The following is a 57,671-nucleotide window of genomic DNA, read 5'->3' as shown; positions in this document are numbered from 1 at the left end:
CAGAGGAAAAAACCTCCAATACCCACAAAGTGCTCTGAGACGAATAGTATAATAAATATAATTGGTGCAGGAATATTCAGAGATTGTCCGACAATTCGTGGATTGAGAATATAGGATTCTATCACATGGATGATGAGGAGCATCGATAAAATCGTTATAATGATACCCCATCCAGGGTAGGCAACTACGCCCGCAAAGAGAATCGGTATACCACTAATAAAAACCCCAAGTATTGGCACAAAACTCGTCAAGAACGTAATAAAGCCCAGCGCAAGTAAGTATGGAAATGTTGTACCACCGTCGAGCGAAAGTAGCCCATAAAAAAATCCTATAATCACGAGCCCAAGGACTGTCAAAATAGTATTTACGACGGCTATTTTGAATTGTGCATAAAACACGAGTCAGAAGCTATGGGTTATTTTTCGGAAGATAATCCGAAGATCATTATAAAAGAATGCAAATGGACCTTGTTTGAGCTGGGAAAGATAGGTTTTTGCTGTATTATTTTCCAGGAGCCATACAAAACTGACGATATAACCAAAAATAATCTGGAAAAATATACTTCCAATATGAATAACTTTTGCGACAATCTCTTTTGTATCGGTGGTAGGGGAGATGACATTGATAAAATCACTAATTTGCGTGGATATATTTTGCCATTGTCAGAGCGTGCTCTGTAATCCAAAAGATCCGAGATCAATTCCAAATTTCTGTGAAAAATCCTGTAATAACTGAGCTATATCAGTAATCAGCGTTGGACCTATATCTGAGAAAATATAGATACAGAGCAATGCAAAAAAGATGTAGAGTATTGAGAGGAGTGTTTTTTCTCATGTTATTTTAACGATGAGAAATCGAATACTTTCTGGGATATTATTCTTTCTTTTTGCCACAAAAAGATGGACATATCGTGAGGAATTTCCAAAGAGTGAAGCACACAAAAAAGCAGTCAAAAAGAATACCAAGAACTCTTTTCAGAGATAGACAATCAGAAGTATCCCCAAAAAAGATACTGTATGTTCGGCAAAAGAACGGGTAAATATAAACTGAGAGAGGAATTTTCGCATAACTCTATGCTATGCGTTTTCACCGAAAAGCAAATTTTTCATTATCCAAATATCTCTTCGGCAATATCAGTAGGAGACTCGCTTTTTGTATTTGTTAGTGTTTCATTTATGAGAAGAACTATTTCTACTTTTTTTGCCCCTAGAGCATACCCGACGGTTTCGATCATATTCCAGTGATTCCCTTCACGGCATCGAGTTTCTGCAAAAGATGTTGTCTTTATAGTGATAATTCCATCAGTCAAATCTATATCTGCTGTTCTGAGAAGAGGAAGAAGATTTTGTTTTATACCTCTTTCGATAAGTTTTTGGAGAAAGAATTCTTTTGAAAAAGAAGCATTTTCTTGTGGATCTATTGTGGATATACCCTCGAGGATTGCGGGAATCTCAATAACTTCCTCTGTCAGTATAATTTCTCATTCATCAGAAGATTCTGTGAGATCGTCTTCGTTTTTTGGAATCCTTTTTGGCATATCTGGCGTTGGTGCGGTGTCAGGGGAACTTAGCTCTTTATATTCCTGGGTTTTATAATAATGTATAGCTTCACTATTTTTTGTGATACACTCGCAGAGAGACATCGTGAGGACATCCATAGGGACCGAAACTTGTTTGCTCTCCACATAGATTCTCGTAAATCGGTCGAAGACACTCTTATAGAGAGGAAATTGTTTTTTTGCGAGCGCTTCTTCTATGTGATTTGCTATCCATTCGGTCATTTGTCCTGCAAAAGTCCTCACATTAACGCCCGTTTTTTGTATTACTTCGAACACTTCTTGTATTTTATAACCATCTCAACTTATACAAGCATCAAGTGTTTTTGCGAGAAAGTCCGGGCCCACGAGCTGGAGAGCGCTCTCCACATATGCTTGTGTCAATGTCTTGTCGAGAATACATTTTTCGAGTATTGTGAGAGAATCTCTGAGACTTCATCTGGATCGATGGATGATGAGGTCGAGTGCTCCAGGTTCTATTTTTATCCCTTCTTTTTTACATATTTTTTCGAGGAGTCAGCGCATATCTGTATCATTGATTCTCTCGAGATCAAAACGAATGACTCGTGATAATATCGTATCAGGTACCTTGTTTATTTCCGTTGTTGCAAGGAGAAATATCACATGTGGTGGTGGCTCCTCGAGTGTTTTGAGAAGGGCATTAAATGCTCATTTTGAGAGCATATGGACCTCGTCGATGATGTAGATCTTGTATTTTCCTTGACTCGGAGTGAATTTAGCATGCTCGATAACTTCTCGTATGTTCTCTACACCCGTATAGCTCGCAGCATCTATCTCTATCACATCCATCATCCGTTTATTGGCAAAAGCGAGACAGTTCTCACATTTTTCACAAGGATTTCCATCAGGGAGAATATTGGTACAGTTTACGGTTTGAGCGAAGATACGAGCCAATGTCGTCTTTCCAGTCCCATGAAATCCAAAAAATATATATCCGTGGTGTAGTGTGTGATTTCGACAAGAATTCATCAGGACCTTTTTGATAAAATCCTGCCCTACTACATCCTCAAATGAGTGTGGTCGATACTTCTGATAGAGTGACTGGTGAGTTGTTTCTGACATGCGAGTAGTATAGGAAAATGAGACAAAAAAACAAGAACTTTACTTTCTATACTCCCAATAGGCACGTATGCCTATCATAGCAGCGTTATCACCACAATATTTGAGTGATTTTGGGAGAAAAACAGGGATGTTGGAATCTTTTCAGAACTGTTCTACTTTCGCTCTAAGTGCCGAATTAGCACTGACACCACCGACGAGACAAATAGTGTGTGTTTGGTGTATTTTGGAGGCCTGTATAACTCTTTGAGTGAGTATCTCTGTGACGATACTTTGATATCCATAGGCAATTTCTATTCGATCGTTTTCTGTAAGAATTCATGATTCTTCGGAGGAATTTCCTCCCCCCTGATAAGGGGGGGTAGGGGGGGTTGAGTATGATATTTTTTCTTTTATCCACTGTGTAATTGTTTCGAAAACACCTTCTTTGTTATGGAGAATATCCCAATTTGTAAATCGCAAAATAGTGAGTCAGTGAGATACGAGATCGGCCGTTCTTTTTTTATCATATTTTTCTTGCTCTCCATGACTATCGCCATCTATTTCTATAATAAGTCATAGTTCTGAACAGTAAAAATCTACTATATAATCGAGTAGAGGTTTCTGACGGAGAAATTTATAGTCCCCCAGATTTCATACTTTTAATATCTTGTAATACGTATCATATTCAAACGGAGCTGGATTACTTCGATTTTCCTGTGCTTTTTTAGTGAGGTCATGACGATAGGGGATGTAGAACCCCCCAACTTCATTCTTTTTGTCCTGCCCCCCTTGTCAGGGGGGAGTAATTCATATATTTTTATTTTGAGATATATCTGGCATATCCTGTCCTACTTGTGTTCGAATCTTCAATATTTTTCTGAGCTCGATTTCTCGAATTGCGGCTGATTTGAGTCCTGAAAATGAGAAATCAAGTGAATCAGCCGGCAGAACAAGGGGGAATTTGGGAATATTGGTGTGAATTTTAGGAGTGTACTTTTGCGCCAGTTCATCGACTTCTCGACCTGCAGGAAAGGGAAGCCCCATAGACCGCCCCACTTTATCCATACTCTCTCCCGCACTATCATCGAGGGTTCATCCAAGTTTTTCAATCTCATAGAGTGATTTCCAGAGGAAGAGATCATTGTGTCCACCAGAAGCTGAAAGAACGATAGCGGGAAATTTCAAATCCTGGAGTTTTCGTTCCAGAAGCACAGAGAAAATGTGCCCCTCGATATGATTGACCCAAATAAGAGGTTTTTTGTGGGATGTCGCGAGTGTTTTAGCAACAGTTTTCCCGATAAGAAGTGAGGGGATTAATCCTGGTTCACTCGTGGCTGCAAAAATATCAATATCTTTCAAGGTTATAGTTCATATTTTTAATACTTCTTCCAGAAGTTCGAAGACATGATTTGCGTGCAGTCTAGCGGCTGTTTCAGGGACGACACCTTCTGTTGCAATATGTTCAAGCTGTGTATGCGTCTTCATACAAATCAATTCATCGTCTCGCAGAAGAGCGACTGATGTGTCATCACAAGAGGATTCAAAGGCAAGAAGATACATGTGAAAAAGTTTATTAGGTTTACTGAGTTTACTGAGTTTACTGAGTTTGGAAAATAATAAAAAAATCATCCAATGACGGATGAAATTTATTATTCAATGGGCTGCACCATTCGTATCTCGTAAAGCGAGGAATGGTGGGTGACACAGGATTCGAACCTGTGACCCTCTGCTTGTAAGGCAGATGCTCTAACCAACTGAGCTAGTCACCCATAATTTTATGTCTTTCGGAGCATCGAATCGGCAGATGCTCTCACCACGAGAAGTGAGCAAACCCCACTTCGAACCTATCTAATCACCCAAAGTGGAAGTACTATATGAAATATTTTTATTTTGCAAAATTATTTATCTTCTTGCAATTAAATACTGAACGTCATTAAATCCTCAGCTAAAATAGTATTCAGAAATAGCTGTTGAGTTTCTAGAAGACGTGTTTCTTCTGGGATAGGATACAGATGCGATAAAATGAGTTTCCCTACACTTGCCTGTTTTGCTATTTCTCCACATTCTTTTGAGATGAGATGCCCAGCAACCTTTCAATTATTAGCAAAGGAGCATTCCAAGACACATATGTCTGAGTTTTTAGCAAATTGTGCTAATCATAGGTCAAAATCCGTGTCTCATGAGAGGGTGACTATTTTTCAGTTTTCTAAAAATTTGTATGCCAAACTATTGTCTGTGTGACGAGTTTTGTATGTCTCGATACGAAACTCGGCATACTCTATAAAATCCGTTATTTCACGAATAATAATTTTATATGTGTTTGGAAGTGGTGATCAGGAGAGGGGTTGTATATATGTTTCGTAAAAATTTTGAAATCATACTGGTCAGATAATGGTCAAATCTTTCTCTCGATTGTAATTCGGTGTCCACTTAAATGCACTGATGAGAGGATTAAGATCGGAGATGTGATCAATATGGTAGTGAGATATGCATATCATATCAATATCCTTATAACTCAATTTTGCTTTTTCAAGTTGTATCAGTGTTCATGGCCCGCAATCTATGAGTATTTGTCGAACTCCTATTTGTAGATGATACGATGGGGCACTGCGCTGGAGTGAGGGAACGATGGTCCCGCTTCCGAGAATAGTAAGTTTCATATAAGATTATTGTAAGGAATTCTATATAATTTTTATTGATTTACAATGCTATAACTGTATTTTCTGTCTCTCCTTGCAAAATCTGTTACTTTCGTATCATGCCCTCATGCATTCTATCTACGATACAGCTGCACTTACCAAATTTCTCATTGAACAGGGAGAGAAACTTTTTCGTCTGACACAAATTCAGCATTCTCTCTATAAGGACCTCGTAGAGGATATTTCATCGTGCACGACGATTTCTCAGAAGCTTCGTGAGGCGATGCAGGCAGAATTTACCCAACATATTCTCACTCTCAGTCATGTGGCAACTTCCTCAAATGGTCAGACAACCAAACTTCTTCTCGACACGTATGATGGTCATCATATAGAATCTGTGATTATGCGGCATCTCTCTGGCCGTACTACCGTCTGTATCTCCTGCCAGGTAGGTTGTCCGATGGCGTGTAGTTTTTGTGCGACAGGAAAGCTTGGCTTACTCCGCAATCTCACAGTAGGGGAAATCGTCGAACAGGTGATGATTGCTATTCATCTTCTCAAAAAAGAAGGTATTCAAGTCCGCAATATTGTCTTTATGGGAATGGGCGAACCATTTCTCAATTATCCAGAAGTCAAAAAAGCATTGGAGATATTTTGTGGTCCGAAGTGTCTCAATTTCTCAGAACGACGTATCACTATTTCAACTTGCTGAATTGTTCCATGAATTAAAAAGCTGATGGTCGATCATCCGCAGATTAGTCTCGCAATCTCTCTGCACGCTCCAAATGATGAAGCGCGTCGAGCCATAATGCCTGTGGATACTACCTATCCACTCGATGAACTCATGAAAACGCTCGATGAATATGTGGCTGTGACGAATAAACGTATCTTCTATGAATATATCATGATCAAATGAGTGACCGATAAACCTCAGTACGCTCATGAACTCGCGGAACTGATGAAGGGGCGGCTCGGACATGTGAACTTTATCCCCTACAACGCTGGCGAGGGGATTATGGGCGATGATATGCAGCCGACATCCACACTGATTATCAAGAAATTTCAACGTGTTCTCGAAGAATACTGAATTCCTTCCACGGTACGTCATACTATGGGCGATGATATCGATGCTGCCTGTGGACAACTCGCTCTCAAAGTCGACGGAAAAAAGACTTCTGATGTTCAGGGGAAGAGGATAGGAGGGTAATTATTTTTTCTTCCCAACTTTTTTCTTTGGTTTTTCTACCACAGGTGCACTTTCTCATATTTTTTTCATAATTATTTCATTACAAGTTGCCTCATCGAGCGCATTCGGGTCATCTTTGTATTTTTTTGGAAGTGGAAAATTATCTTTCCCTTGTTTCATATAAGGACCAAATTTTCCTCGTAAGACCTGGATATCACCAAATTCCATAATGACATTGCTGGTACCTGATTGTTTTGCTGCGATGAGTCCAAGAGCTTCTTCCAGTGTTATGGTATATGCTGTGTAGGGGGCATCTTTTGGAATAGAAACAAATGTTTTTTCACGGACGACATATGGGCCAAATTTTCCAATACTTGCTTTCACTTCTTGTCCTTCGTGGATTCCGAGAACTCTTGGAAGTGATGATATTTCGAGTGCTTGTTCCATAGTAATTGTTTCCATATCCATACCAGCAGGGATGCTCGCAAAAGTAGGTTTTTTATCTTCCGTTTTTTCGCCTATTTGTACAAAGGGACCAAATCGTCCCATACGAACTGACATCGGTTCACCAGTTTTTGGATGGTTTCCGAGGATTCTCTCACCAGTAACTCTCTCTGAATCACCTGCGCTTTCAACTTGAGGATGAAAATCTTTGTAAAAACTTTTGAGCATTTTCTGCCATTGGATCTCTCCACGGGAGACTTTATCGAATTCTTCTTCTACATTCGCCGTGAATTTATAGTCCATCATATCTGCGAAATTCTTTTCCAGATATTCACTAACAAGACGTGCAAGGGAAGTGGGGAAGAGATATTTTTGTTTTTTCTCGACATATCCTCGGTCCATAACTGTTGTAATCGTTGGCGCGTAGGTGGATGGTCGACCGATACCTTCAGACTCGAGTTTTTTGACGAGTGTGGCTTCGGTATAGCGTCCAGGAGGTCGAGAGAAGACTTGATTTCCTGTGAAAACTTCAGATTCGAGAGTGGTTCATTTTTTGATAGCTGGGAGTGTGACTTCTCCTTCCTCCTCATCCTCATCGTCTTTTCCTTCGGTATAGACCTTCATAAAACCGTCAAAAAGAATTACTTGTCATTTTGTTTGCCATTTTGAATCAATGCCTAACCCCCCGCCTTCGACACCCCCCTTGTCAGGGGAGCTAGGGCAAAAATTATAGGTGGTTGTTTCTATTTTTGCTGCTTGCATTTGGCTTGCGACGGTTCGCTCCCAGATGAGCTTGTAGAGGCGGAGATCATTTCAATCGAGTTTTATTGTGTTGGGATCATTTTCCATATGGGTTGGACGGATTGCTTCGTGTGCTTCTTGTGCATTAGCCATTTTGGTCGTATATTTTCGCCCCTCCACCATACTATATTCTTTGCCGTAATTTTTATTGATATATTCTTTGCAATCAGCCATTGCTTCAGCAGAGAGATTCACAGAGTCAGTACGCATATAGGATATATGTCCATTTTGATAAAGCATCTGAGCTGTTGTCATCGTCTGCTTCACAGAGAATCCCATTTTTCGACTCGCTTCTTGCTGGAGTGTGGAAGTCGTAAATGGTGCTCCTGGTAATCGAAATGTCTCATTGGTATCGACTTCTTCGAGGACAAATGGATATTTCTGTTTCAGTGTAGCAATAAGTGTTTTTTCCTTTTCTCAGAGCTTTACCTCTATTCCTTCTCCGAAATTTTTGAGGAAATCTTCAATCTGTTTTTGTGTTTTAAATCCTGGTGTCTTGCCTTTTACTTTTACGAGTTCCGCAATCAGTTTTTTTTCAAGTTGTACTTTTACTTTCCAAGATTCTGTCGGTATAAATGCTTCGATTTCTTTTTCACGATCGACCACGAGACGCATGGCGACTGATTGTACGCGTCCTGCTGAGAGTGTCGTTCCGCTTGGTACTTTTCTCCAGAGAATAGGGGAGACTTCAAATCCTACGATACGATCGAGAATACGCCGTGCCTGTTGTGCGTCGACGAGATTCTGATCAATCGTGCGCGGATTTTGTATCGCATGTTCTATCGCTTTTTTGGTGATTTCATGAAACACGATTCGTTTCGTCGTTTTCGTGTCGAGGCCAATCGCCTCACAGAGGTGCCAACCAATAGCTTCTCATTCACGGTCTTCATCGGTAGCTATCCAGATATTCTCTGCAGATTTTGCGAGTTTTTTGAGATCCGAAACGATTTTTTTCTTATCCTCGTCGACGATATAGGTGGGGATAAATCCATTTTCTATATCGATTCCCATCTTCTTTTTCTCGAGATCTCGGATGTGTCCGACAGATGCTTTGACGGTAAAATCCGCTCCGAGATACTTTTCTATGGTCTTTGCTTTGGCAGGAGACTCGACTATTACGAGGTTTTTTGTCATGCTTTCAGTGTAGAAAAAAAATGAACGGAGCAAAAAAAATCAGTTGACAAGTCTCTCTATTATTTTTTATAGATGAAACTTATTTGCTGATTTTTGGTCTTTTATGTCTAAATTTACAGCGTCTTCACGACATTTTTGAGGAGAATCTCACGATCAGCAGGGAACTTCATATTTTCGAGTAGTGCCACAGTACTTGCAAAGATTTGATATTGACCACCTTCGTAGATATAACTATTCCCCGTAAATTCCATCGGGTTAAACTGAGAAAACATATTTTTAAATGGTGTATTTTTTGGGACTATTGGGACGATACCAGCGAGAATACATGCTGTAATTCGAGCGGGGTTTGTTTGTGTATCAGAGACAAGAAAGTCACATCCAGAAAGAAGCGTATCAGAAAAATCTTTTACAACACGGATATAATCACTCTCCACAGATGTTTTTCCTATAACAAAAACACTTACTCCGATATCGACGAGTCATTGGATGATAAATTCTCGTGTTTTCACATCGGTTAAATCGATACATCCTATGTACTTCGTACTTTTTGGGAGTTTATAGGTTGTGATAAGCGTTTTCTTCGCACTGTTTTTTTGAGCGATAATGGTTTCTTCGCGTTGGGATTGGTAGGAGTTTTTCATATATCAGTATCCTATCAGAGTTTTTTTGTGAGTGCAAATCTTTGAGAGAGGCATTGCTCTTGACACTCATCTTATTTCTCATTAAAACCTTTTCGCCGTATTTCTGTAGCGAGTTTTTGTCCTCCAGAGCGCTCTATCTTTCCATCACGCATCACAATCACTTGGTCTACAGGAATACTTTCAAGAATCTCAAAATAATGTGTGATAATAATAATACTTCGCTCTGGACTCGCACATTCGGAGAGCATTTTTGCGACCAGTTGGAAGGCATCGAGATCCAAACCACTATCTATTTCATCGAGGATAATATAGGTTGGTGCTATCAGTTTGAGCTGCAATACTTCCAGTTTCCTCTTTTCTCCTCCGCTAAATCATACATTCAGATCACGTTCGAGAAATGATTCAGGAATATCACAGGTTATGAGAATAGGTTTTATAAAACGACTAAAGAGCATGGGGGAGAGCGGAGCTGTGCCAGGTGCAATCCTTGGGAGATGGAGATTATAAATAGTTCTGAGGTACTCACTGACTTTAATGCCTTTTATTTCTGTGATATTTTGAAAAGAGAGAAAAATGCCTCGAAGTGAACGTTCTTCCGGTGACATCGCCAGGAGATCATCTCCATCAAGCATGATAGTGCCATCGGTAACTTCGTAGAGAGGATTCCCCATAATAACACTCGCAAGAGAAGATTTTCCAGAGCCATTTTTCCCGAGAATACAGGTATTTTTACCTTTTTCTATAGTGAGCGTAATTCATTTGAGAATTTCTGTTTCAGCGACCTGGGCATGTAAATCCGATATTATAAGCATAGTGAGTAGTAATTAGTCGTTAGTAGGTAGTAGTTAGACGGGGGACGGATAACACGTAGTTAGTAGTTAGATTGATGCGAGTTAATTGAGTGTTTTTTGAAGTCAGGTAATCATTTTACCAATTTCGTCACATTTTTTTATTAAATTTATAACAGTTTCATTATCAATATATCAAATATCTTCAGCCAAGAGAATCATTGTGAGAACTTCATTGCAGGAACCTTGCGCGATTGAAAGAAAATGATAAAAATCTTTTGGTGTTTTTCTGCCAGCTCATTCGGAAATATTTGCTGGTATTGAGATGGCTGCTCTCCTTATCTGACTTGTGAGTCCAAATATTTCTTCTTTCGGAAAGTTCTTGGTTATCAAATATATATCTTTGTTAAGCTCAAAAGCAAGCTTCCAAACGGTAAGTTTTTGAAAATCGTGGGCCATAAGCGAGTAATTACTAACTACTAGTTACTATCTACTAACTACTTTGAATCGCTCGTAAAGCGATTCTTGTCCACTCTTCCCATGTTGTCTCTGGATTTGCCATCATTTCTCTGAGTTCGTCAGAAGTATAAAAACCTTCATTCACGACTTCCTCGCTTCCTTCTGCAGTTTTTGAGTCAGTTGTGATCACATAGAGGACACCGATATGGACTTTGCTGACTTCATCCTTTTCACTGTTGATATATCCGATTGGTTCGATAGAGAGAATATTTCCGTGGAGTGTGATCTCTTCCTCAAGTTCACGACGGAGAGAATCTGCGAGGATATCCCCAGTTTCTTCATCTTCTGCCTCGATATGTCCACCAATACCACATGCCCACTTCCCAGCAAGACGCGTCTCGTGAAATCCTTCTCGTTTGCTGCCGCGCTGATAGGCAAATACTTTTCATTCAGTATTTCTGATAACAGCGTAGGAAATAGGTTGTTTCATCGTAAAATCTACTTCAGCATCTCCTCTACGAGTGTAGCTAAAATTATCGAGGATAACCCGACGTAAGTCATGCTCAGCGTGAGGAATAAAACCCTCGTGGTGAGCACCAGTAGGGAAGAGTGCCGTATTTGGCACGGTCACGATCATGATATCTTCTTTGGCCATATATAAAAGTTAATTAAATAGAGTATTATATAATTCAATATCTTTTTTAGATGAATTTGTAAATGCCTCTTGAGCAGATTTTATTAATCATTTTTTATCAATTTCCTTAATGTTAATCTCTCATTTTTCAATCATATTTTGTATTGAAATTTCTTCTGATTGTTTTTGTTTCTGAACTTTCTCAAAATTATTTTTTATGAGTTTTTTCATTTTTTCTTCCAAATCTGTTAATTCTTGAGAATTAATTATTTTATATGGAATACCCTCCTGTATGTTTGCTAAAGAAATCATAGCATCTCTTTTTAATAAAGTTGCATATTCCCATGAAATTTTCATTCATGCTATTTCTTCTTGCCACTTTTCGGCTCCTAATCTTTCTTTTATTAGTTCCCCTTCTTGCTTTATATTTTTTATTTCTTGCGAGAAATCTTTCATTGAATTTTCTGAATTTCAGTATTTTTCTTTAAGTTGTCCTAATTGGAGCCCATATGTAGTCATTTCTTCTGAGAGGTCTACTTGATTGGATTTTTTCCCCACTATATCTCCTGCCATACCAGCAATTCCATATAATACTAATGCTAGAATGACTCCTCCTATTATTAAGATTCATTCTATAATTCTCCGTATAATTGTTTTATTTTTTTTTGGGGTTTCTTCTTGTTTTTTAAGACTTTTCTGTGCATGATGTTTAGTAGGAGTGCTCTCATATTTGAGTCATCTTTTTTTAACTATATCTTTTAATATCTTTATCGCTTCAGGTCTCATCCCTTCTTCCTCTAGTAGTCCTAGAATTTGGTCGTCTCTCATTGAATTATAATTTTTTTCAAGCTCTTCGATGGTTGGTTTCATAGAATGAATTTTATAAAAATAAGTTATTTAGTATAGTGTTTATGCTTTAATCCTTTTCTTTTATCTAATTCTCTCCACGCTTCAAGTGTTTCTTCTTTTTCAACTATTTCATAGAGAGTATACAATATATAATCAACAATCTCAATTGCAATTTTTAGAGTTTCTGATGAGCTTGGTATGAATTCATGTAAAGCATCATTTCCGAGAAATCTCTGTTGATGTAAAATATTTGCTTGTTTATTTGTTAAAAGACCCACCTTTGCTAATTCATTAATTCTGCCTTCTAGATTTTTTCGTTTTTTGAGCTCTCCAGTTTTCTGGTCTTTGGCAGGGCCACTTAGAATATTCTTTTCAGTACAAATGGCCTCTATAATTGCCCTTAATCAAGCTGCACAAAGAAAAAACAAATCCTTGTTATATGCACATATTGTCTCTTTGCAGAGCGCTCTAATAGTAGCAGGAGTTCGGTAATAATTTTTAATATCTATTTTCAAAAACTCTCTGTCGGGATAAATTTCTATATCCTCTTTAATATCTCATGTTTCAGGATCGCGATCTTCCTCACACCACCCACTATATCTGAAACTGTTACTTCCGCAGCCTAAACATTTATTTATTTGCCACACTTCCTTGTGTTGACCAACATTATCATTCCATCAACTTTCTTCTATTTCTCGTAGAATTTTATGATTGTTTTCATTTTTACATTTGTTGCAATATATTTTAAAATCAGTGGGCATAATTACAAACAATTATACTCCCCCTTCCCTAATTACAACTTTCATCTCCAGCTTGTCTTCTTTGACAGGAAACCCCTGATTTTCGAGCATTTTTCTGAGATATTTGCCTTGTATGATTCCTGCAAGAAAGTGAATATGATAATGCTCAACGCTTCGAGTATTTGAAAAAGTTTCACGAGTGAATGAGAAATAATTTTCTTCTCAGAAAAATCCTTTGACACGAGTGTGCACGTCGTGGAGTTCGGTAAATTCTTCGGGTGAGAGTTCACTACTCAATGTCTTGTGCTCTCGAGGAATGGCGACAATATGGCGATCATTACCAGTATAGGGATATTTATTGTAAAGGAGAATCCAGTTCTTACCTTCCCAAATAATATCTTCTTTCATATTTTCTGTATCACAAAATGGGCAATCTTCTTTGCCGAGACATGATCTACCATTGAGAATTTTGTGGTAGTCAGCGCGTGTTCCTATTTTTACCATAGAAATAAATTACTTATTTAATAAGCCGCTTGAGGTCAATCTCTCGGACATCTTCAATTGCCTGTACAAATCCTTCATCATGACTGACCATAATCAGGGCTCACTCGTAGGTATTCAGAGATGCTGCAATCACTGGAATATGTCGAAAATTAATATGATTCGTTGGTTCATCGAGGATAAGGAGATCGGGTTTTTGGATGATAAATCGTGCATAACAGAGGAGACCCTTTTGTCATTCGGAAAGAGAATAGACTTTATTTTTGAGGAGATCACTTGTGAGGAGAAACTGTGATGCGACTCGAAATGTCTCCTGGTCAGTGATAACATCAGTAACAGATTGGAGTGATTCCCAGACCGTTTGTTCCATATCAAGTGCTTCGAAATCTTGACTGTAATAACCGATGTTTACGCCTTCAGTAATCACAGCATAGGGGTCAGTTTTATTGACGAGTTTCTTGAGGAGCGTCGATTTACCGATACCATTTGGCCCCGTGAGAATATAGCGTTCTCATTTTGTGATAACGAGTTCCATATCGTGAGCGACTATTTCGTGTTCACGATTCATCAGGGTGATTTTTGAGATGGTGATAATCGGTCCGATAAAATTCCCATAATCAATATGAAATTTTTGAATGGTTTTATCATCTTTTCGGACGATGACAGTATTATCTTCTGCTTCCTCGACATCGTCTCGCATCTTGCTCGCGAGTTTGCGCATCTTACCTCCTTTATTTGCGAAGAAGTTAATTTTGTCTTTTTTCTCTTGAATCTCCTTTTCCATTCGAGCATTTTGCATCCGTTCTCGCTCGATCTGAGTTTGTATATCCTCCATAACGGTATAGTAGTCGCCCCAGTATTGCTCGACCTGATGTTTCTGGACATTGAGATAGAGGACTCCGTCGGTGAAGACATTCAAAAAGTCTGCATCGTGACTAATCACAATCACTGTTTTTTCATAGCTTAATAGGAAACTGAGAAGATGTCCGATACCATCGGCATCGAGATTATTGGTTGGCTCGTCGAGGAGGAGGATATCTGGTTTTTGGATGAGGGCATAGGCGAGGAGGACACGAGCTTGTTGTCCACCAGAGAGATCTTTGAGCTGTTTCTTTGTGCTCACAGTGAGATTGACAGCGTCCATCACTTCTTCGATTTTTTTATCAAGATGTTTTTCTTTCGTTGGGAAAGCAGTTGCAAAATATTCTTCAAGAGTCAGATGAAGTTGGTCTCGAGGAAGCACTTGCCTGGCAATCGCGATTTTATTTCATGCGACGATATTCACTTGCCCTGATTCTGGCTTCAGCTCTCGCATCAGGAGCTTAAAAATCGTGGACTTACCAGCGCCATTTTGTCCCATAATCGTGATCTTGGTATTTTCACGCACAGTAAAATCAGCACATTCGAGGATGATTTTTTTCTTATCATTAAATGAGAAACAGACGTTGTCGAAACTGACGATGACATTACCTTTTTCAGCGGCCATAATAAAACACAGGAAATAATATATCGGCAGTATAGAGAAAAACCTATAAAATCAACCTTGCAACTTTGAGTCATTGAATATACTGGCTTCTAGCGAAACGCCCCGATAGTTTAATGGAAGAACAGCTCACTCCTAACGAGCAAATACAGGTCCGATTCCTGTTCGGGGCACCAAAAAATACAAAATACAGAATACAAAGTACAAAATAGCTTATTGTCTTGCTTTTAAAACAAAAATAAGGTACTATCAGAGTATGATGAATTTTCATTCTCTTCCGATAGAAGAAACACTTGCTGCATTTTCAGTTTCACCGCAATGACTTACGGGGCAGCAAGCGAGTGATATATTAAAACATGTTGGATATAATAGACTCCCACAACCCAAACGAAGAAGCATCTTTGCGATGATAGGTGAGCAGCTAAAATCAACGCTCGTGTGGGTATTGATTGCCGCCGCTGTGTTTTCAGCTCTTCTCGAAAAATCCTATATCGATGCCACTGTTATCCTTATTATCGTCGTCATTAATACCCTTATTGGTGTAGCTCAAGAATTTAAAACAGAAAAAACACTCGAACATCTTCGTTCACTCTTGACGCCGCAGGCACGAGTTATGCGTGATTGATTTCTCCAGGTTATCTCAGCATCTGATGTTGTGCCAGGAGATATCCTCCTCCTCGATGAAGGAGAGAGAATAGTGGCGGATGCTCGTATCATAGAATCTGCATGACTTCGTATCAATCAAGCGATTCTTACGGGTGAAAGTGTCGCCCAGGAAAAAACGAAAAATATTATCACTGAAAATACACCTCTTTCTGATAGGGTCAATATGGTGTATCAGGGGACAGCTGTTGCGGCTGGATCTGGTCGGGCTGTTGTGGTCGCAACTGGTGCCAATACAGAACTCGGACATATTTCTGGGATGGTCGGGCAAATCGTCGATGAGGCCAACCCATTTTCTCGTAAACTCGAAGAATTCTCCCGTAAGATTGCTATTTTTATTGTCATTCTCTGTCTTATTATTGTCGCTATTCTCGTGTTTTCAGGTGGGAATATAAGTCATTCTCTATTAGTAGCGGTCAGTCTCGCTGTCTCAGCTATTCCCGAATGACTCCCAGCAGTAGTTGCCTTATGACTTGCACTTGCGACGAAACGTCTTGTCAAAAAAAATGTCCTCGTGCGCAAACTGCCTTCCTCAGAAACACTGTGACGTGTGACGGTTATTTGTACTGATAAAACAGGTACGCTGACAAAATCTGAAATGCAGGTTGTTGATATTTACACAAATTGAAAGTGACGTGTGACGAGTGATGAGTGACACGATGAAGAGGGTGAGAAAATATTACTTGAGATATCTGTGGGGTGCAATAAGGCAGGATATGGAAAAGATTCATCAGGAAAAGAACAGCTCTTCGGTGATCCGACAGAGATTGGACTTCTTCAATTTGCTGAATCTCTGCAGTGTAGGAAATCTGAGATAGAATCACGATACCCCTCTCTTTTAGAATTCCCATTTGATAGTGAACGAAAGCGTATGTCTATTATTCGAGATCATGGTACATTTTTGCGTTCATATGTAAAATGAGCACCAGAACGAATTATGGAATTGGTCACTTCGGAACTTTTGAATTGAGAAATTGTTTCTCTTACAGAAGAAAGAAAAAAAGAACTGTATGACATTTTTGCGCAGTATGCTAGAGGTGGTAAGCGGGTACTGGCGATGGCATATCGAGACCTCTCATGAATACAAAAGACAAAAGACAAAGTACAAAATGAAGAATGAAGAATGAACAAAGAAGAATGAACAAAGAAGATCACTCTGGAGGAATCGGAATCGGGCTTAGTCTTTGTCGGATTTACTGCCATGATGGATCCTCCACGTCCTGAGGTGGCTCCAGCTATTGCGATATGCCAGACAGCATGAATACGTGTGATTATGATCACAGGTGATTCTGAGCTTACAGCTGGTGCAGTAGGGAATATGATTGGGCTTGCAGGAGAAACTCTCGATGCTACAAAACTTGCCGATATGACTGATGAAGAGCTCTCTGAAAAACTGAAATCTATCAGTATATTTTCACGTATTGCTCCTCAAGATAAGCTCCGTATCATTCGTCTCCTCAAGGCACAATGACATATCGTGGCAATGACGGGAGATGGTGTCAATGATGCCCTTGCACTCAAACAATCTGATATCGGAATTGCTATGGGTATTCGCTGAACTGATGTCGCACGTGATGCATCTGACATGGTCTTACTCGATGATAATTTTGCTTCCATTGTTGCATGAGTTGAAGAGGGGAGACGGGTATATGATAATACGAAAAAATTTATAAAATACTTGCTGGCCTGTAATTTTTATGAGGTTTTTCTCGTCGCTCTTGCAGTCATATTCTTTCACGATGCCCTGATTGTTCCATTTCTTGCGATACAGATTCTATGGATCAATCTCGTGACTGATAGTTTCCCCGCTCTTGCACTCTCAACACAGGATACAGAACAAGATGTGATGCAGAGAAAACCAGTTGATGAAAGTCTGCTGGCTGGTATAAAATGATTTATCGTCATCTCAGGTATTATTGGTACTTTCGTAGTAGGAAGTATTTTTCTCTTATTTTACAAAGAAAATCTCATGCTCGCTCAGACGCTTGCTGTCACCACTTCTGTACTATATCAGATGTTACGTTCTCTCGGATGTGGTCGTCTTGGTGCTTTTGATCTCAGGGTAAATCGATGGCTCGTATGAGCGGTTGCTCTCTCAGTGATTCTTCACTTTGGACTTCTTATGTCGCCTCTCGGTGCACGCTTTTGATTTGTATCATTTTCTTCACTCACGATAGCTCATTTTGGGTATATGGTTATCCTCCCTATTCTCGGATATATTCTCTGAGAATTTGCTAAAATAACTCTCAAAAAAACTACAGTAAGCTAATTAAGGTGTACTTTCGAATAGGCCGAGTATCGAGATAGATAGTTTCAACTTTTTCACTAAAAAAACTTATCTGTAGATGACCCTGAAGAGTGTGAATGCTGATAGTATCTCCTTGTCGCAGGTACGTATTGATATCTGTCGATTTCTTCGCTTCATAACCATTGTCCGTGAGCCAACCGATGAGTTCCTTTTCGGAAAGAAGCGTATCTTGTTCTAAGACGAGAATTCACGTCTTCTTTGCATCGGTGTTAGTAGGAGGATCGAGCGCTGTTTGGGACGAATAGATACCTATTGTTTCCTCAAAATGAATCGTTCGAAGAACATCATTGTATCCTGATATCACTTGGTATTCTTTTGGTTTTTTAGTATGTTCTGTATTCGATAATGCATCCAGATAGGTTTTGAATTTTATGGCATCAGCATCTGTTTCTACGATAATGTTTTTTACATCTTTCAATGCTCATTTTTGGAGTAAAAAAGCATGTATAAGCGGATGAGAAGGAGATATGATATTCAAAATAAAAAAGAAGAGAGAAGAGAGAAGAAAGGTGGAAGTTTATTTTCCGTGAATTTCTATTGCTACTGCTCGTTGCATATCTCGTTTTTTTATGACCTCGCGTTTATCATATTGTTTTTTTCCTTTTCCGAGAGCGACAGAGACTTTTATCAGGTTTCATTTGGTATAAATTCTGGCTGGTATCAGCGTCATACCTTGTTCCCCAGTTTTTTGCTCGAGACGGAGGATAGTACTTTTTTTGAGAAAAAGTTTTCTTTCTCGTTTGACTCATACATCGCTATCAACACTAAATTTGTAAGGGCTCACATGCATGCCAACGATTTTGACTTCTCCAGAACGGATGAGAATATGGGCACCTTTGAGCTGGCAAGATCCCTGACGAATACTCTTTACTTCCCAGCCAAAGAGCTCTATACCTGCCTCATGCTCCTCGATAAGTTCATAGTCATGAAGAGCTTTGCGGTTTACGATAGATATGTGAGTTGACTTAGAGTCCATATGTGTGTTCTTTTTTCTTCACTCATTCTATGAGTTTTTTGAGTGAATCCAAAGAAAAATCTGGCCACAATGTTTCCGTGAAATGAATTTCAGTTTCTCGCCCCATAAATGCTCCGCTCGTTCGGTTTCATTTTTTTGCTCCAGTGCGGACGAGGACCGTCGGATTTCGCATATTTTTAGCATATCCACATTCTCCGAGATGACTCTCTATCTCTTTTGGGTCAGTGATATCGGGATATTTTTTGATGACTGCATGTGTGGCACGGATCAGATCATAGTCACGATCATAAGCCAATCATAATCCGAGACGACGATGAGACATAAATTGTCGTGTTGCATCTTCCAGTTCTGCGATTTGTTTTTGGATATCTTTTGGGAGTAAATAAATCTCACCAATAGCTAAAAAGGCGGTTTTATTGTCTATAAGTTCCTTTTTAAATCTTTTTAAATAATGTTTTAAGAGAAAAAAGAGTCCTTTGAGTTCTTCGATCTCTCGACCAAGATTTGCTCGAGAAAGGCACCAAAAAACGCACTCATCGACCTCTTGGCTATGATTGAGCCATTGCATAACTTCTTGTACCTTTTTTACTCATGCAGTATGTCAGAAAAGTGTATTTTTTCATTTTTCTTTGGCCCAACGACGATTTCCATCGAGAACAAATGACAGTGATATCTTCATCTAAAAGTGGTTATCTATAAACCGCTGGAGTATAATGCTCGCAGCGATATCGTCAAGGTGATCTTCTGATCCCAGTTTCCCGAGCGATTCCTGAGCTTCAAATGTGGTAAGGTCTTCATCCTGCACCACAATCTCAATTCCTGGTACTGTTTTTCTTATTCGTTCAATGGCTTTTTCAAATCTCTTTTTTTGTTTCCCATAAGCATCATAGCCGATTGCCTCTCCGATAACGATTGTTTTCACTTTCTTTTTCTCCACCAGTTCAGGAAGCATCTCAAAAAATTCTTCGTGTTCAAAAACACCATGAGGAATAGCAATACCCACTACTGCGATGGCTACTCAGATATTATGGGTTCAATAGTCGATGCCGAGATACATAGTTTAATTGGTTTAATTAGTTTTGTTTGTTTGGTTTAATTCTTTCCTGTTCCTTCGTCTTAGCCTATGCCTTGAATTTCTTAATGCAACTCCAACACCATTTGTGCGTACGCATCGGGTGCGAGGTCGAGATGAATGGTATATTTTCCCGCTTTCTTAATCGTCTTTTCATCGAGACGAATCGTCTCAGGGAGGAGAGCGATATGAAATTTCTCACGAATTTTTGCTACCACCCAATCTTGATTAATGGCTTCTGAGAGTTTTCCCTGTTCATGTGTCATGTGGACGATAAGTGTCTTTTCATGCAGTCGTTTTGTGATCTCAAATCGATTTACATAGATCTTGGCTCTTTTTTCATCCTTGGATGGTTGCGGTTTGTATTCTTTTGCAATTCCCTCAGGAAAGAGCTTATTTTGGGCATAGGTTAGAGATACTTCCTTTATCTCTCCCTGCTTGCCTATATTGGCAGTGGTGTGGATTATTTCGACGGTGATTTTTCCAGATGTAGTCATAGTATTATTTTAAGAGTTGTTCAATAAGTTTTGTTGCAATCCTATCTCAGACAGTTAATCATTTTGGCTCTCGCTTTCTTTCTTCTTCCTGTTCCTCTGTCATTTGCTGTCCGATTTTCCACATTGTTTCTGTTATGGTAGTTTTACCAGCATCAATATGAACAAATATTCAGAGATTATGATGGCGAGGAGTATTCATAGTTTTACTGCAAAACTGCTTTTATTCGTCTCACTCCCGCAGAAGATGCTTCTTCTTTTTGGATTTTAAATGTTCCCATCGTTGAGGATTCCCCGATATGAGGCCCGCCACAGAGTTCTTCGCTGTAGACTATTCCATCATCGCCGACCATCGTGTAGACTTTCACGGTGTCAGGATATTTCTCCCAAAAAGCTCCGAGGACTCAGCGAGCTTTCGCACTTTCTTTTGGTTCTTCATTCATGGTTACTGTGATGTGAGATTTCAGAGCGTTGTTGACGAATTCCTCAACCGCTGCGATTTGCTCTGGTGTCATCTTTTCTGGATGCGTGAAGTCAAAACGCAATCGCTCTGGTGTGATATTTGAACCAGCTTGCATGATATGAGGACCGAGGACTTTTCGGAGACCAGCGAGCATCAGATGACAAGCTGTATGGAGCTGAACGGTTATCTCGCTATGATCCGCGAGTCCTCATTTAAACATACCAGCTGAGGCAGTTCGTGAGAGGTCTTGATGAGCGGTCATAGCTGCATCGAAGTCAGTTTCAAAATTTGTTGCAAGACTTCCACCATTTTCAATAATTTCATCACGAATCATTTCAAATGGGAGACCGTAGGTTTCAAAAAGTCAGAATGCTTCTTTCCCATCGATAGATTGGAGTTTTGAAAGTTCCCGAAAACCGTTTTTGATTGTCTTTTGAAATTTCGCCTCCTCCATACTGATTTCATCGATAATCACAGCTTCATTATTTTTTACAGATGCATACACATTTTCATAGAGACGGATAAAGTCGCGAGCCACTTGTGCGAGACAGGCATCCTCGTGTCCCATCTTGTGTGCTTCGCGGATAGCTCGACGGAGCAGTCGGCGGAGGACATAGCCACGATCTGTATTGCTTGGTTTCACTCCGTCTGCAATCATATGGACTGCTGTTCGGAGGTGATCAGCAATGATTCTTGCTCCTCGCTCGACATAATTTACTTCTCCGACGATTCTTTTGATATGCTCGAGAGTATTCTCAAAAAGGTCAGTTTCATAAACACTTTTTTTGTTATTAATGACAGCGAGAGTACGCTCAAGACCCATACCGGTGTCGACATTTTGAGCGGGGAGGGGTTCGAGAGAATAGAGGAAAGATTCTACCTTTTTGATATCACTTGGTTTTGTGTAGTGAATAGTAGGTATACCTAAGCCCTCTGCAACTTTTACATGAACTTCTCTGTTTTCTACATAGACACATTCAGAAGCTTTTAGATTTTTATCTACAAGGAGTTTACGATAATATTCTGGATCAGTTTTCTCTGGATTGTGCTCGTACGTCACATATTCAAATCCTGTCTGTTCGACAATTGGCATCAATTTTTCAAGAGGAGCATTTGTGACAATGATTGTTCTTAATCAAAGCATCTTTGCGAGAGTATAGACTTCTTCGTTGAGAGAAAAGTCTTCATTGATAAGACAAAATACGCCATCGAGTAAGAGAGTTTTTTCTACTTTCTTTCGATTGAACTGCATAAACACATTATTCCAGATTTCCATCCAGTCATCCGGATTGGTCCCTTTGTTTCCTTGTGGCTCGCCAGTGCCTACCCAATAAAATATCTCGGTATCTGGTCCGCAAGGTCCAGTCGGTCCTACTGCCCACCAGTTATCTTCCGCTGGGAGATAGGCAATTCGTTCTCGAGGCATACCAAGCCCTGCCCAAATATCCGCACTTTCTTCATCACGTGGAGCGTTTTCATCCCCCTCAAATACTGTCACAGAAATCATCTTTGGATCCAGTCCGAGCCAATCGAGGTCGGTGAGAAATTCCCATGAAAAGGCAATAGATTCTTTCTTGAAATAGTCACCGAGAGACCAGTTCCCGAGCATCTCAAAAAATGTACAATGTGAATCATCTCCGACATCATCGATATCGCCCGTTCGGACACATTTTTGGGCATCAGTGAGGCGCGTTCCCATCGGATGTTTTTCGCCCAAGAGGTAGGGAACCAATGGTTGCATCCCTGCAGTATTAAAGAGGACAGAGGCATCGTTTTCTGGCACGAGTGGTGCAGATGGAATAATGGCATGATTTTTTGACTTGAAAAAATCGAGATATTTTTGACGGAGGTCGGAAGAGGTGTAGTGCATAAATGTGGGAGAGATAGAGGGTAGAGTTAGGTTTTAGAGGAAAGATAGAGTTAGATGGATGGAGAGTTTATTTGACTTCGTTTAAGACGCAGGAGTCAGGAGAGCATCTTTCCTACTTCTTCTATTTTTCATGTAATTTCTCAATTATCCGGAGAGAGAAATCAGAGGTCTTGTGCTATAAGAATCTGTGTTTCAAGTTCTGCACATGATCATCTTGCGATAGAGAAGAATCTAAATTGCTCCTTGTCTGTATCTCGAGCACATCACTCAGCAATATTGCTTGGTATTGATACAGCTGAACGCTTGATTTGATCAACAAGACCATAGCGTTCCTCTTTTGGGAACTGCCCTATCAAGATATATATTTCTTTTACAAGAATTCGTGATTTTTGCCACACGACCAGATCTTTGAAGGATTGCATAAAAAAGAATAGTAGCCTATCTAACTCTAACATCTGTCTCTATAAACTCCTTGCCAGTATAACGGTTTTTTCATTTTTTCTAGTCAAATATGGCACTATTTTATTTGCAATCCTCTCTGAACTCGAGATAATCGCTAGGAAAGAATAATAAATTCCTTATTTTTTCTTTCTGCTTTATGCTTTTTTATTTTAGTGTATGCTCACAGTCAATACGGATGGTGGCTCTCGATGAAATCCTGGACCCAGTGGATGTGCTTTTGTAGTAGCCAATGCTGGAAAAGTTATTGAGACGGGCAAATTTTTCCTCGGGAAAATGACCAATAATCAAGCAGAATATATCGGAGCGATGCTTGGGCTCCTGGCTGCGCAAAAGAGGGGAGCTAAAGAAGCGCATCTTATTATGGATAGTGAGTTGGTCATTCGTCAGCTTCAGGGGATTTACAAGGTCAAAGATGCAGAACTTAAGGTGATTCATAAGAAAATAAAAAACATTCTCTCGACCTTCTCAAAAGTCCAATTCTCGTCGGTTCTACGAGAGAAAAACAAACTCGCTGATGATCTCGCAAATCAAGCGATGGATGATGAATTTCCGATATATGCTTACAAATCCGAGACCCTGCAATCTTCTTTTTTTGAATAACTCTTTTTTCACTATAATAGGTACACTGTCTTATGCCAAAACGTTATATTTTTATCATCATGCTCTTCTCTCTGGCGTTTCTGGTTATCCAGCTCGTGATGGTGGGATATCGTAATTCTTCACGAGAGGACCTCCTCTATCAGAGACAGCGGGAGATAGCAAAAGATGAACAGGAGATTGCCGACATCACCCTTCGAGCTCGTTGGGGCGATACTGCTGCTGCTCGTACGTACCTCAAAAAACTCTACCAAGATGTCGCACTTCCAGGAGAAAAAATGATTGTCCTGATACCGCCTCAGGTACCAGAATATTCTGTGGAGGATGAGATATCTGCTGCAAAAGTACAGGATGAAGAGCGAACGGAACTCACAATACCTGAAAAATGGCATAAACTTTTTTCAGGCGTGAGGTAGTATTATTTCCCTTTGCTCATTTATATTTCTTATTATAATACAGAAGTATGAATAATTTACTTCCTTGAGAGAAAGTAGTTGAAACCAAAAAATGTCTTTTATCCGGTACCGAATTTACTATCACTGATAAAGATATCGAATTTTATAATCAGATGTCACCGATTTTTAATGGAATGAAATACAGTATCCCGACACCAACCCTATCCCCAAACACACGTACGCAGCGACGTGTGGCATTTCGTAATGAGCGTTTTCTCTATGAAGGGAAATCTTGCTTTACTGGCAAAACTCTGGTGAGTATGTATCATCCTGAGGATGAGAGAAAAATCTGCGAAACAAAACTCTGGTATGGTGATGATTGGACTGCCTTTGACTATGGGAGAAAAGTAGATTTCGATCGTCCTATTTTTTCACAGATAAAAGAAATCTGGCATGATATACCGATGATGACACTTTATCATACAGGAGATTCTGAAAATTGTGAGTATACAAACTGGTTTGGAGGAGGAAAAATAGCATCAAAAAATTGTTATCTGTGTTTTAATGGTGCTAATTTAGAGGATTGTATGTTTTGTAAATGAATTATTGATTCAAAAGACTGTCTAGAGATGTATTTTGGGGCAAAAGATAGCCATTGTTATGAATGCGTGAACTGTAATGAATGTTATGGAGTATTTTTTTCACAGGACTGTACAAACTCTCGTGAGTGTCAATTTTGCACGTCTTGCATAGGATGTCAGAATTGTTTTGGATGTACCAATCTCGCGGGGCAACAGTACTGTATTTTTAATGAAAAACTCGAAAAATCCGTCTACGATGAACGTATCAAACAGCTTCGTATCACCCACGAAAATTATCCGAGCATCTTAGCACGTGTTCAAAAATTTCAACGGTCTCATCCTGTCAGGTGTCACCATAATATCAATTGTGAAAATTCTCTTGGGGATTATCTGGTGGACTGCAAAAATACAGTTGGGTTTGAGGTCTTTAATTGTGAAAATGTAAAATATGCAGATTCTTCCAAGCATTGCAAAGATAGTATGGATATGAATGGGTATGGATATTATTCTGATCATATGCTCGAGTCACTCGGGTCTGGTCATGGTTCTCGTGTTGCTTTTACCTCGTGCTGTGACATTTGTTCTGACACCTATTATTCATCTTGGTGTCTGAGCTCAAATCATATTTTTGGATGTGTAGGGCTCAAGCACGCTGCTCATGCAGTTTTTAACACCGCCATGAATCAACAAGAATACGATGAACTGGTACCACGTGTGATAGATCATATGCGTTCGACAGGGGAATGGGGCGAATTTTTTCATCCCAGCATTTCTCCATTTGGGTACAATGAAACCGTTGGGGCTGATGGATATCCCCTCGATCGTACTACGGTGGAAAAATATGGATGGAACTGGTACGATATTCCAAAAAAAGAACGGGAGTGAAGCTATGTTACACCTCTTGATATTCTCCAATATCATCCTGATACGGTCGGTAAAGAAGTTGCGGAAAAAAATATCGATGCTCTTCTTCGTGGCGTTATAAAATGTGAAGTAACTGGTGAACCATTTCGTATCCTCAAAGAAGAACTCAGATTCTATATCACGCATAATCTCCCTATTCCACACAGGCATCCACAGGTACGATATGATAATCGATTTGCCTTTATGAATCCCAAAAAACTTGTCACGACGAAATGCACGGAATGTGGAATTGAAACTCAGACAACCTATGATCCATCAGTGAGAAAAGTAGTCTGTGAAGAGTGTTATAGGCGGCTAGTTTATTAGGTTCCATACGTTTAATGGGTTTTAATAGGTTCCCGAAAATATTTCCTACCTATGACTATGACTGTTACTATTGCTCTGCTTTAATTTAATTATTTATGTTCCTTCCTCCTGGAGAAAAAATCGTAGAAACAAAAAAATGTCGAATTTCTGACAAGGAATTTGTCATTACCGATAAGGATTTGGAATTTTATGATGTCCTCTCTCCAGTATTTGATTGAAAAAAATGTCTTATTCCTTCTCCGACCATTTCTCCTATAGAGCGTCAAATCCGTCGAATGGCATGGAGGAACTATGACCAATTTTACAAGAGTACTTGCTCACTTACGGGACAAGAAATCATCAGTACGTATCGACCCGGAACGCCTTATAAAGTAGCAAACCTCGAATCCTGGTGGTCGGATAGCTGGAGCCCATATGAATATAATAAGAAAATAGATTTTTCTCGACCATTTTTTGAACAATTTCGAGAGCTTGATCAGATGACTCTTCATATGCCTCTGAGTGTTTCAAAATCGGAAAACAGTACATTTACCAATTTCTCTGTCAATAATCGTAATTGTTATCTTTGCACTCGTGTTGCCGAATGTGAGTATTGCTACTATTCTCTCCTGATCGTTCGGTGTAAAAACTGTATGGATTGCGCCGATGTCTCGGACTCAGAATATCTCTATGAATGTGTACGAACGATTAAATCGTATCGTTCTTTCTATTGTACGGATTGTGAAAATTGCCAAGAGTGTTACTTTTTAAAGGATTGTAGTGGGTGTAAGAATTGTTTTGGATCGTGTAATCTCAGAAATGCACAGTTTGTCTTTAATAATAAACAACTTTCTGAATCTGAATATAGGAAAAATCTCTCCTGAGCCCTTCAATACCTTCCAAATTCCGAACAAATTCGTAGTAATTTTCTTCATTTTTGTGAACAATTTCCGAAGAAGTACATTACAGGTTTTAATAATGAAGATGTTTCAGGAAATTTTCTTTTTTCCAATGCTCATGTTACCTTCGGTTTTGAGTCCAGTGAGAGCGAAAAAATCAGATATGCATACGGGACCGTCCATGGGCGTGATTGTATAGATGCGAGCTTTGGTTACTTTTGTGAAAAGTCTCTTGAAATTTGTGGTATCGCGAGTGGATATGGTCTTCTTTTTTCTCTCAATTGTCTCAATGATTGTCACGATTTACTCTATTGTAAGGATTGTGTTACGGCGACAAGCGATTGTTTTGGCTGTATATCCCTCAAAAAATGAAAACACTGTATCCTCAATACTCAGTATTCACAGCATGAATATGAAACACTGGCAGTACAGCTCATCGATCATATGCGATCCACGGGAGAGTGGGGAGAGTTTTTCCCTACACTCGATTCCCCATACGCCTATAATGAAAGTGCTGCAAATACGCATTTCCCACAAGAAAAACAAGCCGTCATCGACAGGGGATATGCCTGGTATGAATGACCAAAACAGGAACTCATTGCTCCATCCTATGATATTCTTCCTATCGCTCAATATACGGAGAGTGTTGTCTGACATGACAGAGCTCAGAGTCATATCGATGCGCTTCTCGCTGCCAAGATTCAATGTTCAGAATCACAGAAAATATATCAGATTTTACCCCAAGAACTCTCATTTTATATCGAAAATCAACTTCCAATACCTACAAGACATCCTATCATCCGATCCGGAACTCGTATGAAGAATACGCTTCCGATGGAGCTCTATGACCGCATGTGCGATGAATGTCATGTACCATTTTGGACTGCCTATTCACCAGAAAGACCAGAAAAAATACTCTGCGAAGAGTGTTACAGACGGCTGGTTTACTAGGGTGATAGGTTTATTTTTGTTTTGTTGGTTTTATTTGTTTAATTGGTTGGCCGAACTAAAAATCCTTTCTCTATCTTCTGCTCTAGCTCTATCTTAAAAATATACTTATGTCCTTCCTTCCCCCTGGAGAAAAAATCGTAGAAACGAAAAAATGCCGTATTAGCTGACAGGAATTTATCGTGACGGATAAAGACCTCGAGTTCTATGATAAAATCTCTCCTATTTTTGCTGGGAAGAAATATAGTATTCCAAGCCCAACACTCTGTCCGGATGAGAGGATGAGGAGGAGAATGTGTTTCCGTAATAGTCGGCATCTCTACTTTTCTTCAGAGGAGTGACAGCTTTCAACATATTCAAAATCGGGATGATATACTTCATTTCAGCCACCAAAATATTGGTCTGACCTGTGGACACCAACCGCCTATAATGCAAAATTTTCTTTTGATTCTCTCGCCTTTACTCAGCTCCACACTCTCGATAAACGAGTACCAAAGATCGCACGGTCTATTCTCAAAGAAGAAAATTGTAATTTTGTAAATCAAGCAAGCAATGTAAAAGATTGTTATCTGATTTATGGTGGTGATGACACAGAAAAATGCTACTATGGTGAACGCTTCAAATGATCGAAGAATTGTATTGATTTTCTCGGGGCATATAGTTGTGAATACTGTTATGAAATAGTAGATTGCATGGATTGTTTTTGACTTCGATTTTCACAGGAATGCACGAATTGTCATGATTCTTCCTTTCTCTATGGCTGTTCCGATTGTAAAAAATGTTTTGGATGTATCAATCTACGATCAAAAGAATATTATTTTTTTAATGAGCAGCTTTCGCCAGCAGAATATACAAAACGTGTACAAGAATTCTCTCTTGAACGGCATAAAGATTTTCTCCTAAAAAAAATCCATAACTTTTTTCTATCGCAAATCTATCGAGAAAATATGAACTTGCAAGCGGAGGGATGTGTAGGGAATAAGATAGTAAAGTCGAAGAACGTTTTCTATTCATACTATGTCCAAAACTCTGAAGATATCAGATATTGTGCTGATTTTTATGGGTCAAAAGACTGCTATGATATTTATACTTTTGGCGATCAGACGCATCGTTCATATGAATGTGTTACAATTGGACATGATGCCTATCATTGTCTCTTTACGCAGGAATGCTGGGAAAAAACTACTGATTTACTGTACTGCATGCATTGTACAAAATGAACGCATGATTGTTTTCTCTCAACTGGGCTCAAAAAACACGACCACTGTATTCTCAATATTCCCTATTCTGTTCAAGAGTATGAACAGTTAGCTTGAAAGATAATTGACCACATGAAATCAACAGGGGAATGGTGAGAATTTTTCCCTCATGAGCTCAGTCCTTTTGCTTACAATGAAACAGTTGCCAATGAGTATTTTCCTATGACAGAGGAGGAAGTGAGAGCAAAAGGGTGGAACTGGCACACAGAAGAAGATAAGAAATATGAATGAGTTATTTATCATCCTCTTCCGATAACCCAACATGATGAGAGAGTGATTGGTTTTGAAACAGCCCAAAAGAATATTGATGCTGTCCTTGCGTGAACTATTGTGTGCGAAGTTACTGGAAAGCCGTTTAAAATTATTAAACAAGAACTCGCATTCTATATTGAGAACTGAATACCGATTCCAAAAAAACATCCAGACCAGAGACATAAAGAGCGATTAAATTTAAGGAATCCAAGAACACTCTATGAGAGGACGTGTTCCGAATGTGGAAAAGATATTATGACCACCTATGCCCCCAACCGACCGGAGAAAGTAGTTTGTGAAGAGTGTTATCGAAAAATAGTCTACTAATGCTGTTGTATTTCAAAATTTTGTATATAATAGTGTTATATGTCCCACGGTCATTGACACCATCATAGTCCAAATATTACTCTCGTTATCCGAATTCCTTCGGATTTTTCTGGATGACCAGTCGATGTGACGCAGATGCTGGAGGCCCTACATCCTACCCTGGGGCACTCAGTCTTTAGTCTTGATTTTCACGTGGTGGGACACAAGCTCTTCTTCAGTCTCCAAGTGACAGCAGAAGAAAAGCCAGTTATCGAAAATCAGCTTTATACGACGTTTCAAAATATCGAAATAGAAGAAGTGAAAAGTCCGATGCACTATAATCCTGCCCTCTCAGTCAAGGCATCTATCTCAATGCGTGAACGTGATTTTTTCCCTATTCAGACGTATCTCGATGGGGGAGAAGGCGTTATCAAAAAGATTCTTTCACAAACTGCTGACCTGGATTTGACCGATAAATGTACTTTTCAGATTGCTCTGATGCCAGCTCATACACACAATGTTATCTGGGATTTCTCTCGGAAAATCCGTCACAAATGGCATATGATCAAGAATTCGATGAATGTCAAACGTCGATTTCTCGATACAAAAGTAAATATCCGTACGCATGATGCTCAGCATAAATATGAACATAAAAATCATGCAAATCTCTACTATGCGAAGATAACGTGCTATATTCAGTCTTCATCACAAGCGGTGGCACGTGCGAAGATGTTTGCTCTTCTCAAGAATCTCTATGATCTCGAAAATCGTGAAAATCAGATTGTGTTTGATGTCGATCCAATGCACGAAGGAGATGCAAAAAATATCATGGCACCCGTTCTGAAAGGAAGAAAATATTATCTCTGAGCTGAGGAGATCGCGACGCTCTGGACCTTTCCACAGCCAAAAGACAAAGTCCCTCATATCCTCCGCATCCTCTCTCGTAAAGCTCGACCACCCCTCGGTTTGCCGACGAATGAAAACGTGCCAGAAAAAGACCTTGTCAAATTTGGCATCACGAATTATCGCAGTCAAAAAATTCACTTTGGTCTCAAGACCTCCGATAAAGCACGTCATCTCTATATCGTCGGTAAGTCTGGTTCTGGTAAATCAAAACTTATCGAGCTGCTTGGCTACTCAGATATTATCAATGGTCGCGGGTTTGCGCTTCTCGATCCGCACGGTGATCTCGTCGACAATATCCTCCGCTATATCCCAGAAAATCGTAAAAAAGATGTGGTGATTTTTGATCCGACCGACTTGAATTTCCCCGTAGGATTTAATCCGCTCGAAGATGTCCCTGAGGAATACCGCCAAGAATTTACCAATAGCTTCTTAGAGATTTTTAAAAAGCTCTTCGGACAGGCATGGAATGCACGTCTCGAACATGTGATGCGCTTCTGTGTCCTGGCACTCCTCGAAGTCGGTGGAGCGACCGTGCTCTCTATTATCAAACTCCTGACTGACCGAGACTATCGTCAAGCTGTTATTAAACAACTGAATGATCAGACGGTCAAAAACTTCTGGACGAATGAATTTGCCGCTTGGAGTGAAAAATTCGACAGTGAAGCGATTATGCCGATATTGAACAAAGTCGCACAATTCGTCAGTTCTCCGATGATACGAAATATCGTCTGTCAGACGAATAATGCGATGAGCTTGGCAGACATCATGGACAATAAAAAGATTCTCCTCGTAAAACTCAGTAAATGACAGCTCTGAGAATCCAATGCGAATCTGATAGGAGCGATGATGATTACTCGTATTTATCAGGTCGCGATGATGCGTGCCGAAAAATCTGAGGAAGATCGTACGCCGTTCTCTGTCTACATCGATGAGTTTCAAAACTTTGCCACTGATTCCTTTGAAAATATCCTCTCAGAAGTGCGAAAGTACAAGCTCAATATCACCGTCGCTCACCAATATATGGATCAGCTGTCATCGAGTCTCCGCAGAACTATCTTCGGAAATGTGGCAAATATTATCTCATTCCGAGTCGGAGCTGAAGATGCGGGTGTTCTCGAAAAAGAATACGAACCCGTCTTTAGTGTCCCCGATATTATGAATCTCGGTGTGCGAGAGATGTATCTGAAGATCAATATAGATGGTGAAAATACCGAAGCTTTTTCTGCTCGTACGATGAATGTGCCGAAACTGCCGTATGATTATTCGCAGGAAATCTGGGATCTCTCTCGCAAGACCTATTCTCGTCCTCGAAAAGATGTCGAAGCGAAAATATTTGGTACTGATGCCGATGTTATTCAGAGCATGGAAACACTGAAGGTGGAAGGGGATTTCTTTCAGCCGTTGTTATAAAGAGCTATTGAGAGCATATCTAAATTAGTTCATTTGTTTTTGAGGGGCGAAGAAAAAAATATATTGTATAAACTTTTATTATGATGAATGTGAAGAATAAAAGTAAACCCATGGGGCAATACTTAAGTGAAAATCATTCACCAAGTGACGATATCGATGATTTTTTGGAAGAGACCGCACCTTTGATTGGTTATATAGTGTATAGTTTCAATTCCTTAGACTCACTTTTGAATAGTGCTATTTGTGAATTAATCACTGAATGAACAGATGGAATATGATCGGCTGTAATTCATAAAATGAATTTTTCTCCTAAAGTAGATTTATTCAGTCGATTAGTTCGATTAATTGAAACAGGAATGCAAAAGGATATTTCTATGTTCAACACTTTTATCGAAGACCTTAAAATGTGCGCTACCTTACGAAATGCTGTTATTCATGCTGACTGGGAAACTACCGATGAAGATAGATATGCATATATAAATTTAAATTTTGATAAAGTATGAATTAATCAAAAGTATCAACAGTTTACTCCAGAGACGCTTGAAGAAATTTATGATTTTATAGAAGAAACTGCCGAGAAATTTGATCTTTTTACAGAGGAGACAGATAGTTTATTTTCTAGATAAAAAAGTAGGTTTGAGATTTCTTATTAAAAAACTATAATCCAGGCATGACTACTACCACCTGGAATCTTCCACAGTATTTCTACGACACTTTGACTGATCCACGTATTGACGCGGATATTGCGACATGGCTTCCGATTACGCGGGAGTTTGCTGATCGATATCGCGGAAAGATTCGGCTTTTTACTACGCCAGAAGAGGTGCTGGAGTACTACGAGTATTCTGAGACCTTGAGTATGGTTGGCAAGAAGACGATGCATTATCTCTCGTACCTTTCGTCGCTTGATACGCAGGATACAGAGGTACAGAAAAAGCTCGGAGAGCTGGAGTATCTCGGGATTCAGCTCGCGGAATTGACGCTTTTTATCAGTCAAGAATGGAAAGAACTCGGAGCGGATGCAATTCGTGCATTTTCTGAAAGTCCTCTTCTCACGGCCTACAAAAATGACCTTGTGCAACAGGCAGATACGGTGCAATATTTGCTCGGTGAAGATGTCGAATTGGCTCTGACAAAAAAGTCTCGTGCCCTCGGTATTTTTGGTCTTCATGAGGAGCTTCGCAGTTCATTTGAATTCCCTTGGACCGATGAAAAATGAGTCGAGAAAAAAATCACTGAAGAAGAGATTCGTGCTTTCTCTCGTAATCCTGACCGTGATATCCGACGCAGAGCGTCTGAATCGCTGCAATCCGTCTATCTCGTTCATCAAAATCAGATAACCTTTTGAAATCTCTATTCAGGCATTATCAAAAATTGGAGTAGTTCGATTGATCTCCGTGGTTACAAGACTGTTATGAGCAAGCGAAATATCAGCGAACAACTTCCCGATGATGTCGTGGATGTTTTGATAGCCCAAGTTCAAAAGCATTTTCCTCTGTATCAGAGATTTCTCGCAGCGAAGCAAAAGCATCTCGGAGTTTCTGAATTGTATGGTTATGATATCGGAGCACCGATTTATTCCATAGAAAAGAAAATTCCCTACGAGGAGGCGTGCACGATGGTACTTGATATGTTCGGGTCTTTTGACGTGCGATTTCACGACTATGCGAAGGCAATGATAGAGGAGGGCCGTATTGATGCCTTTCCAAAGGCGGGAAAGCGTGGTGGGGCATTTGCGAGCTATGATAAGGGGGTTGAGAGCTTCGTTCTCCTGAATTATACGGAGACCATCAATGATGTGTTCACGCTCGCCCATGAGCTGGGACACGCGATTCATGGCCATCTGGCTCAGATTCAGACCTCACCGGTCTACGACGCACCACTTGTTCTCGCTGAGACGGCGAGTATTTTCTCAGAGAATCTCCTGATGCAGCGGATTCAAGCGACGCTCAGTCCTGAAGAACAACTGGAACTTCTCAATCAAAAACTGATGGATGTCTTTGGTTCGATTCATCGGCAGATTATGTACGTGAGTTTTGAGCGGAGAGTCCATGAATATATTCACGCGGGAGGGGAGCTGACCTACCGAGAGCTCAATCTCTGGTGGGATGAAGAAAGTAAGAAACTCTCCGGTACTGCGATTACGCCTATTCTGACGCCAGAAAAGAACTATGGTTGGTCGTCGATTCCACATATTTTCTCGACACCGTTTTATTGCTACGCTTACTCATTTGGGATGCTGACATCACTGTCGCTCGTTCAAAAATACAAGAGTGAATGACCGAAAATGATAGAAGATTACGTCTCTCTGCTCAGTTCAGGAGGAAGCGTTGCGCCAGTCGATATCTTGAACTCTATCGGAATCGATGTTCTCAAACCTGATTTCTACGATAACGCTTTTGCGGTAATTGAAGAGTTAGTAGGGGAATTTGAGAAGATAGCAAAATAGAGATAGAACATAAGATAAGAAAACCCAGGAGTAATAGTCATAGTAACAGTCATAGGAAGGAATATTTGAAAAAATAATCAGAGAACGAGATAATTTGATACACCAATAATGAGCATCTCGGTACTTGGAACTGGTCACTTGGTACTTGTTTAACTAGAATATATGATCATTTATTTGCATTTTCCCAAAAAATCGGTTATAGTGTCTTTGTAATCACTTTTTTATGACCCACTTCTCTCTGAAAAATGCCATTCTTTTGGCTTCCGTGCTCACTTTCTCTGCTGGTATGTCCGCTTTTGCGGCTCCAGTGAAAGCTGACTGTGCGACAGATCCACTGTTTGATACCAATTCGTGTGATGTCTGTTATACAGAAAAATACGATACAAAAATAACTCCCACAGGATGGACCGCCGAGCTCGCAACTGTAAAAGTTCCTTGGGAACATGGCGGTGGCACATTGAGTGAGGCCATTTTGGAAAGTGGACAAACGAATCCGACGATTATCCCTTCTGCAGACGTGACTGTCACTCCGACAGATGCGACTCAAATCTGGGAATTTGATACTGATATCGTATGGTACGAACTTGGCACACTCGGCGATAGAGAATTTTATATTGACAAAGGTATGACGAAAAATCTCTATACACTCAAAACAGGTGTTAAGCTGAGCTTGGCTGGTAAATGAACAAAAGATACCGTTCTTATCAAAACAAATCTTGCCTATGATGACTACGATCCTGCTGCCGCTGAGACATCGACAGGAAAGTCACGAAATATTTGTATACTTGGTAATCTCGGTACTGGAGAGAGTGAGGCCGTGACACCACCACCAGCTATTGCTCCACCTACTACTGAACAAAGTATCACCCCTCCTCTCGATGCAGCTGGTCCTGAAGAGGAAGTGGTCATCACCCCAGAACAAACAGAACCAAAATCCGGTCCTGAATTTTGGATTTTCCTCCTCCTCGCCTTCGTCTTCTCAGGTGCGTGGACGGCGTGGAAGAAACAAAAATCATAGACATCCTGATTTTATTCGTACAATAATTTTATGACAACTGGAGGAACTACATGACCTGCAGAAAGTACTGAAGCACTCAATTGACCAAGTCAGGAGGGTATGACAAAAATAGATCAGGTGCGAAAGGTAGGAAAGTACTGTAAACAATTGACACAAAAACCTCAGATTCTAGAAAAAATCAAAGAGTATCATAATGGTAGAATCACTAAAGCTCAGCTCGAAGAGCTTTTCAAGAGAGATCTCTCGTGAAAAAGTGCTGATTTTAAAAGGGAAATAGGAATAGGGGAATGAGAGGATGCTTTTGAGACATTTCTCACAAATACGAAGTGTTTCGAGAACCAGTTTATGTATGAGATAACACATAATACAAAAATCAGAGACAGTGCGAGAGAGGAAATGCTCGATGGTTGTATCGAGACATTGAGAGATGAATATACTATCACTTCTTCTCAAGAAGGTATCGTGCGTGAGTACCTCAAGAAACATGAAACCTCACAAGGGCTCAATATCTTTTTGGAATCAGGGAAAAAACGCAAAAAAACTTTAAACAAGGCACTTCCATCGCCACTTACAGAAAAGACACTCGACGATATTGATTTTAATGATCTTCATAGCAAGATTGCCAATCTTCCTCCGAGTGAGAGCTCTCGTCGTGTTCAGGCCATCTGGTCGACGATGCTCGGTGGTATCCGCATTCAGGAAGGAGAAGATGTCAAAGCGGCATTTCGGAGAGTACAGGTAGAAGGAGGTGAATGAGATCTGACGGCTGATTATGAGGCATTTTTTTCATGTCCAGATTCATTGATTTCGAGAGAAAATAAAGAGAGGATTCGCAACTTTCTCGTACGACAATATGTCCCTACTATTTCTCTTGAAAACCTTCAAGAGATAGATCAAGAGGCAGCTAAAAAGCTCCTTGCACAGTACCAGGTCAATACACACACCGAAGGATCTCGGGATGCTGACTGGGAGAGTGCTATCAAAGCGCAGAGAGATGAATCTGCCAGACAGGCCCGATGAGAGAGCTTGGCTACCAACGCAATCTCTACCAAAAATCTCGATATCAAAACACAGCTTCGTATTCTCGGAGGGCTTTCTTCTGCACGCCGTCTGCAGCAAAAAAATGATTTTGCTCGTGGACATGTATGAAGTTCCAGTATTCCAGGGATGGAGTATGAGGATGTTTTTGTAGATAATCATGGATTTAAGCCAGATGAAGTCATGACTGATGATGGACTCGTCGCAAAGCTGGAAGAATCCCAGGGTAATAGGATAAAAAACCTCGACAGATTTGCTCCTGGTGTGGTGATGCGTTGGAAAAGTAAAGGACCTGGTGATAAAGATATGATAGGATACTATGTGATAGAGCGCACACTCGGCAACACGCTCAGTGAAGACGGTGAGCCATGAGAGGTGAAGCTCCGATTCCTTGGTAATAATCAAAATGGAGGACGGCTTTCTCGTGCCGGCATCCCACAGACGAAGACAGGACCGCAATTTTTCGAATATCTCGATAGTTGTGCTGATGGGGGAGAGATTGATTTTATCAGCGATGGGGGTACTTTGGAGAGTGAAGAATTACAAAAGACTCTGAGTGCAGATAAGGTGAGTTTTTACACGGACACAGAAGCAAAACAAGAACTCAAATCTCGCTACGGGAGTATAGAAATAGAGAGTGAAGATGCTCTCAATGAGGAAGTCGATAAGCTGCTATATGGGACTAAAGGCAATCCTCGAGAATCATCAAATCCTGGAGAGAGAAAGCTCTGTACCGGTATGGTCTTTGCTCTGTGTAAAGAGAGCGAGCTCGATACGTTTGAGATCGAAGAAATCGTCGAACCAGAAGGAGGAAGCCCATGATATGTCCGGGTGTGGGATGGTTGGTCAGAAGGAGCAGATTCGAGGAGAGAACTGACCTTCAGTGAATTCGTGACGCAGTTAAAACATTTCAAGGCATCATATGATGATAAATGAGTCTATCGTATTCCTTTTGGGAAGCCAGGAGATCGTATGGGGCAGGACCAGTTTAACCGTTTGATGAAGAGTAAGGTACATGCTCTGAATGAAGGAAATCAAAAGAAAAATGAGAAAATAACCATCAAAGATGGTGTCTTCGGTGAATTTGATAAAAATGGTAATTTTTCTGAAAAGACGATTATCAAAGTCGGTGATGATAAAGATCTCCATATTTCAAAAATTGAAGGGAATCTCGTGACGGTGAGTCGGGGGACATTTAAACAAACAGAGTTTGATGCAAAGAAATGAATCTTTAAACAAAAGCCAGAATTTATTGGTAGCACTCCTTATCAGATACCGCTCCAATTGCTGTGGTCCTATCTGCAGACGAATTCTTATGAACTCACCAAAGAAGATATCTCACCAAAATTTAAAGCACAAGATAAAAAAGAAGGAAAAATAGGATGGGTAAATATATTGATGCACGCTCATAGTCTCTGAGTACTCTTGCATGGAGATCTCTGGACAGCTCCATTTAAGGCATGGGAAGAGTGACATCACAAAGAACATGCCTTCCACGGTAAACTCACAGCCGCTCTCGCGATAGAAAAATTGCAAAACAATCATGGACCATTAAGCGGCGTGCTGAACTGGGCAGAATGGCCCTCTCTGATGGTCGCTGATTCAAATGGAAGTTTTCAATCCTATCTCCAAGAGCTGGTTGATAAGATAGATGGTATGGGAAGTTATCATCGTACTCGATTGATCAAAAAATGGGCACGAACTGAGGACTTTCCCGCTCCAAAATTTATGGCGGCGATGTTTGCTTCCATGAATAACTTTGGACAGCTCTATCCCTATAACTGGGAGGATAATGATCCACGAAATTTTAATCACCTTGGGGAGCGGTGCGAGTGGTTTTGGTATAATAAAATACGACATCATGCTGATATCGTGATGGAAGGATTTCCTTCACATATGCCAGCACATCCACCTGAAAAACCACCAATTAATAAGGAGTCAGGCGCACCCCTTTCAGAAATACAGGCATGTCGAGAACTCTTTAATGCTTTTCAGCATCCTCTCCTGAAAAATCTAGGTCGACGATTTCAAAAATACCAGAACGATGCTCATAAGCATCTGATCGATGGTTGAGTATGAAACCTCAATGAACGCGATACTATGGAGCGAAAGCTGGAATGGATGATGCAGGCGGTGATTTCCGGGAAACCGACCGAAGCATTTGGTGGTGCCACTCCGCTCTGGCTCGGAGAAGGATATCCGACAGCTATTTCGACGATGCCCTATGCAGCCCTGCTTTTTGGAAATCGCGAACAACAGTTACTCCCTGCTACCCAAGAGCATCTTCGTCAAGAATTTCAGAAAACTACAAAAGTACCGATGTTTGTATTTGCACAAAACAAGGATCTCGGGGATGTATTTCGTGAAACAGGTGTTGCTTTTGCTTATACTTTGGAGCCAAAAGAGGGTGATATAGAAAATCCTGGAAGCCAACTCGAAAAACTTATAAAAAGTGCGACACCACGTATTAGCGGATCAAACATAAAAGTGTGGTCAAAACAGTTTGAGAAATTTTGGAAAAAATATTGAAAGGAAATGATGCACAAGATGACTGGTATGCGAGATCCGATGCTAAATCTCTTGATCAATGATAGACCACTCTTTGATGAGCTCCTCGATGCCGTCCCAGCAGATAAAAAACCACAGTATGAAGAGCTCAGAAAAAGATCAGGTAGAATACAAGCATATTATGGGAGACTTCACGATATGCAGAGCTCTCCCACTCACTCGAGTATTCACTGAGAAGGGGGAAATGCTTTTTATGATGGTGACCATTTTCGTTTTAGGAAAAATTTTGAAATAGGATACCCGATGGCGTGGATTGATTGGGATGGATATATCGATGCCAATATCACCAATGCTTTTGCAGAAGGAACAGGTGGTACAAACAAGGATGGTGTCTTCAATGAAATGCGTGGTTTTTTTGACGCTATGCCGGATTTGGCAAAAACTATGGCGGAACAAATGGGGATGGGAGGGAATACGGTATATATCGATCGTATCTGCCAATCCCTCTATGAAAAAAACCTTCCACCGATTAAAAATATGCTCCAAAAACGCAAATGGAGTAATGAAAGAAAAGCTTCTTACTACAATATTTCTTCGATGATTTTAGGATTTGCTGATGTACAAGAGCTCACACAACCAGCTACTTCCGATGCCACACAAAAACGATTTAAGGACTACAAAATGAAAATGGATGAAATCAATCTACGAGCAAAGGAAATCACCGCCACGAAAGGATTTGCAGAGAGTATGAAGTATCGGACGACGATGTGGAAGAGATTTGAAGCAGTCGTGGAAGGGGAAGTAGAGACTCAAGAATTAACGCTCGCACAAATCGAGAAAGGGGAATTTGATACATCGGGCGCCCCTCCGCAGGCACCGATACGACAAGTTACACGTCAGACACTTGATGAGACAGAATCTGTGCTTCGAGATACTCATCATAAAAAACGTCAGAGAAAATCTTTTGGAAGACCGGAAGATTCACTCTTACAGGGCGGTCAGGGGTCTCAACAGGGGCAAGATGATGATGACACAGTTCCCCCTCCGACGCCTTTGAACTGACTATAATTATCTAGAATTATTTTTTCGGAAATACATATTTCTCTGCTGCAACGAGCTGAGTGTCTATTTTGTTTTTCTTCCAAGCATTGATATCAAGTGAGAGCACTATATCTGGTTTGATGCCGACTTTATTGATTGAGAGTTTCTTTGGAGTGATCCATTCTGCCACAGTGTATTTGAGGAGAGAATTATCGTCGAACGAAAGCAGTTCTTGCACGACGCCCTTTCCATACGTTCTTTCACCGATGACGACGAGGTTACTCATCATATATTCTCGGAGTACGGCGACGATGACTTCAGCGGCAGAAGCGGTATTTTTGTTCACGAGGACGATGATTTCATAGCGTGACCAGTCTGTCATCTGAGGCATTGTCGCAGAATAGGTGTTTTGTTTTGTTTTATACTTGAGCGTGACGAGAGGACTACCTTTATCGATGAAAAAATTGAGAATATTTCTCGTTTCCAGCATGGATCCGCCTGGGTTATCGCGGAGATCGAGGATAAGTCTTTTTTTACCACTTGCGAGAAATTTTTGGAGCGCTTCCCCGAGTATTTTATCCGTTCAAAATGCTACTTCACGATACGTAATAATCTGCGCCTTTTCGAGATCTTGCGTTTCCACGATAGGAATAGAAATAATGGCTCGAGTGATGGTGACCGTTTTTGTCTGGCTGCCAGATATGACAGTCAAAACCACGGTTGTTTTTTCTTTGCCTCTGAGTCGTAGGATTTCATCTTCGATACCGTTGTTCGTATCGACTAGTACTCCATCTATTTTGAGGATTTTATCTTGTATTTGGAGACCTGCTTTTTCTGCAGGGCTTTTTTTGATAACTTCTTTTATCATCAGGACATCTTTACTATCACGATCGAGTAACACCCCAATTCATGCTATTTTTCCTTCGAGACTTTGCTGAAAAACATGAGATGATTCAGGTGGGAAATACTGTGTGTATTCATCCCCAGTGCTAGCTGCAATTCCCTCGGCTGCTCCATAAATGAGGGCTTCATCAGAGATCGTATCGGCATCGAGATGATTATCTTTTATGATACTATAGACTTCATTGAGGACATAGTAATTCTTTGTTAATCAGAGTCTGGAAACTGGTGGAATGGCAGTCGCAGCAGATTTTATATTTGGTGAAGTATTGAGTTTTTGTAGCAGAGTATACACGAATGAGAGCTTTATGCTTTTCATAAATACTTCATAATCATGAGATGTAAGATACGAATCATCTGTTGTGATCTCAATCCCAAAATGTTTTTTAAGCAGTGTAGCGAAGACTTTATCCTTCATCTGTGTATCTGGATTGAGAGCAGAATTTGTATTTGCTATCATATCATAGTATATGCCCCTCTGAAGTGCTGATCTGAGTCACGGCTTATTACCAATATCTGTATACTTGAGGACGATGTCACTATGACTCGTATAAACTATTGGGAAAAGATCATTGAAATACAACGTTAAAGTATCACCAATGGTCAAATCTTTTGCAAAAGCAAACCCACTTCCGAGGAGAAAACAGAAGAGAAGAAGTATTTTTTTCATAGAGATAAAGTGTACGGGTGTTTTTTATTATACAAGGAGAAAAAAGTGTCTTTTTGGTGTTTTTCTATTACAATACTGTTCAATATAATAGTAGTTTTTTAAAAAAATATGATTCCTATCCGTGCTGTTTTGCTTGATTTTGACGGAGTCATAGCTCATACGGAACCTCATATGTTCTGAGCATTGTGGTCATTTTTTGGCTTCAAAAATATTCGGATCCAAAAATCTGAATGGGATAGGAGTGGTTTTGCTGCAAAGTCTATTCGTCAAATCGTTGATTATCTCAATGAGTCGTACGGATACACTATCGATTTTGATGAGATGATAGCCCATATTGATGAGCAGCAGGCAAAGAGTATGTCTGCCGGACTCGAAACGGATCCGTCATTATTGGTGTTTTTCCGATACTGTCAGGATAATCACATCCAATTGGCTATCGGATCCAATTCTCGGGCAAATCGGGTGATACGCATCCTCGGCATCATGGGGATCTCTCAGTATTTCCTCTGAGACACACTCGGTATCCACGATCATCTCAATATTATCGGAGCCGAAGACCTCTCATATCACAAGCCAGATCCGGAAGTATGGATTCGTTCCGCGGAACGACTCAATGTCCCTCTTTCGGAATGCCTCGTAATAGAAGATGGTCTTCCGTGACTTCTCTGAGCCAAAGCGTGCGGGGCGAGAAGTATCTACTATCATCATTTTCGTCATCCTGACAAAGAGTGTCTCAAAAATGCAAATTACTGAATTTCTGATTTTTCTCAAGTTATTGATTTTATAGAATCACACAATGTCCTCACAAAATAGTTGCAAGTTATAGCTTTTCTTTACTATGAGAAGTATCCTCAATTCTTTTTTTATGTTTGATTTTTTCGCAAATTCTGTCGATGGACTTATCATCCTCAGTTATATCATTGCTCTTGTGCTCTTTTTTCTTTACGGACCCCATAAAGTATATGAAGCTTTTTTCGGAGCACTTCTCGGGCTTTGATGTTATTTATTTGTGTATCAGATGACGTTTGTCACCCCAGATATTACTCGTACTCTTATTTTTGGAAATTTGATTGTAGATAATAGGGGAATCCTTTTGTTTTCTTCAAATGTCATTATGGTCTTTCTGTTTTTCTTTTCACCTATCAGTGTCGGAATTCATGCACGCGGTATGGTCCGTGGATCTCTATGGTTTGTATCAAAAATCATTATACTTTCTGCTTGTTTTGTGTTGTTTGGAGTAGCTCTTCTCTCACTTTCTTCTGGTATTCTCCCTATAATGAGAGACGCACCACTCTATTCACGCACATTTTTACAGACACCATTTTTTACGAATGCACAGATATACCTATGGATTATGGATCGAGCATATAGTATTCTTCTCATTGGTTTTTTCTTCGCATTTTATAAAATAATTTTCTCTCATTGGCTCACAAAATTAGGATTTTTTCTCGGCGCTCTCTATAGCAAAGGAAATGAGATTTTTGGGAAACGAAATTTTGATCAATGATCTCTATCGTCCGATTCAGATGGGTCTCAATGATCGGAAAATCATACAGAGGGAGATGCACATTCTTGACACTAAATGGATATATTTTTTTGGATGACCAGAATAACAGTTGTATATTTTATCATTTTATTCTATAAAAATATAGTGGAATATAATGTAGAAAGTCAATTTTGAGAAAACACTGCTGAGAAAACGAATATTATCTTCACATGAAAATCAAGCCATTTTTTCTTTGACTTTAAAATCCAAAATTCAATAATGGGTTCATATGTTTTCTCTCTCTGACATGACACATCTCCAGTTATTCTCTGAGCTTCTCGTTCAGAAGATGCGAAAACAAGATTTTTTGACCTATTTTCAAAAACTGAGTCTCGTACAGTGTGAAAACAAAAAGCTCGTTCTCGGCGTTGTTTCAGAATTCATCCGGGATAATATCTCTCATAGATTCTCAGATGTTATGTTATTGGCAGCTCAGGAGATTTGGGGAGAAGTGGATGACCTAGAAATTATCGTAGATTCTCAAATAGAAAATCCTACCTACACACACGTTATAGACTGCCGAAAAACTTTTAAAACGTCTCAGTCATCTCAAGAAAAAGCAAAAATTGCTACTGCAAAAAATAATCCTGGCCGTGAGGATTTTTCATCACGCTTTGACCTCGATCACTTTATCGTCGGACCAAGTAATCAACTTGCTTATTCTGCCTGTGAAGCTGTCGTGCGAAAGCCAGGCGCTCTCTATAATCCTCTGTTTGTCTATTCGGATGTGTGACTCGGGAAGACTCATCTTTTGCAAGGTGTAGCACTTGAGATCAAGAAAAAAACTCCAGAGAAGAAAGTCGTCTACATCACATCTGACCAGTTCGTTTCCGAATATGTGAATTCTGTCAAGGATCGACGAATCGAGCAGATGCGCGCCAAATACCGCTCTATCGACGTACTTCTCGTCGATGATATCCAGTTTTTGGCTGGAAAAAAACAAACTCAAGAAGAGCTCTATATGCTCTTCAATATCCTCTATGATACTGGTCGTCAGATTGTGCTCAGCTCAGATCGTCCTCCTAAGGAACTCACAGAGATAGAGCCACGACTTGTGAGTCGATTTGAATGGGGTATTATGGTGGATATCGATATCCCCGATTTTGAGACACGTCTCGCTATTCTCCAGCAAAAAGCTCGTGAAAAAGAATTTATCGTCCCTCAAGAAGTCGCTGAATATATCGCCTACAATATGGGTAAAAATATTCGTGAAATCGAATGAATGCTCAATCAGATGATTGCAGAACATGAGCTCTCTGGTTCGCTTCCTACTGTTGAGACTATCGCAAACCGATTTGATCGTCTCGGTGTCAAACACAAGATGATGGGCGAGAGTAGTGCAAAAAATATTCTTCGAAATATTTCCTACCAAGAAGTTATCCAATGAGTGGCTGATTACTTTGGCATTGAGACACAGGCACTTCTCGGCGATAATCGTTCACGAGATGTGATGATTCCACGACAAGTCGCGATGTACCTCCTCAAAAACAAACTTCGCTATACGTATGAGCGAATTGGTAATATCTTCAATGGTCGTGAGCACTCTGCTGTGATGTATTCCTGCAAAAAGCTCGACCTCCTCCTCAAAAAAGACCAACGGCTTGCCAGTGATATCTATTCTCTTCGTGAAAAAATAGGGGTATAACTCGTATGAAAATTGCCATTGTTCATGAGATGCTTATAAAGCTCTGAGGCGCAGAGAGGGTACTTCTAGAACTTATGAAGATGTATCCAGAAGCGGATGTATTTACTCTGATGTATGATGAAGAAAAAGTAGGAAAAGTATTTCCAAAAGAGAAAATTCACTGCACAGGTCCAGCTCAGTGGTTATATAAAATCACAAAAAGACCCCGAGCTTCACTGCCCCTGATGACATTTTCTGTTTCTGCAATTGATCTTTCAGGGTATGACTTGGTGATTTCCAGCTCAAGCTGATTTGCTCATGGAGTAGGATGAAAGAGAAAAGAGAAAAGAGAAAAGAGAAAAGAGGATGGAACTTTTGAAAAGATATCAGAAAATGCACAACTCAAGACTCAAAACTCAAGACTCAAAACTTCAGATCAGAGACTCTTTCATATTTGCTATTGTCATTCCCCAGCACGATATCTGTGGGATTGGAGCACACAAATCCAAGAGGAACTTGGATTTATAAATACAAAGTACAAAATCCAAAGTACAAAATGAAGGATTATTTCTTTTGTAAAAATATATTGTATTTGACCATTAGTTCGAGTGCTGTTTGCGGTTCTCCGAAAAATAGATCTCCAGGCGTCCAAATCGCCTGATATCTATATCGCAAATAGTAGGGAAGTGCAAGCACGAATTCAAAAATACTACAAAAGAGACTCTATAATTATTTATCCGCCAGTTGACACAGAGAAGTACCGAGTACCGAGTACCGAGTACCGAGTATCGGAACGGAATTTTTATGTTATTACGAGTGCTTTGACGCCTTTTAAGAGAGTAGACATCCCGATTCGTGTACTCTCAAAACTCCGTATTCCTTTAAAGATTATTGGTGCTGGTGCGCAAGAAGAAGAACTCAGAGAATTGGCTGGCCCCTCAGTAGAGTTTCTCGGAAGATTGAGCGATAAAGAGGTGGTCGAGGTCTATAAGAATGCTCGATGATTTTTGATGCCACAAAAAGAGGACGCCGGCATGGCGCCTATTGAAGCTATGGCTGCAGGGTTACCAGTATTTGGACAAGCGGCTGGATGACTTCTTGAGACGAGTATTGACGGCGTAACAGGAGAATTTTTCCCAGAAGAAACAGATGAGAGCTTCGAAAAATGATTTTTGGAATTTCATGAGAATATTCAAGCTGGTAAATATAATGATGCTGAGAATATTATGTCTCATGCTCAGCGATTTGGAGTAAAGGAATTTTGAGAGAGTTTCGCAAAAATAGTTGATAAAAAATAGCTTGCCTTTCGTTATTTTTTATTATAATCCTTCGGCGAGGGTTCTTAGCTCAGTTGGTAGAGCATCGGACTCTTAATCCGCTGGTCCCGGGTTCGAATCCCGGAGGACCCACCATTCGACTCGCTTTGCTCGCTCATGGTTTAACAACCTAGCGAGATGAATGCTCTCTAGTTTATCGAAGAGCGTTTTTGTACCAGAGCATAGTCAAATAACTCGTGCCTAATTATTTTTTAGGGCTTCTCACGAGAAATCGTCTCATTTCGAGACAACGTTGAACTTTCAACGATTAACCATTTATTTTATGGCAAAGAAAAAGGAGATTACACGAATCGTCAAACTCCAAATCACTGCCGGATCTGCGACACCAGCCCCACCAATTGGTACGGCTTTGTGACCAACCGGTATTCAGATTGCTGACTTTTGTAAGCAATTTAATGATAAAACTCGTGACCGTATGGGAACGATTTTACCAACTATTATCACTATTTATGATGATCGCAGTTTTACATTTGAGATGCGAGAACCACCTATGACTTACCTTATTAAAAAAGCTCTTGGTCTTGAAAGTGGTTCTGCTACACCTCATAAAGTAAAAGTTGGTAAATTGACCATGGCTCAGCTCGAAGCAATTGCTAAAGAGAAGATGCCTGACCTCAATGCCAACGATATGGAAGCAGCGAAAATGATTGTCCGTGGATCAGCTCGGTCTATGGGTATCGAATCAGAGTAATTGCAGAAGTAGTTAGTCGTTGGTAGTTAGTCGTTGGACTGAGTCTAAATACTAATTACTTATTACTAACTACTCTCATGGTCTCATCGTCTAACGGTTAGGACACGGGATTCTCATTCCCGCAATCGGAGTTCGATTCTCCGTGAGATCACCAATTCGAGCTTTGCTCTCAAGAAGAAGATAAAAGAAAAAGTAAACAGGATAGATTTTTTTAATAAAATGTTCGTATATCCCTTGAAGCATCTTCTTGCGAGAAGGTGTTTTTATATATTCAAGAATAAACTAAAGCCCCGCAATCAGTAGTTCTTCTTCTATTGCTTGTGTGAGATCGATGGCGAGTTTGTGGGTATCGATATACTGAATATCGTCGGAATCATCTGGAGTTTTTTTGAGATGAAATTCTCGAGATTGATTGGTAAGTGTTACTTTTTCGGATTGAATAGATTCATCGGGGATGTCTATCGTTGTCTTGAGTGCTACAAAGACGCACTCGATGCCATAAGATTGGTGGATGAGCTTGATATCCATCACGAGCTCACCACGGCAGATTACTTCAGAGAAGGTATCTTCTGGGGGAATTTGTTCAAAGTGAAATTCTTGTAAAGTTCCGACTGGACTTTCCAGTATTGCTGAGACATCGAGAGAAAAGAGAGACATACGGGCATTGTACTGATTTCAAAGGACCTTGCAATAATAAAAGACTGGCTACAATGATTCTATCTCCTGTGGCACGGAGACGCGACTACATCACCAAAAGTATAATATTCGGGTGGAACCCCCCGCTCATTTTCTTGTAATTCTAGATATAAATTCTTGTTTTCAAAAAAAGGAGCGGGGCCCGATACGCAGTAATTTATTGTGTATCGGTTTTTTAAATTTCTTGTATGACTGATATAGAATCTCGCATTTTTGCTCTTGAATCTCGCAATGCTCGTGTCGAATCTGATAAGTCATGGGAGACTTCATGAACTCGGAGAATAGCTATTCTTGTGATGACGTATTGCGTCATCGGACTCTATCTGAAGCTTCTCGGAATAGAAAATTGGTATCTGCACGCGTTGGTACCGACATTGGGGTATTTCTTTTCTACTTTGGCATTGCCTGTTGTGAGAAAAATCTGGCAAAAATATAATTAATCTACCCTTTTTAATTTCTATGAATACCCTCACTCTTATTTCTATTTTTTTAGCCCTTCTTACTCCTATCATCGGAGTTAGGTCAATATATAAGTGAGAATATAAACCACAGAGAATGACCCGTTTTTTGATATTTATCTTAACTGGTATTATGTTTTTTAGTCTCTTGCTACAGTCACGGTGAGCTGGAGTATATCTTGCGGGAGTACAATTCCTCTGATCGTGTGTTTACTTTATTCTTTCTTTTAAGTACTGAATGGGTGGCGCAAGCCGATTAGATTTTTCTGTATTAGTTGGGGTTATTGCAATAGGGGTTATTTGGTCTATTACGAGCAATCCATTTTTAGTGCTTATTCTTTCACTTGGGGTTGATTTTATAGCATTTATTCCGACATTTAGTAAGACGTGGTATTATCCTCATACAGAGAGCGTACCTTTTTATGGATGTGATGTGGTGGCGGCAATGGTAAATCTGATTGCTATCTCTCATATATTCTCTCATGATGCCGTGTTTTCCTGGTATGTGTTATTTTTAAATCTTCTCATGGTGCTTATAATAGTTTTCAGGAGAAGATATTTTTTGAAAGAAAAAGTAATCAGTATTTAATATTCCTAATCTTTCACCTCCAAAAATATGGAAACTTCTGAAGTTGTAATCAATCGGAAATAAATGTCCTGAACCCGTCAATCCATTCGTTTACCAAAGTATGACTATTCGCAAAATGGAGCATATTTTGTGACGATGTGTACGATGAATCGAGAATCTTTGTTTGGTGAAATCCGTAGGGGTTGAATATCTTCAACCCTAGGCACAAAATATCGTGCCCCCATATTGGATCCAACAGAATTTTGAAAAATCGCAGAACAATGTTGGCATGAAATACCCAATCATTATCCAAATGTTGAATTAGATGCATTTATCGTGATGCCAAATCATATTCACGGTATCATATGTATCGTAGGGGCAGAATATTTTCTGCCCGATCTGCCCAACCAAACAAATTGATTCCAATATGTTATTTCGAGATCATTGTCCGCCATTATCAGAGGATATAAAATCGGTGTTACCAAATGATGCCGAGCAATAATGCCGTGAATTGATATATGGCAACGCAATTTTTATGAATATGTGGTTCGAGACGAGGAAGATTTAAATCGTATTCGTGAATATATCATTTATAATCCGACAAATTGGAGGGAAGATGAGATGAATGGAGGTCCGTAGGGCACAATATTTTTGTACAAATTGATTGAATATTTTCATTTTTTTGTATTATATTTTATATTTAGGGAAGAATATTTTCTTTTAGGGCAGAATATTTTCTGCCCCTACGCATTTTTTTATGAAACGCATTGTCGACCTCGCGAAAAATCGCGGATTTGTATTCCAGGGCTCAGAAATCTATGGTGGTCTCGCAAATACATGGGACTATGGGCCTCTCGGTTCTCTCCTCAAGGAAAACCTCAAGAATCTCTGGATACGAGAATTTGTGCAGCGTCGCCCAGATATGGTACTCCTTGATGCAGCTATCTTGATGAATCCACAAGTATGGGTAGCTTCAGGGCATGTGGGGGGATTTAGTGATCCGTTGATTGATGATAAAAATACGAAAGAGCGTTTTCGTGCGGATAAATTAATAGAGGGGAAACTTGATGAGTTAAAAAAAGAAAAAGTTCGTATGTATTTTAAGGAGCATTGAAATATATATATATGAGATCATCTCATAAAAATTGTTAAGTGAGAAGAAGGTGAGCCAAATGAGCATGTTATAGATCAAGAGAGAACCAATGAGCACTTAGGGGATGTTGCTGAAGATTCCTTAATCGTTTCTAATGAATTTGAAGAAGGAATTAAGAAAAAATATGGAGTAAACAATCTTATTCCAGAATCATGGACACCAGAACAGCAATATAACTTTATGGTTGGTGAAGATATTCGAAATCCGAATAATCCTGATGTTCCAGCTAAGTGGACAGAGATTCGAAAGTTTAACCTGATGTTCAAAACTTCTCAAGGTGTGACAGAGGACTCTTCGGCACTCGTTTATCTCCGTCCTGAAACTGCCCAAGGAATCTTTGTTGATTTTCCAAGTATTGTCCGCACCTGTCGTCGTCGTGTGCCATTTGGTGTGGCACAGGTTGGTAAGGCATTTCGTAATGAGATTACTCCAGGAAACTTTATTTTCAGAACACGAGAGTTTGAACAGATGGAAATCGAGTTTTTCTGTGAGCCAGGCACACAGCTTGAGTGGCATGAAAAATGGAAAGCAGATTGCAAGAAATTCCTGATGGAAACTGTGGGAATCAAGGAACAAAATCTTCGATTTCGCCAGCATGAAGCTGATGAGCTTTCTCATTATTCTGATGCGACGTTTGATATCGAATATGATTTTCCAAGTATCGGATTTTCTGAGCTTCAGGGGATTGCGTCGCGAACTGATTTTGACCTCAATGCTCATATGAAGGAAAGTAAGCAGGATATGAGCTATTTTGACCCTGTCAAAAATACGAAGTTTGTACCCTATGTTATCGAACCATCGATTGGTCTCACTCGTCTCTTCCTCGCGACACTCTGTGATGCGTATGACACCGTCAAAGATGAGGAAGGTGCTGAACGAATTGTTTTGCGATTGAAACCAGAAGTGGCACCAGTCAAGATTGCCGTACTTCCACTCGTGAAAAAACTCAATGAAAAAGCAGAAGAAGTCTTTATGATGCTCTCAAAGAACTTTATGACTTGGTATGATGAGACGGGCTCAATAGGGAAGCGCTATGCCCGATTTGATGAGATAGGTACGCCTTGGTGTGTGACGATAGATTTTGAAAATTCTCTTGAAAAAAATGCTGTCACTATCCGTCATCGGGATACTATGGAACAAGAGGTAGTGGCTATCGAGGATTTAGTGGAATATTTTACGAAAAAACTTTGGTAAAAGAAAACCATTCAATTCCTGGCGACCTTTGGGTACTTTTGATGGCAAAAGTACCCAAAACCACTGAAAGGAAATAAACTCGCTCTCCAGTTTTTCGTCTGTCTTCTATTATTCATGACGCTCAGACAGTATTTCCTCTCAGACTCTCATTTCAGAACAGCAAGAAAACTTTTAACAAGCTCTCTCTCATTTTTGAGGGAGTAGTATTATGCCCCCTTGATAAAGGGGGGTAGGGGGGATTTGTGTATTTTTTCACAATCCTCCGCCCTTAAGTAATCTTACTATTCGAAGTGAGATTCACTCACTTCTCGCCTTTCTCAAGAAGGCAATGTATTCATATTTTTCTGTCGATAAAATTTTTTTAAATATCAAGCATTCTTGCAATAATCCCTCTATCCCTATAATGGAGGAGTATGACTGAACCAAAGATATCAGTACTCTTGATAGATGACGATCAGTGAATTGTTGATTCTCTGGTATTGTATCTTGCTTCTGAGTTTGATGTTCACGTCTGTATGCGGGGTGATGAGGCAGTTCAGCGGTTTCAGGAGCTTTCCCCTCAGGTCGTCATCTTAGACATCAATCTCCCTGGAAAGGATGGATTGGAAGTTTTACGAGAAATCCGTGAAATATCACATGTCCCTATTTTGATGCTCTCAGCACGAGATGACCAGGAAAATATCAATACATCTTTTGAATGTGAGGCGGATGATTATATCGGTAAGCCATTTAGTCCGAAAGAGGTTATTATGCGTATCAAGGCCATCCTCCGTCGTGGATCCTCTCAAAACACCCCGAAGGGTCTGATGTATCGTGATTTACGACTCGTAGAATCAGAGCTGAGAGTCATCCGATGAAAAAAGAATGTGATACTCACGAAATCAGAATTTCAGATACTGAGCTATATCCTCAATCGTGCTGGTAAGATTGTTTCTCGAGATGATCTGATGCATGAGATTATGGGGTATGCGAATTTTCTCTACGATCGGACTATCGATACACATATCAAAAATATTCGTCATAAAGTGGGGGATGATGTGCTCATCACCGTGAGAGGTATTGGCTATAAAAGTTTTTAATCCTTTTTATGAATTTTCTTATCGGTCTACTGGTTATCGGTCTCGGGGTTTTGATTCTCAAATACACTCGCCAGACCTACGAGTTTGTCGGATCTTTTTCCTGGGCAGAGAAATTTTTTGGCATCGGAGGCACTATTACTGCTCTCAAGCTCTTCGGGATTATCTTTATCGTGGTAGGAGCGCTCTATGCGCTTGGCTGGATAGTATAATATCAAGGTACTCTTTAAGAAGTAATTTCTTCTATGTTCATTGCCTGGGTACCGAGACATATATGGTGACGAGTCCTCGTTGTTGTTATTGGTCTTGTAACACTTGGTTATGTCTTAAGTGATACTTTAGGATTATCAGAATGACTCCTTGATTTACCTCAATGAGAGTCAGTGCAGGAGGAAGTGCTTTCTGGAACTCCTGTAGAATTTGTGGAGCCCCCTCTGGTTCCGGTATATTCAATGGTTATAAAGTGACAGTCGCCAACAGATCTTCTCTGAGATATCATCGACATGACACTTTCAGAGTATACCTGTGACCCCACTAAAACTGAATGTAGGATGAATATCCTTGTGACTCCACTTGTGGATTGAATTTCTTCTTCACAATTAATCTGCGTGATTACAGCTGACTTTGATCTTATCGCGGGCGCTGAACCCTGTAACCCAAATACATCCGTTGTTCCTGTAGGAGATCACCATATCACGATTCAAATTCTTCAGAAATCCGATAATGCTCTTCTTGTAACCCGAGAAATCCTTCTCAAAAATCCACCTGTGGATACTACGATAGATCCGACTCGAGTAACTCTTGTTTTCGAGTGGCAACAGACGACTCATCTTCTCCTCAAGGAGGATGTATCGCTTTCTGAATACACCTGCGATCCAGAGCAGACGGAGTGTAAAATGAATCTTCTTGTTACTCCATTTCTTGATTGAATCACTTCTTCATGACTCACTTGTGAAATTGTAGCAGATTTTCCTCTTATTTCCACGGATGATCCATGCAATCCAAATACATCCATTATTCCCACTGGAGATCATATACTCACGATTAAAATTCTTCAGGTATCTGACAATACTCTTCTTCAAACACGCGAAATTCTTCTCAAAAATCCACTCATTGATACGTCGATTGATCCCCTTCGTGTCGCATCTACTCTTGAATGGCAACAGACGACGCATTTACTTTTGCAGGATGATACATCGTCGGCAGAATACACCTGCGATCCAGAGCAGACAGAGTGCAAAATGAATCTTCTCATTACTCCGACTCTTGATGGGCTTACTTCTTCAAAATTAACCTGTGCTATTACGGCTGATTTTGAGATTATCCCGAGTGTTTCTGATCCATGCAATCCAAATACCTCTCTTATTCCCACTGGAGATCATATTCTCACGATTAAAATTCTTCAGGTATCTGACGGTACCCTTCTGCAAACACGCGAAATTCTTCTCAAAAATCCACTCATTGATACGTCGATTGATCCATCGCGAGTGACGACCATAGTTGCATGGCAGAGCCCGACGTATCTCATTCTCAAAGAAGATACTTCACTTCCTGAATATACCTGTGACCCAGCTCAACCAGAATGCAAAATGAATCTTCTGGTTACACCGCTTTTAGACGACATTGCTTCTACACGACTGACGTGTGAAATCGTTTCTGACTTTCCTCTTGAGCCCACGACAGATGTTTGCAATCCAAATACTTCTATTGTTCCCTTTGGTGAACATATTCTCACGATAAAAATCCTTCAAAAATCTGATAGTCTCCTTCTCTCGACTCGGCAAATACTTCTAAAACATCCTGCCCCATCCTGAGGTTCTTCTGGTGGAGGAAGTGGAGGGGTGTCATTCCTCGATCTCAGTACTTCAAAAATAGCCATTCAAAGCGGTTTGGATCCTGATGGACGATGTCGTAGTGATACGTGTCAAGCGAATTTTCTCGCTGAAGCGCCAGCAAATGCTGTATGTCAGTGGGATTTTTGAACTGGAGTCTTTGAAACCACAGATACGAATCTCAAATGCAATCCATGATATGTGAAATTTCCTTTTGATACTACCATAAAACTGACAGTATCTGATCCAAATAACCCAGTCAATCAGGTCATTCTGAATTTTTATGTTTACCACGAAACAACTCCAGTTACCTCCTCTTCACCCAAAGCTCAGATAGATATTCAGGGGGTGGTGGGAAATAATAAGCGTCTTATATCTGGATGAGTCATATGTGAAATTGGCAATGATGAAACGTGCTCGCTGAATTTTACAGGCGAAAAAAGTATCAATGCAAAACGATATTTTTGGGATTTCTGAAATCAGATCACTTCAGATAAAGAAAATCCGAGTGCTCAGAAATATACCTTATGAAAATATATAGTTCGACTGGTTGTAACAAGTGATATTGGCACATCCTCCGAAGCATATTATGAGATACAGATCGTGAAAAAATTTGATATTTTACCAGAAAAAATTTGTCTGAATTGTGCAGAAATGGTAGGAAAGATTCAGATATCTGCTGTGCTTCCAAATCCTCCCCATACTGATACTGTGGAATGGATAGAGCTTCGTAACATCTCTTCTGAAACGTGGAATCTCGACACGTGTACACTTTCTGATGAGAGCAAAAAATTTGCACTTTCTGAGACGATTGGTGCTGGGAAGACTATCAGATTTCGTCAAATAGTGACTGGACTGAGTATCTGAAATATGAAAGAAACTCTTGAGCTACGATGTGGAGAGGTGTTGGTAGATACATTTTCATGGGATTTTGAAGTACCAAGCGGTTATATTCTCCGTCGAGATATGCTGGATAGAGCACCAGTCCAAGTACATGTAGTCGATGTAGTGGATGGAGATACTGTGGATGTAATGCTTCATAATAAAAAGACACGAGTTCGTCTTCTCGGAGTCGATACGCCAGAGACGGTTCATCCACGGAAAGCGGTGGAGAAATTTGGGAAAGAGGCCTCTGATTTTACAAAGAAAACATTGAATGGAAAAACTGTTTGGATGACTTTTGATCATGAGCTTCTCGATAAGTATAGTCGAACGCTGGCATATATCTGGGAATGTGATAATGGTTTTGACGTGGCTCGCTGTACGATGTTTAATTCTCGGCTTATTTCTGAGTGATATGGTCGTATGGAGCGACGATTTGAATTTATGCATTATGACGAATTCAATGCATTGGAAAGTATCGCCAAAAAGGCAAAAATAGGGATCTGGTCAGATCCAGAAGTCGTGAAAGCTCTAAACGAAATCAGCGCAGAAGAAGCTGAACAACTCAAAAAAGAACAAGAAGAAGAATATCTCAGACTCCAAAAGGAACTCCTTGAACTCGAAAAACTTAAATGCAAAGAAGAGGGTACGTGCGAAGATATTCTCTCATGGGCTGTTATCACTGAGAAAATGAGCACACTTTCCGTCCGTGTAAATACTTCAGGAGCTCTCTCAGTGAGTGGTCGGACATGGTGAGACTTTCCAGTCAAAATATCCTTTTTCCTCGGAGATATTTTAGTATATTCGGCTGATATAATGACTGATAGTTCCGGGGAATACACACTACAATGGTATCCAAAAATCCTCTGAGAATATCGTGCAGAAGCTATTTTCCAGAACCACGAACCTCTATCTACTGATGCCCCAGAAGATGGTATTGTAAGGATAGAAAAGAATATTATTCTCGAAAATCTCTCTGATCATTTTCTCGCTCTTCTTACTGGAGCAATTGTTTTACAGGGTACTCAATGAACCAAAAATCGTTGGATGGGGGAGGACGGCATCTTTCATTGTCTGAGCCGTGGCTCGTGCTCAGTCAATCTGACCGCTGAAGTCAATCGTAAAAAAGATATCCGTTATGAATGGACACTGCCAGACGGCACTGTCTCTATCGAAAAAAATCCTCCAGCACTGAAGCTGGCATATGGTGACTCTACTGCGACCCTAAAAATAACGGATGAAATAACAGGGGAGAAGGTTGAGTCTGTTTTTAGAGTTCAGCATCGAGCAATTCCAAAAGCTCCCAAAAAAGCGTCGTCCACATCCTCCAAATATACTATCGATCTCAAAGATGCCACCCTCGATACTGGAGGTGGCGTAATGCCAGAGCCATCTTCTACTGGTGTTTGAAAGGCATTATTGACGTTGTTTCTCTTATCTCTTTCCTCCTTTGTTCTTTTTTGAAATTATCAATCAAAAGTATTTGTTGACAAATAAAAAATTGGGCAATACTGTATTTATAGTATTTCTTAATTTCTTTTATGCCCCTACTTCCTTCTGCTCCAGATCGTGGAGTATCACACACAGCATGAGCTACTCTTCCTCGAAAACCTGTTGCCCTTACCCCTAGAACTGTCGGAGTATGAACACCTCTTTCTACTTTTGCATCATCAAAATCCACTCCTCTTCCATCTCCAGGCAGAGATCTTCTATTACCAATTCAGACTACACATGCTAATACAGTGGCTCAGATCATGGTAGACGGGATTGAACACCCTGTTTCGATGCCTATTGGAAAAGTACTGCGTTCACCGAGTGGTACAACACGCGAATTGATGCAATATAATCCTGGCGATAATCCTTGAGAAGGTGAATTGATTTTTCTCACCACAAAGACATATACTGGCGATGCATTGAGAGGCAAGTTTATACTCAATGGCGCTAAGCTATTAGAGGAAGCAGATTTCTCAGGATTAGTTACTGGTGACGAAATATATCATGAAGATGCTGGAGACAATAAGTTTACTATTTTACATGTTGAAGAAGATGGCGGTCAGGTTACTTGAGTGACTATGTGGCATTATGAAAGTACCCCAGAAAATACTAAGTTTGATTTTGTTAAGGACATAAATCCCACCAAATAGATAATAAATATATAAACTTAATAATTATTTTTATGCCAATGTGATTTGTAGATAGCCCTGAAATACCACCTTCTCATTGTCTCCCATGGTGAAGAGATAGGTCATCTTCTAGGAACTTGCCACCACAGCATCTTACCTCAGAGCAGCATCTTTTATCACGACGATCGACCAATTGACTATGTCCATACCAAACCGTTCATGATATCGTTACTAAATCTAGAAGATTAGTTGGTACTCTTGCTATGCCAACAAGGCCTATAGGCACACATCTCTCTTATCCTCCAAACACATAAGAAACATATTCCGATAAGAGCTCTCTCTTGCTGAGAGGGTTTTTTGTGCGTTGCAATTTCCTATTTTTTCTTATAATCCCTGCACTATTTCTTATTTATTTTAAGTATGCAGGCAACAAGTAAAAAAGTGGGTCCAAATATTTTTGAGATCACTATCAAGGAAAGTGGTGCAGAGATGGAAAAGTATAAAAAAGAAGCTGTGCAAGCCATCTCATCAGAGAGACAATTCGCTGGTTTCCGCAAAGGAGACGAAGTGCCTTTTGACGTCGTAGCACGAGAAGTAGGGGATGAGCGATTGATGCAAGAAGCACTCAATCAAGCTCTGCGAGTGCTCTATCCGAAAGCACTGAAAAAGCTCGAAATTACCCCAGTTGATATGGGAGAAATCAAGGATATGACGTCTTTTTCTCCGCTCGATGTCGTCCTGACTGTCGAAGTCGCTCCAGAAGTGGAGCTCGATATCAAAAAAATAGAAAAAATCAAAATAGAGGTAGCTCCTGTCGCTGTTCCTGATGAAGAATTGCAAAAGGAACTCGATGAAATCATCGCACGAAGTACGCACTATCA

General features: G+C 40.0%; 49 protein-coding genes and 4 tRNA genes (2 of these 53 running past the window's edge). 29 read left to right on the top strand and 24 right to left on the bottom strand.

The genetic code is table 25. The features are described from left to right. The 5 genes from WC753_00885 to WC753_00865 form a co-directional block, all read right to left on the bottom strand. Positions 1–1,067 carry the 5' portion of an AI-2E family transporter gene (locus tag WC753_00885; protein MFA6080020.1) on the bottom strand. It extends 88 nt beyond the left edge of the window, so 1,067 of the gene's 1,155 nt are visible here — the first part of the coding sequence; the start codon lies at positions 1,065–1,067; the stop codon falls past the left edge of the window. 41 nt (positions 1,068–1,108) lie between these two features. After that, positions 1,109–2,638 carry a DNA polymerase III subunit gamma/tau gene (gene dnaX / locus WC753_00880; GenBank protein ID MFA6080019.1) on the bottom strand — a complete coding sequence of 510 codons (1,530 nt, stop codon included), beginning with the start codon at positions 2,636–2,638 and terminating at the stop codon, positions 1,109–1,111. 39 nt (positions 2,639–2,677) lie between these two features. Beyond that, the gene (tsaD, locus tag WC753_00875) at positions 2,678–4,177 is read right to left on the bottom strand and encodes a tRNA (adenosine(37)-N6)-threonylcarbamoyltransferase complex transferase subunit TsaD (GenBank protein ID MFA6080018.1); all 1,500 of its coding nucleotides are present in this window, start codon (positions 4,175–4,177) and stop codon (positions 2,678–2,680) included. Positions 4,178–4,309: 132 nt separating this feature from the next. Beyond that, positions 4,310–4,386 (bottom strand) — tRNA-Val (locus WC753_00870). A gap of 147 nt (positions 4,387–4,533) precedes the next feature. Then, positions 4,534–5,277, bottom strand: a complete 744-nt coding sequence (locus WC753_00865; GenBank protein ID MFA6080017.1) for an MBL fold metallo-hydrolase — start codon at positions 5,275–5,277, stop codon at positions 4,534–4,536. 106 nt (positions 5,278–5,383) lie between these two features. Here WC753_00865 and rlmN point away from each other — a divergent pair, with 106 nt between their 5' ends. Further along, complete coding sequence (rlmN, locus tag WC753_00860) at positions 5,384–6,463, top strand: 23S rRNA (adenine(2503)-C(2))-methyltransferase RlmN (protein MFA6080016.1); 1,080 nt, start codon at positions 5,384–5,386, stop codon at positions 6,461–6,463. On the opposite strand, the gene topA is transcribed toward rlmN, so the two are convergent. The 9 genes from topA to WC753_00815 form a co-directional block, all read right to left on the bottom strand. Beyond that, on the bottom strand, positions 6,464–8,821 hold the full coding sequence (topA, locus tag WC753_00855; GenBank protein ID MFA6080015.1) for a type I DNA topoisomerase: 2,358 nt from the start codon (positions 8,819–8,821) through the stop codon (positions 6,464–6,466). 113 nt (positions 8,822–8,934) lie between these two features. Continuing rightward, positions 8,935–9,462 (bottom strand): hypothetical protein, encoded by a 528-nt coding sequence (locus WC753_00850; GenBank protein ID MFA6080014.1) that lies wholly within the window; start codon positions 9,460–9,462, stop codon positions 8,935–8,937. 71 nt (positions 9,463–9,533) lie between these two features. Continuing rightward, on the bottom strand, positions 9,534–10,274 hold the full coding sequence (sufC, locus tag WC753_00845; GenBank protein MFA6080013.1) for a Fe-S cluster assembly ATPase SufC: 741 nt from the start codon (positions 10,272–10,274) through the stop codon (positions 9,534–9,536). Positions 10,275–10,355: 81 nt separating this feature from the next. Continuing rightward, the gene (locus tag WC753_00840) at positions 10,356–10,709 is read right to left on the bottom strand and encodes a four helix bundle protein (protein ID MFA6080012.1); all 354 of its coding nucleotides are present in this window, start codon (positions 10,707–10,709) and stop codon (positions 10,356–10,358) included. Positions 10,710–10,743: 34 nt separating this feature from the next. Next, positions 10,744–11,364, bottom strand: a complete 621-nt coding sequence (locus WC753_00835) for an NUDIX domain-containing protein (protein MFA6080011.1) — start codon at positions 11,362–11,364, stop codon at positions 10,744–10,746. A gap of 9 nt (positions 11,365–11,373) precedes the next feature. Next, positions 11,374–12,213, bottom strand: a complete 840-nt coding sequence (locus WC753_00830; GenBank protein MFA6080010.1) for a hypothetical protein — start codon at positions 12,211–12,213, stop codon at positions 11,374–11,376. 23 nt (positions 12,214–12,236) lie between these two features. Beyond that, complete coding sequence (locus WC753_00825; GenBank protein MFA6080009.1) at positions 12,237–12,953, bottom strand: DUF4145 domain-containing protein; 717 nt, start codon at positions 12,951–12,953, stop codon at positions 12,237–12,239. A 12-nt stretch (positions 12,954–12,965) separates the two neighbouring features. After that, entirely contained in the window at positions 12,966–13,436 is a 471-nt protein-coding gene (locus tag WC753_00820) for an HIT domain-containing protein (GenBank protein ID MFA6080008.1), read from the bottom strand. A gap of 13 nt (positions 13,437–13,449) precedes the next feature. Then, a complete protein-coding gene (locus WC753_00815) occupies positions 13,450–14,919 on the bottom strand; it encodes an ATP-binding cassette domain-containing protein (protein ID MFA6080007.1) in 1,470 nt (489 codons plus the stop codon). A gap of 99 nt (positions 14,920–15,018) precedes the next feature. Here WC753_00815 and WC753_00810 point away from each other — a divergent pair. Next, positions 15,019–15,092, top strand: a tRNA-Arg gene (locus tag WC753_00810). Between the two features lie 80 nt (positions 15,093–15,172). Next, positions 15,173–17,848: a cation-translocating P-type ATPase gene (locus WC753_00805; GenBank protein ID MFA6080006.1), complete on the top strand. Its 2,676-nt coding sequence runs from the start codon at positions 15,173–15,175 to the stop codon at positions 17,846–17,848. Here the strand turns inward: WC753_00805 and WC753_00800 are convergent. The 8 genes from WC753_00800 to WC753_00765 all read right to left on the bottom strand — a co-directional run bounded on the left by WC753_00800 (position 17,835) and on the right by WC753_00765 (position 23,184). After that, positions 17,835–18,365, bottom strand: coding sequence for a hypothetical protein (locus tag WC753_00800; protein ID MFA6080005.1), 531 nt, complete (start codon positions 18,363–18,365; stop codon positions 17,835–17,837). The genes WC753_00805 and WC753_00800 overlap by 14 nt on opposite strands. Before the next feature lie 39 nt (positions 18,366–18,404). Next, positions 18,405–18,863: an SsrA-binding protein SmpB gene (gene smpB / locus WC753_00795; GenBank protein ID MFA6080004.1), complete on the bottom strand. Its 459-nt coding sequence runs from the start codon at positions 18,861–18,863 to the stop codon at positions 18,405–18,407. Beyond that, positions 18,853–19,542 (bottom strand): polyprenyl diphosphate synthase, encoded by a 690-nt coding sequence (gene uppS, locus WC753_00790; protein ID MFA6080003.1) that lies wholly within the window; start codon positions 19,540–19,542, stop codon positions 18,853–18,855. The genes smpB and uppS overlap by 11 nt, the downstream gene beginning before the upstream one ends. Continuing rightward, entirely contained in the window at positions 19,543–19,920 is a 378-nt protein-coding gene (locus WC753_00785; GenBank protein ID MFA6080002.1) for a RuvX/YqgF family protein, read from the bottom strand. Positions 19,921–20,000: 80 nt separating this feature from the next. After that, the gene (locus WC753_00780) at positions 20,001–20,432 is read right to left on the bottom strand and encodes a 50S ribosomal L9 C-terminal domain-containing protein (GenBank protein MFA6080001.1); all 432 of its coding nucleotides are present in this window, start codon (positions 20,430–20,432) and stop codon (positions 20,001–20,003) included. 4 nt (positions 20,433–20,436) lie between these two features. Further along, positions 20,437–20,631, bottom strand: a complete 195-nt coding sequence (locus tag WC753_00775) for a GTP-binding protein (protein MFA6080000.1) — start codon at positions 20,629–20,631, stop codon at positions 20,437–20,439. Between the two features lie 4 nt (positions 20,632–20,635). Then, positions 20,636–22,762 carry an HAD-IA family hydrolase gene (locus tag WC753_00770; GenBank protein MFA6079999.1) on the bottom strand — a complete coding sequence of 709 codons (2,127 nt, stop codon included), beginning with the start codon at positions 22,760–22,762 and terminating at the stop codon, positions 20,636–20,638. A 50-nt stretch (positions 22,763–22,812) separates the two neighbouring features. Then, on the bottom strand, positions 22,813–23,184 hold the full coding sequence (locus tag WC753_00765; protein ID MFA6079998.1) for a four helix bundle protein: 372 nt from the start codon (positions 23,182–23,184) through the stop codon (positions 22,813–22,815). A gap of 196 nt (positions 23,185–23,380) precedes the next feature. Here WC753_00765 and WC753_00760 point away from each other — a divergent pair, with 196 nt between their 5' ends. The 10 genes from WC753_00760 (at position 23,381) to WC753_00715 (ending at position 40,067) form a co-directional block, all read left to right on the top strand. Further along, positions 23,381–23,824, top strand: coding sequence for a ribonuclease HI family protein (locus WC753_00760; GenBank protein ID MFA6079997.1), 444 nt, complete (start codon positions 23,381–23,383; stop codon positions 23,822–23,824). Positions 23,825–23,856: 32 nt separating this feature from the next. Next, positions 23,857–24,237 (top strand): hypothetical protein, encoded by a 381-nt coding sequence (locus WC753_00755; protein MFA6079996.1) that lies wholly within the window; start codon positions 23,857–23,859, stop codon positions 24,235–24,237. A 47-nt stretch (positions 24,238–24,284) separates the two neighbouring features. Next, on the top strand, positions 24,285–26,027 hold the full coding sequence (locus WC753_00750; GenBank protein ID MFA6079995.1) for a hypothetical protein: 1,743 nt from the start codon (positions 24,285–24,287) through the stop codon (positions 26,025–26,027). 95 nt (positions 26,028–26,122) lie between these two features. Continuing rightward, positions 26,123–27,856: a hypothetical protein gene (locus WC753_00745; protein MFA6079994.1), complete on the top strand. Its 1,734-nt coding sequence runs from the start codon at positions 26,123–26,125 to the stop codon at positions 27,854–27,856. Between the two features lie 107 nt (positions 27,857–27,963). After that, the gene (locus tag WC753_00740; GenBank protein MFA6079993.1) at positions 27,964–29,691 is read left to right on the top strand and encodes a hypothetical protein; all 1,728 of its coding nucleotides are present in this window, start codon (positions 27,964–27,966) and stop codon (positions 29,689–29,691) included. 39 nt (positions 29,692–29,730) lie between these two features. Then, positions 29,731–31,986 (top strand): type IV secretion system DNA-binding domain-containing protein, encoded by a 2,256-nt coding sequence (locus WC753_00735; GenBank protein MFA6079992.1) that lies wholly within the window; start codon positions 29,731–29,733, stop codon positions 31,984–31,986. Between the two features lie 80 nt (positions 31,987–32,066). After that, complete coding sequence (locus WC753_00730) at positions 32,067–32,612, top strand: hypothetical protein (protein ID MFA6079991.1); 546 nt, start codon at positions 32,067–32,069, stop codon at positions 32,610–32,612. Positions 32,613–32,656: 44 nt separating this feature from the next. After that, positions 32,657–34,435, top strand: coding sequence for a M3 family metallopeptidase (locus WC753_00725; GenBank protein MFA6079990.1), 1,779 nt, complete (start codon positions 32,657–32,659; stop codon positions 34,433–34,435). Positions 34,436–34,658: 223 nt separating this feature from the next. After that, positions 34,659–35,453, top strand: a complete 795-nt coding sequence (locus WC753_00720; protein ID MFA6079989.1) for a hypothetical protein — start codon at positions 34,659–34,661, stop codon at positions 35,451–35,453. 30 nt (positions 35,454–35,483) lie between these two features. Next, entirely contained in the window at positions 35,484–40,067 is a 4,584-nt protein-coding gene (locus WC753_00715) for a hypothetical protein (protein MFA6079988.1), read from the top strand. 10 nt (positions 40,068–40,077) lie between these two features. Here WC753_00715 and WC753_00710 read toward each other — a convergent pair whose 3' ends face one another. Beyond that, on the bottom strand, positions 40,078–41,610 hold the full coding sequence (locus tag WC753_00710; GenBank protein ID MFA6079987.1) for a S41 family peptidase: 1,533 nt from the start codon (positions 41,608–41,610) through the stop codon (positions 40,078–40,080). Between the two features lie 108 nt (positions 41,611–41,718). Here WC753_00710 and WC753_00705 point away from each other — a divergent pair, with 108 nt between their 5' ends. The 7 genes from WC753_00705 (at position 41,719) to WC753_00675 (ending at position 46,962) form a co-directional block, all read left to right on the top strand. Beyond that, positions 41,719–42,423: an HAD family phosphatase gene (locus WC753_00705; GenBank protein MFA6079986.1), complete on the top strand. Its 705-nt coding sequence runs from the start codon at positions 41,719–41,721 to the stop codon at positions 42,421–42,423. 52 nt (positions 42,424–42,475) lie between these two features. After that, a complete protein-coding gene (locus tag WC753_00700) occupies positions 42,476–43,192 on the top strand; it encodes a hypothetical protein (GenBank protein ID MFA6079985.1) in 717 nt (238 codons plus the stop codon). 193 nt (positions 43,193–43,385) lie between these two features. Further along, positions 43,386–44,801, top strand: a complete 1,416-nt coding sequence (gene dnaA, locus WC753_00695; GenBank protein MFA6079984.1) for a chromosomal replication initiator protein DnaA — start codon at positions 43,386–43,388, stop codon at positions 44,799–44,801. A 5-nt stretch (positions 44,802–44,806) separates the two neighbouring features. After that, complete coding sequence (locus tag WC753_00690; GenBank protein ID MFA6079983.1) at positions 44,807–46,078, top strand: glycosyltransferase; 1,272 nt, start codon at positions 44,807–44,809, stop codon at positions 46,076–46,078. A 38-nt stretch (positions 46,079–46,116) separates the two neighbouring features. Further along, a tRNA-Lys gene (locus tag WC753_00685) sits at positions 46,117–46,192 on the top strand. A 187-nt stretch (positions 46,193–46,379) separates the two neighbouring features. After that, a complete protein-coding gene (gene rplK / locus WC753_00680; GenBank protein MFA6079982.1) occupies positions 46,380–46,808 on the top strand; it encodes a 50S ribosomal protein L11 in 429 nt (142 codons plus the stop codon). 79 nt (positions 46,809–46,887) lie between these two features. Further along, positions 46,888–46,962: transfer RNA gene (locus tag WC753_00675), tRNA-Glu, on the top strand. 128 nt (positions 46,963–47,090) lie between these two features. Here WC753_00675 and WC753_00670 read toward each other — a convergent pair. Then, on the bottom strand, positions 47,091–47,465 hold the full coding sequence (locus WC753_00670) for a hypothetical protein (GenBank protein MFA6079981.1): 375 nt from the start codon (positions 47,463–47,465) through the stop codon (positions 47,091–47,093). 227 nt (positions 47,466–47,692) lie between these two features. On the opposite strand from WC753_00670, the gene WC753_00665 reads away from it, so the two are divergent. The 9 genes from WC753_00665 to tig all read left to right on the top strand — a co-directional run. Then, positions 47,693–47,944, top strand: coding sequence for a hypothetical protein (locus tag WC753_00665; protein MFA6079980.1), 252 nt, complete (start codon positions 47,693–47,695; stop codon positions 47,942–47,944). A gap of 19 nt (positions 47,945–47,963) precedes the next feature. Beyond that, positions 47,964–48,551, top strand: coding sequence for a hypothetical protein (locus WC753_00660; protein ID MFA6079979.1), 588 nt, complete (start codon positions 47,964–47,966; stop codon positions 48,549–48,551). Positions 48,552–48,614: 63 nt separating this feature from the next. Beyond that, a complete protein-coding gene (locus WC753_00655; protein MFA6079978.1) occupies positions 48,615–49,169 on the top strand; it encodes a transposase in 555 nt (184 codons plus the stop codon). Positions 49,170–49,287: 118 nt separating this feature from the next. Beyond that, the gene (locus WC753_00650) at positions 49,288–50,877 is read left to right on the top strand and encodes a glycine--tRNA ligase (protein MFA6079977.1); all 1,590 of its coding nucleotides are present in this window, start codon (positions 49,288–49,290) and stop codon (positions 50,875–50,877) included. 413 nt (positions 50,878–51,290) lie between these two features. Continuing rightward, positions 51,291–51,956 (top strand): response regulator transcription factor, encoded by a 666-nt coding sequence (locus WC753_00645; protein MFA6079976.1) that lies wholly within the window; start codon positions 51,291–51,293, stop codon positions 51,954–51,956. An 8-nt stretch (positions 51,957–51,964) separates the two neighbouring features. Continuing rightward, positions 51,965–52,165: a hypothetical protein gene (locus tag WC753_00640; protein ID MFA6079975.1), complete on the top strand. Its 201-nt coding sequence runs from the start codon at positions 51,965–51,967 to the stop codon at positions 52,163–52,165. Positions 52,166–52,198: 33 nt separating this feature from the next. After that, positions 52,199–56,164, top strand: coding sequence for a thermonuclease family protein (locus tag WC753_00635; protein ID MFA6079974.1), 3,966 nt, complete (start codon positions 52,199–52,201; stop codon positions 56,162–56,164). Between the two features lie 44 nt (positions 56,165–56,208). Continuing rightward, complete coding sequence (locus WC753_00630) at positions 56,209–56,811, top strand: hypothetical protein (protein MFA6079973.1); 603 nt, start codon at positions 56,209–56,211, stop codon at positions 56,809–56,811. Positions 56,812–57,210: 399 nt separating this feature from the next. Beyond that, positions 57,211–57,671 carry the start of a trigger factor gene (gene tig, locus WC753_00625; protein ID MFA6079972.1) on the top strand. Its footprint extends 889 nt past the window's final position, so 461 of the gene's 1,350 nt are visible here — the first part of the coding sequence; its start codon is at positions 57,211–57,213; its stop codon lies beyond the right edge, outside the window.

This window comes from Candidatus Gracilibacteria bacterium, from assembly GCA_041660965.1.
GTDB lineage: Bacteria > Patescibacteriota > Gracilibacteria > BD1-5 > JAGOOR01 > JAGOOR01.
Note: the sequence above shows the minus strand (reverse complement) of the source record. Positions and strands in the feature narration are given on the sequence as shown.